Annotated in this window: 50 protein-coding genes (2 of these 50 running past the window's edge); 21 read left to right on the forward strand and 29 right to left on the reverse strand. The window is 70.2% G+C overall.

Annotated elements, in window-relative coordinates:
* From hslU to AC3A84_RS16440, 5 genes are all read right to left on the reverse strand, one after another.
* Nucleotides 1-236, reverse strand: partial view of an ATP-dependent protease ATPase subunit HslU gene (hslU, locus tag AC3A84_RS16420; protein ID WP_487971108.1) — the start only. The gene continues 1,087 nt to the left of window position 1, outside the view; only the first 236 of its 1,323 coding nucleotides appear in the window; it begins with the start codon at nucleotides 234-236; its stop codon lies off the left edge, out of view.
* 117 nt (nucleotides 237-353) lie between these two features.
* Nucleotides 354-899 (reverse strand): ATP-dependent protease subunit HslV, encoded by a 546-nt coding sequence (hslV, locus tag AC3A84_RS16425; RefSeq protein ID WP_092940642.1) that lies wholly within the window; start codon nucleotides 897-899, stop codon nucleotides 354-356.
* Nucleotides 900-995: 96 nt separating this feature from the next.
* Entirely contained in the window at nucleotides 996-2,759 is a 1,764-nt protein-coding gene (locus tag AC3A84_RS16430; protein WP_487971109.1) for an STAS domain-containing protein, read from the reverse strand.
* Nucleotides 2,760-2,822: 63 nt separating this feature from the next.
* On the reverse strand, nucleotides 2,823-3,308 hold the full coding sequence (gene dksA / locus AC3A84_RS16435; protein ID WP_487971110.1) for an RNA polymerase-binding protein DksA: 486 nt from the start codon (nucleotides 3,306-3,308) through the stop codon (nucleotides 2,823-2,825).
* 411 nt (nucleotides 3,309-3,719) lie between these two features.
* Nucleotides 3,720-4,814, reverse strand: a complete 1,095-nt coding sequence (locus AC3A84_RS16440) for a CobW family GTP-binding protein (protein ID WP_487971111.1) — start codon at nucleotides 4,812-4,814, stop codon at nucleotides 3,720-3,722.
* 205 nt (nucleotides 4,815-5,019) lie between these two features.
* Between AC3A84_RS16440 and AC3A84_RS16445 the strand changes: the two genes are divergently transcribed.
* Entirely contained in the window at nucleotides 5,020-6,402 is a 1,383-nt protein-coding gene (locus AC3A84_RS16445; protein WP_487971112.1) for a diguanylate cyclase domain-containing protein, read from the forward strand.
* Here AC3A84_RS16445 and AC3A84_RS16450 read toward each other — a convergent pair.
* Nucleotides 6,371-7,594: a class I SAM-dependent rRNA methyltransferase gene (locus AC3A84_RS16450; protein WP_487971113.1), complete on the reverse strand. Its 1,224-nt coding sequence runs from the start codon at nucleotides 7,592-7,594 to the stop codon at nucleotides 6,371-6,373. The two genes, AC3A84_RS16445 and AC3A84_RS16450, sit on opposite strands and share 32 nt — an antisense overlap.
* Before the next feature lie 161 nt (nucleotides 7,595-7,755).
* Between AC3A84_RS16450 and AC3A84_RS16455 the strand changes: the two genes are divergently transcribed.
* Nucleotides 7,756-8,715 (forward strand): MBL fold metallo-hydrolase, encoded by a 960-nt coding sequence (locus tag AC3A84_RS16455; protein WP_487971114.1) that lies wholly within the window; start codon nucleotides 7,756-7,758, stop codon nucleotides 8,713-8,715.
* Nucleotides 8,716-8,734: 19 nt separating this feature from the next.
* Here the strand turns inward: AC3A84_RS16455 and AC3A84_RS16460 are convergent, their stop codons facing one another.
* Nucleotides 8,735-10,717, reverse strand: a complete 1,983-nt coding sequence (locus AC3A84_RS16460) for a lytic transglycosylase domain-containing protein (RefSeq protein ID WP_487971115.1) — start codon at nucleotides 10,715-10,717, stop codon at nucleotides 8,735-8,737.
* A gap of 14 nt (nucleotides 10,718-10,731) precedes the next feature.
* On the opposite strand from AC3A84_RS16460, the gene AC3A84_RS16465 reads away from it, so the two are divergent.
* Nucleotides 10,732-11,304 (forward strand): 5-formyltetrahydrofolate cyclo-ligase, encoded by a 573-nt coding sequence (locus AC3A84_RS16465; protein ID WP_487971116.1) that lies wholly within the window; start codon nucleotides 10,732-10,734, stop codon nucleotides 11,302-11,304.
* A 123-nt stretch (nucleotides 11,305-11,427) separates the two neighbouring features.
* The gene (locus AC3A84_RS16470; RefSeq protein ID WP_487971117.1) at nucleotides 11,428-12,126 is read left to right on the forward strand and encodes a glutathione S-transferase family protein; all 699 of its coding nucleotides are present in this window, start codon (nucleotides 11,428-11,430) and stop codon (nucleotides 12,124-12,126) included.
* A 41-nt stretch (nucleotides 12,127-12,167) separates the two neighbouring features.
* Here AC3A84_RS16470 and AC3A84_RS16475 read toward each other — a convergent pair whose 3' ends face one another.
* Nucleotides 12,168-12,623 carry a hypothetical protein gene (locus AC3A84_RS16475; RefSeq protein WP_487971118.1) on the reverse strand — a complete coding sequence of 152 codons (456 nt, stop codon included), beginning with the start codon at nucleotides 12,621-12,623 and terminating at the stop codon, nucleotides 12,168-12,170.
* Nucleotides 12,624-12,729: 106 nt separating this feature from the next.
* Between AC3A84_RS16475 and AC3A84_RS16480 the strand changes: the two genes are divergently transcribed.
* The 4 genes from AC3A84_RS16480 to otsA all read left to right on the forward strand — a co-directional run bounded on the left by AC3A84_RS16480 (nucleotide 12,730) and on the right by otsA (nucleotide 18,177).
* A complete protein-coding gene (locus tag AC3A84_RS16480) occupies nucleotides 12,730-13,977 on the forward strand; it encodes a multifunctional CCA addition/repair protein (protein WP_487971119.1) in 1,248 nt (415 codons plus the stop codon).
* A gap of 66 nt (nucleotides 13,978-14,043) precedes the next feature.
* Nucleotides 14,044-14,784: a trehalose-phosphatase gene (gene otsB, locus AC3A84_RS16485; protein WP_487971120.1), complete on the forward strand. Its 741-nt coding sequence runs from the start codon at nucleotides 14,044-14,046 to the stop codon at nucleotides 14,782-14,784.
* Nucleotides 14,785-14,948: 164 nt separating this feature from the next.
* Nucleotides 14,949-16,706 (forward strand): glycoside hydrolase family 15 protein, encoded by a 1,758-nt coding sequence (locus tag AC3A84_RS16490; protein WP_487971267.1) that lies wholly within the window; start codon nucleotides 14,949-14,951, stop codon nucleotides 16,704-16,706.
* 58 nt (nucleotides 16,707-16,764) lie between these two features.
* Nucleotides 16,765-18,177 carry an alpha,alpha-trehalose-phosphate synthase (UDP-forming) gene (gene otsA / locus AC3A84_RS16495; RefSeq protein ID WP_486159740.1) on the forward strand — a complete coding sequence of 471 codons (1,413 nt, stop codon included), beginning with the start codon at nucleotides 16,765-16,767 and terminating at the stop codon, nucleotides 18,175-18,177.
* A gap of 85 nt (nucleotides 18,178-18,262) precedes the next feature.
* Here the strand turns inward: otsA and AC3A84_RS16500 are convergent, their stop codons facing one another.
* Nucleotides 18,263-19,135 (reverse strand): LysR family transcriptional regulator, encoded by an 873-nt coding sequence (locus tag AC3A84_RS16500; protein WP_487971121.1) that lies wholly within the window; start codon nucleotides 19,133-19,135, stop codon nucleotides 18,263-18,265.
* A 145-nt stretch (nucleotides 19,136-19,280) separates the two neighbouring features.
* Between AC3A84_RS16500 and AC3A84_RS16505 the strand changes: the two genes are divergently transcribed.
* A complete protein-coding gene (locus AC3A84_RS16505) occupies nucleotides 19,281-20,585 on the forward strand; it encodes an aspartate aminotransferase family protein (protein ID WP_487971122.1) in 1,305 nt (434 codons plus the stop codon).
* 47 nt (nucleotides 20,586-20,632) lie between these two features.
* Here AC3A84_RS16505 and AC3A84_RS16510 read toward each other — a convergent pair whose 3' ends face one another.
* From AC3A84_RS16510 to AC3A84_RS16525, 4 genes are all read right to left on the reverse strand, one after another.
* Entirely contained in the window at nucleotides 20,633-21,571 is a 939-nt protein-coding gene (locus AC3A84_RS16510) for an ROK family protein (protein ID WP_487971268.1), read from the reverse strand.
* A gap of 88 nt (nucleotides 21,572-21,659) precedes the next feature.
* Nucleotides 21,660-21,854, reverse strand: a complete 195-nt coding sequence (locus tag AC3A84_RS16515) for a DUF2905 domain-containing protein (RefSeq protein WP_092940710.1) — start codon at nucleotides 21,852-21,854, stop codon at nucleotides 21,660-21,662.
* Nucleotides 21,855-22,009: 155 nt separating this feature from the next.
* On the reverse strand, nucleotides 22,010-22,225 hold the full coding sequence (locus AC3A84_RS16520) for a hypothetical protein (protein ID WP_487971123.1): 216 nt from the start codon (nucleotides 22,223-22,225) through the stop codon (nucleotides 22,010-22,012).
* A 243-nt stretch (nucleotides 22,226-22,468) separates the two neighbouring features.
* Entirely contained in the window at nucleotides 22,469-23,575 is a 1,107-nt protein-coding gene (locus AC3A84_RS16525; protein WP_487971124.1) for a class I SAM-dependent methyltransferase, read from the reverse strand.
* A gap of 99 nt (nucleotides 23,576-23,674) precedes the next feature.
* On the opposite strand from AC3A84_RS16525, the gene AC3A84_RS16530 reads away from it, so the two are divergent.
* Genes AC3A84_RS16530 through AC3A84_RS16540 form a run of 3 tightly spaced genes read left to right on the forward strand, consistent with a single transcriptional unit; the run spans nucleotide 23,675 to nucleotide 25,331 of the window.
* On the forward strand, nucleotides 23,675-24,556 hold the full coding sequence (locus AC3A84_RS16530; protein ID WP_487971125.1) for an SDR family oxidoreductase: 882 nt from the start codon (nucleotides 23,675-23,677) through the stop codon (nucleotides 24,554-24,556).
* The gene (locus AC3A84_RS16535; protein WP_487971126.1) at nucleotides 24,553-24,963 is read left to right on the forward strand and encodes a dihydroneopterin aldolase; all 411 of its coding nucleotides are present in this window, start codon (nucleotides 24,553-24,555) and stop codon (nucleotides 24,961-24,963) included. The genes AC3A84_RS16530 and AC3A84_RS16535 overlap by 4 nt, the downstream gene beginning before the upstream one ends.
* Nucleotides 24,960-25,331, forward strand: a complete 372-nt coding sequence (locus tag AC3A84_RS16540) for a dihydroneopterin aldolase (RefSeq protein ID WP_092940673.1) — start codon at nucleotides 24,960-24,962, stop codon at nucleotides 25,329-25,331. Before AC3A84_RS16535 ends, AC3A84_RS16540 begins: the two co-directional genes overlap by 4 nt.
* 197 nt (nucleotides 25,332-25,528) lie before the next feature.
* On the opposite strand, the gene AC3A84_RS16545 is transcribed toward AC3A84_RS16540, so the two are convergent.
* From AC3A84_RS16545 to AC3A84_RS16560, 4 genes are all read right to left on the reverse strand, one after another.
* Nucleotides 25,529-25,726 (reverse strand): YbdD/YjiX family protein, encoded by a 198-nt coding sequence (locus tag AC3A84_RS16545; protein ID WP_487971269.1) that lies wholly within the window; start codon nucleotides 25,724-25,726, stop codon nucleotides 25,529-25,531.
* A 59-nt stretch (nucleotides 25,727-25,785) separates the two neighbouring features.
* Nucleotides 25,786-27,849: a carbon starvation CstA family protein gene (locus AC3A84_RS16550; RefSeq protein WP_487971127.1), complete on the reverse strand. Its 2,064-nt coding sequence runs from the start codon at nucleotides 27,847-27,849 to the stop codon at nucleotides 25,786-25,788.
* Between the two features lie 224 nt (nucleotides 27,850-28,073).
* Entirely contained in the window at nucleotides 28,074-28,721 is a 648-nt protein-coding gene (locus AC3A84_RS16555) for a response regulator (protein ID WP_487971128.1), read from the reverse strand.
* 10 nt (nucleotides 28,722-28,731) lie between these two features.
* Nucleotides 28,732-30,174 carry a cache domain-containing protein gene (locus AC3A84_RS16560; protein ID WP_487971129.1) on the reverse strand — a complete coding sequence of 481 codons (1,443 nt, stop codon included), beginning with the start codon at nucleotides 30,172-30,174 and terminating at the stop codon, nucleotides 28,732-28,734.
* Nucleotides 30,175-30,357: 183 nt separating this feature from the next.
* Here AC3A84_RS16560 and ttcA point away from each other — a divergent pair, with 183 nt between their 5' ends.
* From ttcA to AC3A84_RS16575, 3 genes are all read left to right on the forward strand, one after another.
* Nucleotides 30,358-31,347, forward strand: coding sequence for a tRNA 2-thiocytidine(32) synthetase TtcA (gene ttcA / locus AC3A84_RS16565; RefSeq protein ID WP_487971130.1), 990 nt, complete (start codon nucleotides 30,358-30,360; stop codon nucleotides 31,345-31,347).
* A 79-nt stretch (nucleotides 31,348-31,426) separates the two neighbouring features.
* Nucleotides 31,427-32,158 carry a DUF4136 domain-containing protein gene (locus AC3A84_RS16570; RefSeq protein WP_487971131.1) on the forward strand — a complete coding sequence of 244 codons (732 nt, stop codon included), beginning with the start codon at nucleotides 31,427-31,429 and terminating at the stop codon, nucleotides 32,156-32,158.
* A gap of 9 nt (nucleotides 32,159-32,167) precedes the next feature.
* Complete coding sequence (locus tag AC3A84_RS16575) at nucleotides 32,168-32,818, forward strand: histidine phosphatase family protein (RefSeq protein ID WP_487971132.1); 651 nt, start codon at nucleotides 32,168-32,170, stop codon at nucleotides 32,816-32,818.
* A gap of 69 nt (nucleotides 32,819-32,887) precedes the next feature.
* Here the strand turns inward: AC3A84_RS16575 and ruvB are convergent, their stop codons facing one another.
* The 3 genes from ruvB to ruvA all read right to left on the reverse strand — a co-directional run bounded on the left by ruvB (nucleotide 32,888) and on the right by ruvA (nucleotide 36,254).
* A complete protein-coding gene (gene ruvB, locus AC3A84_RS16580) occupies nucleotides 32,888-33,952 on the reverse strand; it encodes a Holliday junction branch migration DNA helicase RuvB (protein WP_487971133.1) in 1,065 nt (354 codons plus the stop codon).
* A 19-nt stretch (nucleotides 33,953-33,971) separates the two neighbouring features.
* The gene (locus AC3A84_RS16585) at nucleotides 33,972-35,552 is read right to left on the reverse strand and encodes a trypsin-like serine peptidase (RefSeq protein ID WP_487971134.1); all 1,581 of its coding nucleotides are present in this window, start codon (nucleotides 35,550-35,552) and stop codon (nucleotides 33,972-33,974) included.
* A 129-nt stretch (nucleotides 35,553-35,681) separates the two neighbouring features.
* Complete coding sequence (gene ruvA / locus AC3A84_RS16590) at nucleotides 35,682-36,254, reverse strand: Holliday junction branch migration protein RuvA (protein WP_487971135.1); 573 nt, start codon at nucleotides 36,252-36,254, stop codon at nucleotides 35,682-35,684.
* Nucleotides 36,255-36,304: 50 nt separating this feature from the next.
* Between ruvA and AC3A84_RS16595 the strand changes: the two genes are divergently transcribed.
* The 3 genes from AC3A84_RS16595 (at nucleotide 36,305) to AC3A84_RS16605 (ending at nucleotide 38,724) form a co-directional block, all read left to right on the forward strand.
* Nucleotides 36,305-37,249, forward strand: a complete 945-nt coding sequence (locus AC3A84_RS16595; RefSeq protein WP_487971136.1) for a PhoH family protein — start codon at nucleotides 36,305-36,307, stop codon at nucleotides 37,247-37,249.
* Nucleotides 37,250-37,456: 207 nt separating this feature from the next.
* Nucleotides 37,457-37,915 (forward strand): rRNA maturation RNase YbeY, encoded by a 459-nt coding sequence (gene ybeY / locus AC3A84_RS16600; protein ID WP_487971137.1) that lies wholly within the window; start codon nucleotides 37,457-37,459, stop codon nucleotides 37,913-37,915.
* A 62-nt stretch (nucleotides 37,916-37,977) separates the two neighbouring features.
* Complete coding sequence (locus AC3A84_RS16605; protein WP_487971138.1) at nucleotides 37,978-38,724, forward strand: sulfite exporter TauE/SafE family protein; 747 nt, start codon at nucleotides 37,978-37,980, stop codon at nucleotides 38,722-38,724.
* A gap of 55 nt (nucleotides 38,725-38,779) precedes the next feature.
* On the opposite strand, the gene dtd is transcribed toward AC3A84_RS16605, so the two are convergent.
* The 4 genes from dtd to dbpA form a co-directional block, all read right to left on the reverse strand.
* Nucleotides 38,780-39,241, reverse strand: coding sequence for a D-aminoacyl-tRNA deacylase (dtd, locus tag AC3A84_RS16610; protein WP_487971139.1), 462 nt, complete (start codon nucleotides 39,239-39,241; stop codon nucleotides 38,780-38,782).
* On the reverse strand, nucleotides 39,238-40,188 hold the full coding sequence (locus AC3A84_RS16615; RefSeq protein WP_487971140.1) for a cation diffusion facilitator family transporter: 951 nt from the start codon (nucleotides 40,186-40,188) through the stop codon (nucleotides 39,238-39,240). The genes dtd and AC3A84_RS16615 overlap by 4 nt, the downstream gene beginning before the upstream one ends.
* A 157-nt stretch (nucleotides 40,189-40,345) precedes the next feature.
* On the reverse strand, nucleotides 40,346-41,347 hold the full coding sequence (locus tag AC3A84_RS16620; RefSeq protein ID WP_487971141.1) for a tripartite tricarboxylate transporter substrate binding protein: 1,002 nt from the start codon (nucleotides 41,345-41,347) through the stop codon (nucleotides 40,346-40,348).
* A 227-nt stretch (nucleotides 41,348-41,574) separates the two neighbouring features.
* The gene (gene dbpA / locus AC3A84_RS16625; protein WP_487971142.1) at nucleotides 41,575-42,969 is read right to left on the reverse strand and encodes an ATP-dependent RNA helicase DbpA; all 1,395 of its coding nucleotides are present in this window, start codon (nucleotides 42,967-42,969) and stop codon (nucleotides 41,575-41,577) included.
* A gap of 121 nt (nucleotides 42,970-43,090) precedes the next feature.
* Between dbpA and AC3A84_RS16630 the strand changes: the two genes are divergently transcribed.
* Nucleotides 43,091-44,572, forward strand: coding sequence for an AMP nucleosidase (locus AC3A84_RS16630; protein WP_487971143.1), 1,482 nt, complete (start codon nucleotides 43,091-43,093; stop codon nucleotides 44,570-44,572).
* 158 nt (nucleotides 44,573-44,730) lie between these two features.
* On the opposite strand, the gene AC3A84_RS16635 is transcribed toward AC3A84_RS16630, so the two are convergent.
* The 3 genes from AC3A84_RS16635 to ptsP form a co-directional block, all read right to left on the reverse strand.
* The gene (locus tag AC3A84_RS16635) at nucleotides 44,731-46,521 is read right to left on the reverse strand and encodes a PTS fructose transporter subunit IIC (RefSeq protein WP_487971144.1); all 1,791 of its coding nucleotides are present in this window, start codon (nucleotides 46,519-46,521) and stop codon (nucleotides 44,731-44,733) included.
* Between the two features lie 19 nt (nucleotides 46,522-46,540).
* Entirely contained in the window at nucleotides 46,541-47,530 is a 990-nt protein-coding gene (locus tag AC3A84_RS16640) for a 1-phosphofructokinase family hexose kinase (RefSeq protein ID WP_487971145.1), read from the reverse strand.
* Nucleotides 47,531-47,644: 114 nt separating this feature from the next.
* Nucleotides 47,645-50,218: a phosphoenolpyruvate--protein phosphotransferase gene (gene ptsP, locus AC3A84_RS16645; protein ID WP_487971146.1), complete on the reverse strand. Its 2,574-nt coding sequence runs from the start codon at nucleotides 50,216-50,218 to the stop codon at nucleotides 47,645-47,647.
* Between the two features lie 257 nt (nucleotides 50,219-50,475).
* Here ptsP and AC3A84_RS16650 point away from each other — a divergent pair, with 257 nt between their 5' ends.
* Nucleotides 50,476-51,462, forward strand: a complete 987-nt coding sequence (locus tag AC3A84_RS16650; RefSeq protein WP_487971147.1) for a LacI family DNA-binding transcriptional regulator — start codon at nucleotides 50,476-50,478, stop codon at nucleotides 51,460-51,462.
* 24 nt (nucleotides 51,463-51,486) lie between these two features.
* On the opposite strand, the gene sstT is transcribed toward AC3A84_RS16650, so the two are convergent.
* Both sstT and AC3A84_RS16660 read right to left on the reverse strand, forming a co-directional pair.
* Nucleotides 51,487-52,734 carry a serine/threonine transporter SstT gene (gene sstT / locus AC3A84_RS16655; RefSeq protein WP_487971148.1) on the reverse strand — a complete coding sequence of 416 codons (1,248 nt, stop codon included), beginning with the start codon at nucleotides 52,732-52,734 and terminating at the stop codon, nucleotides 51,487-51,489.
* Nucleotides 52,735-52,816: 82 nt separating this feature from the next.
* Nucleotides 52,817-54,199: an L-serine ammonia-lyase gene (locus AC3A84_RS16660; RefSeq protein WP_487971149.1), complete on the reverse strand. Its 1,383-nt coding sequence runs from the start codon at nucleotides 54,197-54,199 to the stop codon at nucleotides 52,817-52,819.
* A 142-nt stretch (nucleotides 54,200-54,341) separates the two neighbouring features.
* On the opposite strand from AC3A84_RS16660, the gene AC3A84_RS16665 reads away from it, so the two are divergent.
* Nucleotides 54,342-54,790, forward strand: the beginning of a protein-coding gene (locus tag AC3A84_RS16665; protein WP_487971150.1) for a LysR substrate-binding domain-containing protein. Its footprint extends 469 nt past the window's final position; 449 of the gene's 918 nt are visible here — the first part of the coding sequence; its start codon is at nucleotides 54,342-54,344; its stop codon lies off the right edge, out of view.

The raw sequence follows: 54,790 nt of genomic DNA on the forward strand, positions 1-54,790 counted from the left end.
ATGAACGGCGCATCGGCCAGCCGAGCCAGCCGGCGGGCGATCTCGGTCTTGCCCACGCCGGTGGGGCCGATCATGAGGATGTTCTTGGGCGTGATCTCCTGACGCAGGCCGCCGTCCACCTGCTGGCGACGCCAGCGGTTGCGCAGCGCGATGGCCACGGCGCGCTTGGCGCCGTGCTGGCCCACGATGTGGCGGTCGAGTTCGGAGACGATTTCCTGGGGGGTCATGGAGGACATGTGCGGTGCCTGCCTTTGCAGTTCAAAGCCAAAACGGCCACCTGCGCACGATTTATCTGCGCAGGCAGCTACCAAATCAATAGCAAATCGAGAGGTGATGCAGCCCGGGGGCAGCGCTCACAGCGTCTCGATGGTGTGGTTCATGTTGGTGTAGATGCAGAGCTCGCCGGCGATCTCCAGCGACTTCTTCACCACCTCCTGGGCCGACAGCTCGGTGTGGTTCAGCAGCGCCTTGGCGGCCGAATGCGCGTAGGCGCCGCCGGAACCGATGGCGACGATGCCCTGCTCGGGCTCCAGCACGTCGCCGTTGCCGGTGATGATGAGCGAAGCGCTCGCATCGGCCACGGCCAGCATGGCCTCCAGGCGGCGCAGCACACGGTCGGTACGCCAGTCCTTGGTCAGCTCGATGGCGGCGCGTGTCAGATGGCCCTGGTGCTTTTCCAGCTTGGCTTCGAAACGCTCAAAAAGGGTGAACGCATCTGCCGTGGCACCGGCGAAGCCCGCCAGCACCTTGCCGTGATAGAGCTTGCGCACCTTGCGCGCAGTGCCCTTGACCACGATGTTGCCCAGGGTGACCTGGCCGTCGCCGCCGATGGCGACCTGGATGCCGTCCGCCGTCTGGCGGCGGACGCTGAGGATGGTGGTGCCGTGAAACTGTTCCATAGCGCCAGAGGATGGGGGCGCAGGCGGGGATTGCAAGCAGGCGGGACCGGCTGCATGACGGGCGGCGCGGCGCGAGCCCTGCCCGACGGCGCCCGCTCAGTGTGCGCGCGGCACGACGCGCGCGTGCTCGTTGATGCCGATCACGTTGAAGAACACCGCCACCAGCCGCGAGAGTTGCACGAACTGCACGACATGCCCCTGCGCCTGCAGGTCCGCCGCCCAATTCAGCACCGAACCCGCAGCAGCGAAATCGATCCGGATCAGCCGATCGCACGCCACCACCAGCGGCGCGCCAGCCTGGACCAGCTCCTGCAACGGTGCCAGCAGCGGCATGGCATCGCCCTCCACCACACCGGCCAGGGAGGGCCGAGGCTCGTCACCCAGCGGCAGGCGACACGAATCCAGTCCCTCGCCGAAGCCTGACAGGGAGGCGCACCCCAGTTCCTCGAGTGCAGCTCCATCGGTGCTGCCGCCACCGCCGAGGCACACGCAACGCGGCGGCATCCAGCAAGGGGGAGACACCTCGTAGGTCACGCAGTAGTCCAGCGCCACCAGCTCAAACTCTTCCAGCCGCCCCATCAGCCGCAGGGCCGCAAGGCGTAGCCGCCAAGCCTGTGGTGGCGTGCTGCCGTCGCCCGAAGGCGTGGCGGCCTGCAGCACGTCGAGCAGGACATCCACGCTGTGGAACACCAGCCGCACGTCATCCCGGTCGGCCCACTGGGTGAAAACCTCGGCCAGAGCGGGCATGGCCGCGCTGTCGATGGTCCTCAATCGCGACCAGGTGAGATCCCAGGGTGCCGCGGCGCGCTGGGTCGCCGCCTGCAGCCCCGCCACGGACCGGGGCCCGAGTTCGAGAGGCGCGGCCCAGCGGAATTCCCGCACCGGCAAAGCGGGCGGCGGCTCTGCGGGTGCTTGCGCAGACACGCCAGCCAGCTCCGGCACCGAGAACCACAGTGGCGCGGAACGGTCGAAGCGGGCGGCGAATTCGATGGCCAGCGCATCGAAAGGCTCCTGACGACCGGTGGAGCGGAAGAGGTCGAACAACGCCATCCACAGTTCGAACTGCCGGGCCGGTGGATCCTGGGCGCGCTGCGCCAGCACTGCACGCAGCGCGGCCTCCGCGCCTGCCGCGTCGCCATGGGCGAAGCGGATGGCGGCCTCTTCCAGATCAGGATCGTGCTGCACAGCGGCAGGCTCGGTGACGCCAACGCGTGCGGCAGGAACCGCTGGAGGGGGTGCTGCGTCCGCGCGGACCCACGGGCGCGCCGCCCAGGCATACGCAGACACGTCACCCCCGCGTTCGTGCTCATCCTGCGCCAGCGCGGAAAGGCGGAACGGAAGGGTCGGCGCAAACGCGCGGGCCTGCTGCGTATCGGTCTCCGAAGGGTGCAGCAGGGAAGATGGAAGGGTGGTGGCCGCCTGGAAGGCTGTGGACGCGGGGGGCGGTGCCGAGGAGGACGACGAGCCCCCCGCCGGCGAGGGGCGCCCCCGCCACCACTGCTGAGACATCTGCGCCTCGATTTCGTCGATCTTGCGGATCGTGCCGGCGCGGTCGTCGGACGAGGAGCCAGCCAGGCCGCTGTCGACTTCGAGGAGCGACGCGCGCAGAGCCGCGTCGTCGTCGGTGCGCTGGCCTTGCAGGGCGTCGCGCTGGCGCAGGCTACGCAGTTGATCGAATTCGCGGCGCCGCACGAAGTCGTTGCGGCGCTTGCGCTCGATCATCTCCTTGAGCATCTGCTTGCTGTACTGGCTGTCGCGGTCGTCCTGCGACGCTTCAGCATCCGCCCACGGGGCAGTCGGGTGGCGCACAAAGCGCACCACTCTCGACAGCAGTCCCCGGGAGGGCTCTTCCTTGCTCATGGGTGGGTGGCGCGGCAGCCGGGTTGACGGTGGGCCTGGCAGCAGAGCGCGTGAGCGTGTGGGTCAGTCCCCAAACATCTTCTGTTTGAGCTCGCGACGCTGCTGCGCTTCAAGCGACAGCGTGGCAGTCGGGCGCGCCAGCAGGCGCCCCACACCGATGGGCTCGCCGGTTTCGTCGCAGTAGCCGTAATCGCCGGCATCGATGCGGGCGATGGACTGCTCGATCTTCTTGAGCAGCTTGCGCTCGCGATCACGAGTGCGCAGCTCCAGAGCATGCTCTTCCTCGATGGTGGCGCGGTCAGCGGGGTCGGGCACGACGACGGTGTCTTCGCGCAGGTGCTCGGTGGTCTCGCCGGCGCTGTTGTGGATGTCCTGCTTGAGCTGAACCAGCTTGTGGCGGAAGAACGCCATCTGCTTTTCGTTCATGTACTCGCTGTCGGGCATGGCCATCACTTCGGCGTCGGTCAGCTCTTCGACCGCCTTGTTCTTCCAGTTATTGGCCAGCTTGGGATCTTTCTTGGCGGCCGCCACGGGGGATTGGGCTTGCATGGTGGTAGGCATGGTGAGTTATGAGCTGGCTAAGGCGCCGTGAGGGGCCGCCGGGGGTTCCAAGGATGGTACGGTCAATCGCTGCAGACAGATAGCGGACGCCCGCCACATTCCAAAAACCGCCACGCAGCCCCAGGGAACCAAGGCTGCGGTGCAGGGATCGGACGGACGCCTTGTCTACCGCTTTCCTGTCGTTTCGCTCTGGGCACTCCCCCGCGTGGACCGTTCCGGCCTGAAGCCAGGCAGCGAGCCGTCGGGGGTTTTGCCGGGGCGCGATTGTATCGACCTGCGCCCGAAGCGAAACCCCTTCGGGCCCTGCGACGGAAAAATACGGCCTTCTCCTACGGAATGCGACAGCGCCCTGCCGGCCGCCTCAAGCCCATGCGCCCTTGCGGGTTCTTCAAAGGGCTGTCAAACCAGGCACTGCTCCAGGCCCTGCATGAAGATGTCCCTGGGCAGGTCGATGCCGATGAACACCATCTTGCTCATGCGCTTCTCGCCCTCGGCCCACTGTGGACCCAGGTCGCTGCCCATGAGCTGGTGCACCCCCTGGAAAATCACCTTGCGCTCGGTGCCCTTCATGTCCAGCACGCCCTTGTAGCGCAGCATGCGCGGGCCGTAGATATTGACGATGGCGCCCAGGAAATCTTCCAGCTTGGCAGGATCGAAAGGTCGCTCGGCGCGATAGACGAAGCTCTTGACGTCGTCGTCGTGGTGATGGTGGTGGCCATGGCCGCCGTGCTGGTGCGAAGGATGATCGCAATGCTCGCCGTGCTTGTGGTCATGGTCGTGGTGCTCATGCCCGTGATCGTGTCCCTGGTGGTCATGGTCATGGTCATGGCCGCCCTCTTCCTTGAGGAAGTCCGGGTCGATGTCGAGCTTGGCGTTCAGGTTGAAGCCGCGCAGGTCCAGCACCTCGGCGATGGGCACCTCGCCGAAATGCACGGCCTTGATCGGGGCACGCGGGTTCATGTGCTTGAGCCGGTGGATCAGCGCATCGGTCTCCGCGGCCGTGACCAGGTCGGTCTTGGACAGGAAGATCTGGTCGGCAAAGCCCACCTGACGGCGCGCCTCCTGGCGATCGTTGAGCTGCTGCGCCGCGTGCTTGGCGTCCACCAGGGTGATGATGGAATCAATCAGGTACGACTCGGCGATCTCCTCGTCCATGAAGAAGGTCTGCGCCACCGGGCCGGGGTCGGCCACGCCGGTGGTCTCGATGACGATGCGGTCGAAGGCCAGTTCGCCCTTGCGGCGCTTGGCGGCCAGGTCCTGCAGCGTCTCGCGCAGGTCTTCGCGGATGGTGCAGCAGATGCAGCCGTTGCTCATCTGGACGATCTGCTCCTTCGAGTCGGTCACGAGGATGTCGTTGTCGATGTTCTCCTCGCCGAATTCGTTCTCGATGACGGCGATCTTCTGGCCGTGGGCTTCGGTCAACACGCGCTTGAGCAGCGTGGTCTTGCCCGAGCCGAGGAAGCCGGTGAGGATGGTGACGGGAATGAGGGACATATCGGCAACGCTTTCGAAGGGAGGAATTCGGAGGATGCGCCCTCACGGAGACAGGCGCGTTGCAAAAGTCTAGCGAAGCTGTCAAGCCCCAGGAGCGACATGGGCGTGTGCTTCCAAAAGCGTTCAGGGGCGCGCACTCTGTTACACAGTTGTGCGACATTGATGTTCATCGCCCGATCGAAATCCCCTTACCCCAAGCCCGGCCATGGATTTTCAATTGACCGCCGACCTGCTGGACTCGCTCGGCATCGCGCTATGCATCTTCGACGGCCAGGAGCGAACGGTGCTCTGGAATGCCGCGTTCCTCCGTCTTTTCCCGGAGCATGACGGCCACGTGCATGCAGGCGAGCCGTACACCGAGAACCTGCGCCGCTTCTACCGGGGCCGGCTGGCGCCCGAAGATCTGCCCCACCTCGACCGCTTCATCGCCGACGGCCTGCAGCGCTTCCGCTCGCACACCCAGCCGTTCGTGTTCCTGCACAGGGGACGCTGGCTGCGCGTGGCCGCAGCGCCCCGCAAGGACGGCGGCCAGATCCGCATCTGGCTGCAGGTGGCAGCGGCCGAAGCCTACGGGCATCACGCTCCCGGCGTGGAATCCGCAGAGTCGACCGACGGCCCGAACCTGCTGCCGCCTTCCGACACCCAGCAGATGCTGGAGGACATGGGCGAGGCCGCCACCGTCATGGACGGCGAAGGCCACGTGCTCTTCGCCAACGACCGCTTCCTCACGCTCTATGACCTGTCGTCCAAGGCGGCTCTGCGGGGCCGCACCTATGCGCAGATCGTGCAGCGGCTCTGGGACGCGGCGCCCGACCCCGAGGAGCGCGCGCGGCACCAGGAAGACCTCGCGGCTGCGCTGCGCGACGCTGCGCTCTTCGCCGGCGCCCCTTTCGAGCTGCCCCTGCCCGGGGGACGCTGGCTGCGCGTGGCCATGAACCGCAGCGCCGGTGGCCAGAGCTATGCACTGCACACCGACATCACCGGCATCAAGCGTAACGAGAGCGAACTGCGCGCCAGCGAGCATCAGCTGCGCGTGCTGGCCGAGCAATTGCGCAGCGAGACCCAGCGCGACATGCTGACCGGACTGCTCAACCGCCGCAGCCTGCAGGCGCTGCTGCACGAGCTGTGCCACCAGGCGGGCCCGCATGCCCTGCTGTTCATCGACCTGGACGGCTTCAAGGCCGTGAACGACCAGGCCGGCCATGCGGCCGGAGACCAGGTGCTGCGGCGCGTGGCCCGGCGTCTGGCCCAGTGCGTGCGGCAGTGCGACACCCTGGTGCGCCTGGGCGGCGATGAATTCGTGCTGGTGCTGCCGCACTGCGCCGAGGCGCCGGCGCAGAAGGTGGGCCAGCACATCATCGACACGCTGAGCGACAAGGATTTCGTGCTGGACGGCGGCCAGCGCTTCCGCGTGGGGGCCAGCATCGGCGTGCGGCTCTTCGGCGGGGCGGCCGAGGCGGCCGATACGCTGCTGGCCGACGCGGATGCAGCCTGCTATGCCGCCAAGCGCGCCGGCCGCGGGCGGGTCGAGATGGCCGCGCCGGCCCGCTCGGGCCTCAACCCTTGCGCATCACCGCCAGCCCCTTGAGGTATTCGCCCTCGGGGAACTCCAGCGTCATCGGATGGTCGGGCGCGCCGGCCAGGCGCTCCAGGATATAGCCGTCCACCCCCGCGTCGGCACCGGCCGAGGCCACGATCTTGTGGAACAGGTCGGCGCTGATGCCGCCCGAGCACGAGAAGGTGAACAGCATGCCGCCCGGCTCCAGCAGCTGCAGGGCCAGGCGGTTGATGTCTTTGTAGGCCCGCGCGGCCCGCTCGGCATGCACCGCCGTGGGCGCGAACTTCGGCGGGTCCAGCACGATGGCGTCGAAGGTGCGGCCGTCCTTGAGGAACTGGCGCAGCGAGGCGTTCACATCCGCATCGAGGAAATCCGCGCGTGCCATGTCGAAGCCGTTGAGCGCCACGTGCGCCCGGGCGCGTTCCAGCGCCGGGCCCGACGAATCGATGGAGGTGACGTGCCCCGCACCCCCCGCCAGCGCCGCCACCGAGAAGCCGCCCGTGTAGCAAAAGCAGTTCAGCACGCGCTGGGAACCCAGGCGCCGCACGGTCTCGAAGAACCGCTGGCGGCTGTCGCGCTGGTCCAGATAGAAGCCGGTCTTGTGGCCTTCGGCGATGTTGAGCGTGAGCTGCCAGCCGTGTTCGCGCAGCGACCGCTCCAACGGCACCGGCGAGCCATCGTCCCGCTGGCCGCCGCGCAGCCAGCCGGTGGCGGGCTGCAGACCTTCCAGCTGGCGCACGCTGGCGTCGGAACGCTCGTAGAGGTGCCGCGCGCCCGTGGCCTGCAGCAGCGCGTCGGCGATCACGCTCTTCCAGCGCTCGGTGCCGGCGCTGGTGAACTGGGCCACCAGCACGCAGGCGTCGCCCTCGCCGTCGCCATAGCGGTCCACGATCAGGCCGGGCAGGCCGTCGGATTCGCCATGCACCAGGCGCACCCCGTCGCTCTCTATGGCAAAACGGCTCCGCGCCTTGATGGATGCTTGGCATGCAGCTATGAAAAACGGAGCATCGATGCGCTGCTTCTCGTCGAAGCTCCAGACCCGGGCACGGATGCGCGAGGCCGGGCTGAACGCAGCCCAGGCCAGGAAGCGCCCCTCGGCGGACTCCACGCGCACCGTCTCGCCGCTGTCGCCGCCGCCCTTGGCGATGGCCGACTCGAAGATCCAGGGATGGCGGCGCAGGAGCGAACGTTCCTTGCCAGGTCGCAGGCGAATGGTTTTCATGGGGGCGTATTGTGATGCCGGGGCGCTGACGCCGGCAGCCTGCGGGCATCAAAAACGATAGCTGGATGCGCCCGCAGCATCTGGGCCGGCCTGCGCTTTCACGCAGTGCTGGGGTTTCCCACCCTGCCGGCAGCCCAGGCGCGCGCTACCCTGGCAGGGCCATGCCGCCCGCCATCGCCTCCACCCCTTCCGGCTCTTCCCTGCTGCCCGACGGCATCGCCGTGCTCGAACGCGGCTGGCTGTCGGCCAACAACATTCTGCTGACCGACCCTGAAGGGCGCTGCGGCGCCGCGCTGGTGGACAGCGGCTACTGCACCCACGCGGAACAGACCGTCGCGCTGGTGCAGGCGCGGCTGCCACCGGGCGCCCCACTCGCCCTGCTGGTCAACACCCACCTGCACAGCGACCACTGCGGCGGCAACGCCGCGATGCAGGCGCACTTTGCCGGCCTGCGTACGCTGATCCCGCCCGGCCAGGCCGCCCTGGTGCGCGACTGGGACCCCGACGCCCTGAGCTACACGCCCACCGGCCAGGACTGCCCGCGCTTTCGCTTCGACGGCGTGCTGCAGCCCGGGCGCCCGCTGCGCCTGGGCGGGCGCCACTGGCAGGTGCATGCGACCCCAGGGCACGACACGCACTCGGTGGTGCTGTTCGAGCCCGAGTCGCGGGTGCTGATCTCGGCCGATGCACTCTGGGAGAACGGCTTCGGCGTGGTCTTTCCGGAGCTGGAGGGCGAGCAGGCCTTCGCCGCCGTGGCCGCCACGCTGGACCGCATCGAGGCGCTGGCCCCGGTCATCGTCATTCCCGGCCACGGACCGGTCTTCACCGACGTGGCGGGCGCCTTGGCCACCGCCCGGCGCCGGCTGGACAGCTTCGTGCAGAGCCCCGCACGCCACGCCCTCTACGCCGCCAAGGTGCTGCTGAAATACAAACTGCTGGAATGGCAGCAGGCGCCGGAGGCACAGGTGCGGGCCTGGGCGACTGCCACGCCCTACTTCGGGATGCTGCACGCGCGCCATTTCGGCGGCACGCCGTTCACTGAATGGACGAGCGAATTGCTATCGGCGCTGGAAGCCAGCGGCGCTGCCCGGCGGGCGGACGGCTGGCTGCACAACGCCTGACGCAGGCCACGCGCCCAACTCAAGGCAGATCCTTGGACGGGTCCGGCCGGCTCATGTCGCGCGGGCCCACCGTGCCCAGCCGACCCTTGATGGACTGCGGCTGACCCGTGAGCAGGGCGGCGTAGAACGTGGTGTTGGAGAGCACCTTTTTCACGTAGTCGCGCGTTTCGGGGAACGGCACGTTCTCGGCCCATATCGCCGCGTCGAGCACCGGGCCGTTGCGCCAGTTGCGGGGGCGCCCCGGGCCGGCGTTGTAGGCGGCGGCGGCCAGGGCCATGGAGCCGTCGAAATCGTCCAGCGCCAGCTTGAGGTAGGCCGTGCCGATGGCGATGTTGGTGTCGCGGTCGTTGATTTGGTCGGGCGTGAAGCCGGCCATGCCGATCTTGCGCGCCGTCCAGCGGGCCGTGGCGGGCATGACCTGCATCAGGCCCGAGGCGCCGACGCCCGAGCGCGCATCCATGATGAAGCGGCTTTCCTGGCGGATCAGGCCATAGACGTAGGCCGGGTCCAGGCCGATGCCCTGGGCGCGCGCCACCACCGCGTCGCGGAACGGCGTGGGAAAGCGCTGGCTGGCATCGAACGAGGTCTTGGTGCGCTCGCTGGTGTTGATGCAGCGGTCCCAGACCTGCTGGGAGCAGGCGAAATCGGCGGCGGCCAGCAGCTCGCGCTCGGCCAGGCCCCCTGGCGTGTGCAGGTTGGTGCCGTAGTTCCATTCGCGCACGCCTTCGCCGCGCAGGCCGAGCTGGATGGCGTAGAGCCCGCGCGCCAGGCTGGGGTTGGCGCGGGCGGCGGCCTTTTCCTCGGCCGTGAGCGGCGCAGGCACGGGCGGCACCGTCACGCGCTGGCCCAGCTCTTCCAGCGCCAGCTGCTCGTAGAAACCGCTGGGGCCGGCGATCCGTTCGAGCAGCTTCTTGATCTCGGCGCGGTCGTCGTCGCCCGGGCGCTGGGCCATGAGGGAGCGCGCCTTCCAGTAGATCCAGGTGCTGTCGTTGCGGGCCTCGGGGCTCATGGCGTCGATGGCGCGGCCGGCCACCTTCCACTGCCCGGCGCGCAGGGCGGCACGCACCTTCCAGGCCAGCATGTCGTCGGTCAGGTCGGCATCGCGGGTGACGTTGCCGTAATAGCCCAGCGCATCGTCCGACAGCGAGGCCGCGGCCTGCCGGCCGAGCACGCCCCAGGTCCAGTTGCGTTCCTCAGGCGAGAGCTGCACGCCCCATTTGCTGTCGAGCAGGCGCGCGGCCTGCGCCACGTCGTTGCGGGACAGCCGGATGAGGGCCAGCACGACCAGCTCGTGGCTGACCTGGGTGCTGGCGCTGGCGCGGCCCGTGAGATATTTGATGGGGTTGTCCAGCACGTCGCGCAGCTGCGGCAGGGCCTCGGGCGCGACGATGCCGACGGCGTCTCGCACCACGCGCGAGCGGTTGGCATCAGCGCCCAGGCGGGCCTTGCGCCAGATGTCGAGGGACTTGAGCTTGCGGCTGGCGAACAGCTCGGACGCGGCGTTGGTGCAGCCGTCGTCGCCGTCGCGCTGGGCATACCAGAGGCGCAGCACCTCGCCGGCCGCGCTGGCCGGGGCCGCGCCCTTGATGTGGTCAATGGTGATGGCATAGCAGCGCACCTCGCGGTCGTCGCCCATGCGGTAGGCGGCGTGCAGGTCTGCGAACTGGCCCCAGTCGCGCCGCTGGCCCAGCAGCAGCAGCCAGTCGTTGCGCAGACGGTCCTCCTGATAGGTGCCGGCATAGCGCCGCAGGAAGTCGGCCACCTCGGCGGGCGAGGCGTCCTGCAGGCGGGCCTTGAGCTCCCAGTAGGCGGCCCAGGGTTCCAGCGGGTTCCCGCGGGCATAGGGCAGCAGGCTGGTGAGCGCCTGGCGATCGCCCTTGCGGTAGGCCTTCTGCATTTCCAGCACGGCCTCGTCGCCCCGGTTTTGCGCCGCGGCAAGCGGCGCGGTGGCGGCCAGCACGGTGGCGGCCAGAAGCGGTGTCAGAATCTTGTGGATCAGCATGAGGGAATTATGTGATGGACAAAGCAGCCCTGCGCCGCGCCCTGATTGAAGAACGCCTGAACCTGCCCGATCGCCTACAGCGCGCCGACCTGCTGCAGCGCGTGATGCGCATCTGGCTGGTGGACCGGCCCGACACCATCATCGGCGCCTACTGGCCCATCAAGGGCGAGTTCGACCCCCTGCCCGCGCTGCATCGCTGGAAGGAAGACGGCGAGCTGCTCGACGAGCCGCAGCGCCGCCGCATCGGCCTGCCGGTGGTCAACAAGCAAACGAAGACCCTCACCTTTCATGCCTGGCACCCGGGCTGCCCCATGGAAGAGGACGCCTACGGCATCCCCAAGCCGAAGGACACCGAGATCATCGTGCCCACCCTGCTCTTCGTGCCCTGCGTGGGCTACGGCATCGGCGGCTACCGGCTGGGCTATGGCGGCGGCTTCTACGACCGCACGCTGGCCACGCTGCAGCCGGCGCCCGTCACGGTGGGTCTGGGCTTCACGCACGGCTTCATCGAAGACTTCGAGCCCGAGGCGCACGACCGGCCGCTGGATGCCATCCTGAACGACAACGGCGTGGTCTGGCCGATCTAGCGCGGCTGCCCCCCGCCGATGCGCGGGCCGCATCAATCGAGCGGCCAAACGGCAACCATGCCGCGCGGCAGGCGCCGTAGAGTGGCCATCCCGCCACCCATCACGATCCCCCGAGGCCCCGCCATGCAGCAGATGCAGCTCTATATCGGCAACAAGAACTACTCCTCCTGGTCCATGCGCCCCTGGGTGCTGATGCGCCAGGCCGGCATCGCCTTCGACGAGGTGCTGGTGCGCTTCGACAGCTTCGACGCCGGCTCCGCATTCAAGCAGCGCCTGGCCGCCGTCTCGCCCACGGGCAAGGTGCCGGCCCTGGTGCACGGCGATCTGGTGGTGTGGGACACGCTGGCCATCGCCGAATACCTGGCCGAGCAATTCCCTGACCTCGCCCTCTGGCCCGCCGGCGTGCGCGCCCGCGCCATGGCCCGCAGCGCCTGCGCCGAGATGCACAGCGGCTTTGGCGCCCTGCGCAGCGCCTGCCCGATGAACATCGAGGCGCGCCTGCCGGAAGTGGGCGCGCTCATCTGGCGAGACCAACCCGGCGTGCGCGCCGACGTGGCGCGCCTGGTCGCCCTCTGGACACAGCTGCTGGAGGCCCACGGCGGCCCGCTGCTCTTGGGCAGCTTCAGCATCGCAGACGCCTTCTTCGCGCCCGTGTGCGCCCGCCTCGTCACCTACGGCCTGCCGGTGCCGCCGCACATCGCCGCCTATGTGGAGCGGGTGATGGCGCTGCCCGGCGTGCAGGCCTGGGTGCAGGGCGCGCTGGCCGAGAACGATTTCCGCGAATTCGAGGAGCCGTACCGGCTGCGGCCCGCGCAGGCCTGACCGCAGCGCCACACGCCCGGCCTTAGAACGTGTTCACGTTCTTACCGGAACTGCTTGCGCAGGAAGGGCTTGTGGCGCGCGATGTGCGCCAGCTGCGCGGCAGCGACGGTGCCGCCCAGGTCCTCGTCCTCCACATTCAGCACATCGCGCGCATGGGCCAGGGCGCGCTGCACCACGTCCTCCTCGCTCACGCCCAGCTGGGCGGCCAGATCCATGGCCACGCGGCGCATGGCACGCTGCGACAGCATCCACATCGCGCCGAACGCATCCCAGGCCGCCGCGGCCTCCTGGGCGCGCTCGTGTTCGGCCAGGATGGCGCTGAGCGGCTTGTCCAGCACCTCCTGCAGCGCATCCGCGCGGTCCTGCAGTGCCTCGATGCGCTGCAGCATCTCTGCGGCATCGGGCGTCGCGGCTGCAGGGGCGGGGGCAGGCGCTGGAATCGGCAGGCTGCCGTCGGGGTTCATCTGGGCGATGGTGATGGTGGGAGGCGTGGTCATGGCGGTGGAGATGATGGTGAAACAGCCGGCGAAGGCCAGGCGCCGACTATAGGCACGCCAGGCCGGCGCCCGGCAGGCACGCGAGCGCCGTGGCTACACTGCCCGCATGCAGATCTATTTGGTGGGCGGCGCGGTGCGGGACCGGCTGCTGGGCCGCCCCGTTCATGACCGCGACTGGGTCGTCGTCGGCGCCACGCCGGCGGCGATGGAAGCCGAGGGCTTCCTCCCCGTGGGGCGCGACTTCCCCGTCTTCCTCCACCCCGAGACGCGCGAGGAATACGCCCTGGCGCGCACCGAGCGCAAGAGCGGCCCCGGCTACCGCGGTTTCGCCGTGCATGCCGCGCCCGACGTGACGCTGGAAGAAGATCTTTCGCGCCGCGACATCACTATCAATTCCATAGCTGAAGGCCCTTACGGTGCAATCGCTCCCGGGCTCTGCGACCCCTATGGCGGCGTGCGCGACATACAGGCGCGGGTGCTGCGCCACGTCACCGACGCCTTCCGCGAAGATCCCGTGCGCATCCTGCGCGTGGCGCGCTTCGCGGCGCGCTTCACCGACTTCCACGTCGCGCCCGAAACCATGCAGCTTATGCGCGAGATGGTGGCGGCGGGCGAAGCCGACCACCTGGTGCCAGAGCGCGTCTGGCAGGAACTGGCCCGCGGCCTGATGGAAGCGCGCCCCTCGCGCATGTTCGAGGTGCTGCGCGACTGCGGCGCGCTCGCCGTGCTGCTGCCCGAAGTGGCCCGTCTCTGGGGCGTGCCGCAGCGCGCCGAATACCACCCCGAGGTGGACACGGGCATCCACCTGATGATGGTGCTGGACATGGCCGCGCGCCTGCAGGCGCCGCTCGCCGTGCGCTTCGCCTGCCTCACGCACGACCTGGGCAAGGGCACCACGCCCGCCGACGTGCTGCCGCGCCACATCGGCCACGAGGCGCGCAGCGCCCGGCTGCTGCAGGCCGTGGCCGAGCGCCTGCGCGTGCCGGTGGACTGCCGCGAGACCGCCGACGTGGTGGCCCGCGAGCACGGCAACATCCACCGCAGCGGCGAGCTGAACGCCGCCGCCCTCCTGCGCCTGCTGGAGCGCTGCGACGCGCTGCGCAAGCCCGAGCGCTTCGCCGACGTGCTGCTGGCCTGCGAGTGCGACGCGCGCGGCCGGCTGGGCTTCGAGGAAGCGCCCTACCCCCAGCGCCCACGCCTGGCCGCCGCCCTGGCCGCCGCCCGCGCCGTGGCCACCGGCCCCATCGCCGCCGAAGCCGCCCGCGCCGGCCTGGGCGGCCCACAGGTGGGCGAGGCCATCCGCCGCGCCCGCATCCAGGCGCTGGAACAGCATCTGGAGACGGCCCCGCATTGACCGGGCCGGGGACGAATAGCCCATGGCCTACAGCCCGCTGGACCGCCATTTGCTAAGGTACCGGCAATGCAAAAGCTACCGTTGCTGACAGCGCGCCACGCGCTTTTCCTCGACTTCGACGGCACGCTGGCCGACATCGCGCCGCATCCCGATGCGACGCAGGTCCACCCTGGCATCGTCCCCGCGCTGGAGCACCTGCACCAGCAGCTGAACGGCGCGCTGGCCATCGTCACCGGCCGCCGTCAGGTCGACATCGACCACTTCCTTGCTCCCTTGAAACTGCCCCTGGCGGCCGAACACGGCGCCCAGTACCGCCTGGGCAGCGGCATGGAGGGCAGCGTTAACGTGCCCGATCTCGCGCCGCCCCTGCGCGTACTCGAGCCCATGCTGGAGCGCTACCCTGCGCTGGTGCTGGAGCGCAAGAGCGCAGGCGTGGCCCTGCACTACCGCCAGGCGCCCGAGCTGGAGGCGCAGTGCCGCGCCGCCGTGGAGCACGCCATGGCCCAGACGCCGGGCCTGGAGCTGCTGCAGGGCAAGTGCGTGCTGGAGATCAAGGCCGCCGGCCCCGACAAGGGCCGCGCCATCGCCGACTTCATGCGCCATGCGCCCTTCGAAGGGCGCATCCCCGTCTTCGCGGGCGACGACGTGACCGACGAGCACGGCTTCTCCGCCGTGCTGGCGCTGGGTGGCATCGGCATCAAGGTGGGGCCGGGCGAGACCCAGGCACAAGTCCGCTGCGACGACACCACCATGCTGCGCGAATGGATCTTCCAGATGGCCTCGCCCGAGGGCCTGCCCGCATCATGAGCACCACCACGCCCCCCACCCCGCCCCAACCGGATGCGCCCGCGGCGGCGCCGGCCCAGCAACCGCCCGCCCCGCCCCCGGCCGCGGCCCGCCGTGTGGCGCGCGAGCTGCTGCCCCGGCCCGAGAGCTTCGCGCCGCCGGCCGATGCATCGCTCAAGCTGGGCATGATCGGCAACTGCTCCATCAGCGCGCTGGTCGATGCGCAGGGCCACATCGTCTGGTCGTGCATGCCGCGCTTCGACGGCGACCCGGTGTTCAACGCCCTGATCCAGCCCGGCGACGAGGGCAGCCGCTTCGCCATCGAACTGGAGAACCTGGCCGAAAGCCGCCAGTGGTACGAGCCCAATACCGCCGTGCTGCGCACGCGGCTCACCGACCATTCCGGCAACAGCATCGAGATCACCGACTTCGCCCCGCGCTTCCATGCCCGGGCGCGGTTCTTCCGACCCATGCTGCTGGTGCGCCGCGTGCGGCCGGTCAAGGGCTCGCCGCGCATCCGCGTCACCGCCAACCTGCGCTTCGGCTGGGGCAGCGAGCGGCCCGAGATCACCCAGGGCAGCCACCACGTGCGCTTCGTCGGCCCCGACCTGACGCTGCGCCTGACCACCGACGCGCCGCTCTCGCACGTGCTCTCCGGCCAGCCCTTCGTGCTCTCGCGCGGCTACGAATTCCTGCTCGGCGCCGACGAGGCCCTCCCCACCGGCATCGCCGACACGGCCCGCTCCTACGAGCAGGACACCATCGCCTACTGGCGCCAGTGGACGCAGCGCCTGGCGCTACCGCTCGAGTGGCAGGACGCGGTGATCCGCGCGGCCATCACGCTCAAGCTCTCGCTCTACGAAGACACCGGCGCCATCGTGGCGGCCATGACCACCAGCATCCCCGAATCGGCCCACAGCGGCCGCAACTGGGACTACCGCTACTGCTGGCTGCGCGACGCGTTCTTCGTCGTTCGCGCGCTCAACAGCCTCTCGGAAACCGCCACCATGGAGGACTACCTGCGCTGGCTCAGCAGCGTGGTGGCCGAAGCGAGCGAAGGCCACATCCAGCCTCTCTACGGCATCGGCCTGGAATGCGAGCTGCCCGAAGACTTCGTGCCCCAGCTGGCCGGCTACCGCGGCATGGGCCCGGTGCGCGTGGGCAACCAAGCGGCCGAGCATTTCCAGCACGACGTGTACGGCAACATCATCCTGGGTGCGGCGCAGGCCTTCCACGACCGGCGGCTGCTCAACCCCGGCGGCGAAGCCGAATTCACCCGCATGGAACAGATCGGCGAGCTGGCCGTGCGCGTCTATGGCACGCCCGACGCCGGCATGTGGGAGCTGCGCACCCGCGCCCGCATCCACACCTCGTCCGCACTCATGAGCTGGGCCGCCTGCGACCGGCTGGCCAAGATCGCCGCCAAGCTGCAGCTCGCCGACCGCGCAGCGTACTGGCAGGAGCACGCGCACCGCATGCGCGAGGAGATCCTCGCGCGCTCCTGGAGCGACAGGCGCCAGGCCTTCGCAGAGAGCTTCGGCGGGCACGAGCTGGACGCCAGCGTGCTGCTGATGGCCGAGGTCGGCCTGATCGACCCGCGCGATCCTCGCTTCGTGAGCACGGTGGACGCCATGGAAGCCTCGCTCTGCGATGGCCCCTACATGCGCCGCTACGAGGCTGCGGACGACTTCGGCAAGCCCGACACCGCCTTCAACATCTGCACCTTCTGGCGCATCGACGCGCTGGCGCGTATCGGCCGCCGCAGCCAGGCACGCGAGATCTTCGAGGCCATGCTGGCCGCCCGCAACCCGCTGGGCCTGCTGTCGGAAGACACGCATGCCGAGACCGGCGAGATGTGGGGCAACTTCCCGCAGACCTATTCGATGGTGGGCATCATCAATGCCGCCATGCGCCTGTCGGCGCCGTGGGACTCGGTGATCTGAGCCGGCACGCGCCGGCCGGCCCGCCCACTCCCAGCGATCACTTTCCAAGGACCTTTCCATGAGCCGTCTCGTCGTCATCTCCAACCGTATCGCCGACCCTCGCAAGCCCGCCGCCGGCGGCCTGGCGGTGGCCCTGGGCGAGACCCTGAACCAGACCGGGGGCCTGTGGTTCGGCTGGAGCGGCACGGTCACCGAAGACGGCCTGCCCGGCGAAGGCACGCTGCACACGCGCCAGGCCGGCAACGTCACGCTGGCCACCGTCGATCTGTGCCGCGAGGACCACGACAGCTACTACTACGGCTATAGCAACAGCGTGCTCTGGCCGGTGTTCCACTACCGGCTGGACCTGGCCGACTTCAACGCCGGCTACATCGCCGGCTACCGGCGCGTGAACCAGATGTACGCCCGCAAGCTGCTGCCGCTGCTCAAGGACGACGACGTCATCTGGGTGCACGACTACCACCTGATCCCGCTGGCCGCCGAGCTGCGCGCGCTGGGCTGCCGCCAGAAGATCGGCTTCTTTTTGCACATCCCCGTGCCGCCGCCGCTCATCATGGCCGCCATTCCGCAGCACGAATGGCTGATGCGCTCCTTCTTCGCCTACGACCTGGTGGGCCTGCAGAGCGAGGCCGACGTGGCGCATTTCACGCGCTACCTCGACCAGGAAGCATCGGCCCAGGCCGTCGGCCCGCAGCGGCTGCGCGCCTTCGGCGCCACCGTGCAGGTGGGGGCCTTTCCCATCGGCATCGACGTGGACGAGTTCGCGCGCCTGGCGGCCGCGCCCGAGGCCATGGATACCTTCCACTCCATGCGCGAGGAATATTCGCGCCGCCGCCTGCTCCTGGGCATCGACCGGCTGGACTATTCCAAGGGCATCCCGCAGCGCGTGCGCGCCTTCCGCGAACTGCTCTCGCGCTACCCCGAGAACCAGCACAGCGCCACGCTCGTCATGATCGCCTCGCCCTCGCGCGACAGCGTGAATGCCTATGCCGACCTGCGCACCGAGCTCGAAGGCCTGTGCGGCGCCATCAACGGCGACTTCGGCGACCTGGACTGGATGCCGCTGCGCTACATCCACCGCACCGTGGCGCGCAAGCGCGTGCCGGGCCTGTGCCGCGCCGCCGCCGTGGGCCTGGTCACGCCGCTGCGCGACGGCATGAACCTCGTCGCCAAGGAATACGTGGCCGCGCAGGACCCGGAGGACCCCGGCGTGCTGGTGCTCTCGCGCTTCGCGGGCGCGGCCGAGCAGATGAAGGAAGCGCTGCTGGTCAATCCGTACGACACGCAGGGCATGGCCGACACCATCCAGACCGCGCTGCAGATGCCGCTGCCCGAACGCCAGCGCCGCCACCAGCGGCTGATGGAAAACATCCGCGAGCACGACGTGCACTGGTGGCGCAAGAGCTACCTCTCGGCCCTGGAGCAGGCCGGCGAGGACGACGACCGCAGCCACCTGGCGCGCGGCGGCTGAGGCCAGAGCTTCCGACCACTGCTCGCCTTTGCGCCGGGCCCGGATGTCCCCGGCCTGGCGCGCGCCGCCCCCCTGGTTTTCCCCATCACAACGACGGCAGCACGCCGCGTACATGGTCCGCGAAGGCCTGCGCCAGCGGCGTCGCGGCTTGCCCCTGGGAGAACGCCAGGCTGATGCCGAGCCAGGGCAGCTCCGGCAGGCCGGCATCGGCGGCCAGCACCTGCAGGTCGGGCGGCACCGCGCAGCGCGTGAGCACCGCCACGGCCGAGCCGGACCGCACCACGGCCGTGAGCCCGGTGAGGCTGCCGCTGGCATAGGCCACGCGGTAGGCCCGGCCCTGGGCCTGCAGGCCCTCGCACGCGGCGCGGTGATCCAGCACGTCGGGGTCGGACAGGGCCAGGGGCAGCGGGTCCCAGTCCGCCACCGCCGTGCCGGGGCTCGCCACCCAGACCAGCGGCTCGCGCCGCAGCGGCGCCAGCGTGCCGGGCGGCGGCGCGTCGCCCCAGGGCAGCGAGACCAGGGCCACGTCGAGCGCGCGCGTGGCCAGCCGCTCGCGCAGGCGGGGCGTGGGCGCGCACACCACGTCCACCCGGGCCAGCGGGTGCAGCAGCGCGAAGCCGCGCAGCAGCTGGGGCAGGAAGGCGGCCGCGTAGTCGTCCGGGCAGCCCACGGCCAGCGCACCGGCCAGGCCGGTGCCGGTCAGGTCCGCCAGCGCCTCGTCGTGGTGGTGCAGGATGCGCCGCGCATGCACCAACAGCCGCTCGCCCTGGCTGGTCAGGCGCACGCCCCGCCCCGTGCGGTGCAGCAGCGGCTGGCCGCAGGACTCTTCCAGGCGCTGCATCTGCATGCTCAGCGCGGACTGGGTGCGGCCCACGCGCGCGGCCGCGGCGCCCAGCGTGCCGGTCTGGGCCACGGCGGCGAAGCTGCGTAGCAGGTCGATGTCGAGAGCGGAGGGCAAGGTATCAGAAATGTTGATTTCAGCCTTGAAAACTATTCGTTTTACTGACACCTGGCAAGCCCCTAGAGTGGCCTGCAAACCCCTGTCTCTTCTCGTGTCGCCCCTCCCCCCCCCGCTTGCCTCATTCGCCTGTCAGGAGCCCTGCATGTCCCGCAACGACGATCCCGATTTCTGGAACCGCGCCCGCCAGCACCTGGTGCGCTACGGCGGCAGCTTCGCCCCCCTGGTGATCGAGCGCGCGGCCGGCAGCTTCGTCTATGACGCGGACGGACGGCCCATCCTGGACTTCACCTCGGGCCAGATGAGCGCCGTGCTCGGCCACTGCCATCCCGAGATCAGCGCCGTGATCGGCGACTACGCCCACCGGCTGGAGCACCTCTTCAGCGGCATGCTGTCGCGCCCCGTGGTGGACCTGGCCACGGCGCTGGCCGGCGTGGCGCCGGGCGCGCTGGAGCGCAGCCTGCTCCTCACCACCGGCGCGGAATCGAACGAGGCCGCCATCCGCATGGCCAAGCTGGTCACGGGCCGGTTCGAGATCGTGGGCTTCGCCCAGTCCTGGCACGGCATGACGGGCGGTGCGGCCTCGGCCACCTACAGCGCCGGGCGGCGCGGCGTGGGCCCGGCGGCGGCAGGCTCGCTGGCCATCAACGCGCCCTTCGGCTTCCGGCCGCGCTTCTTCGATGCCAGCGGCGCCTACGACTGGCAGGCCGAGCTGGACTACGGCTTCGACCTGGTGGACCGCCAGTCCTGCGGCAGCCTGGCCGCCTTCATCGCCGAGCCCATCCTCAGTTCGGGCGGCATCATCGACCTGCCGCCGGGCTATCTGGCCGCGCTCAAGACGAAGTGCGAGGAGCGCGGCATGCTGCTGATCCTCGACGAGGCGCAGACCGGCGTGGGCCGCACCGGCACGATGTTCGCGTGCGAGCGCGACGGCGTGGTGCCCGACATCCTGACCCTCTCCAAGACCCTGGGCGCCGGCCTGCCGCTGGCGGCCATCGTCACCACGGCCGAGATCGAGGAACGCGCCCACGAGCGCGGCTATCTGTTCTACACCACCCATGTGAGCGACCCGCTGCCCGCGGCCATCGGCCTGAAGGTGCTGGAGATCGTGCAGCGCGACCGCCTGGCCGACCGTGCCCGGGTGGCGGGCGCCCGGCTGGAGGCCGGCCTGCGCGCGCTGCAGGAGCGCTACGAGTGCATCGGCGACGTGCGCGGCCGGGGCCTGCTGCTGGGCCTGGAAATCGTCAAGGACCGCACCACCAAGGAACCTGCCGACGGCCTGGGCGCGGCCATCACCGGCGAATGCATGCGGCTGGGCCTGTCGATGAACGTGGTGCAGCTGCCCGGCATGGGCGGCGTGTTCCGCATCGCCCCGCCGCTGACGGTGAGCGACGCGGAGATCGACCAGGGGCTGGAGCTGCTGGGCCGGGCCATCGAGCGCTGCGTCTGAAGCGTGCGGCGGTGGCGCCGGGGGCCGGATGCCGGCCTCACCTCATTTCAATGCACCAGCGCCAGCGCCGCGTAGTCGCCCACCTTGTCGCCCAGCCCGGCCGGCACCAGCTGCACACCCTCGGTCAGCGCCGGCAGGCGGCTCGACACCTCATGCTGCAGGCGCGGCAGCAGCAGGGCCTGGTTGTTCCAGAACACGCTGCCGCCCAGGCTGATGCGCTGCAGATCCATCAGCGCCACCAGGTTGTAGAGCATGCGGCCGAGCACCCGACAGAGTTCGTTCACCACGTCCAGCGCGGCGGCATCGCCCGCGGAGGCCGCCCGCATCAGCGCCGCCGCATCGGCCCAGCCGCCTTCGGCGAAGCGGCGCTGCACCGCATTGCCCGCCACCAGCGCCTCCACATCGCCCCGGTTGCCGCAGCCGCACAGCATGCCGATCGGGTCGTCTGACGCATAGGTGTGGCCCGCGTGGCCGGCATTGCCGTTCTTGCCGCGCAGCACCCGGCCATCCACGCACAGGCCCGCGCCCACGCCGGTACTCCAGGTCACGTAGGCGCAGTGGTCCAGGCCCTGGAGCGCGCCCCAGATGCGCTCGGCCTCCAGCGCGGCGACGGCATCGTTCTCCACCCGCACCTGGGCGAAGCGCTCGCGCAGCGGCGCCTCCAGCGGCACCGAAACCCAGTCGTTGCCCAGCCCGCGCGCAGGGCCTGCCAGGCCGCCGCAGATGTTGGGGTTGCTGACCTCGGCCCGCCCATCGACGAAAAGGAAGGGCCCGCACGACGAAACGCCGGCCTGGGTGACGCTGCCCGGCTCCAGGCCCAGGCTGGCGCAGACCTCGTCCACCATCCGCAGGATCTGCCGCGCCAGCGCCCCCCGGTCGCCCGTGGTGGCCGTGGGCTCGGCCCGCCTGCCTACTGGCGGCGCACCCGTGCCATCGCTCAGGCTGACGGCCACCTTGGTGCCGCCCACATCAATACACGCCTTCATCGTCGTCGTCATCTGCCCCCGAAGCCTTTCAGAAAAGAAACGCACGCTGCCGCCTGCTGCACCGAGCGCACACGCCCGGCCTGCCCCATCACACCCACTTGGCGATCAGGCTGGCGACGAAGCTCAGCAGCAAAGTGGACGCCAGCGGCACATCCCAATCGCGCCCGCCCAGGCGGAACCGGAAATCCCCCGGCAGCCGCCCGAACCCCATGCGCCGCAGCAGCGGCGAAAGCCAGCTGATGCACATGAGGGCGAGGAAGACGACGATAAACCAGCGCAGCATGCGGGGAGTGTAGGTGGCGTGCGGGTCTGGCAGGAGGCGCCCGGGTGATCCTCGATCACCGGACGGTGGCCCTTCATATCGCGCTGCCACGCGGCTACGAAGCTCGCGCCTCCAGACAAGGAAAGCTGGAAAGCGCGCTGGGAACGACTTTGCGCTCAGCGCTGCACGCCCAAGCCACGCACCGTTAACCGCTCCAGCGTGTGAAAGCCCAGGCTTTCCACCCAAAGGCCGATCAGGATGACCAGCACCAGGCCGGCGAGGCACCCCTTGCGCAGCACCGACAGCGAGCTGGCGGTCTTGGCGACCCATTCGCCGCTGGCCAGGCCCTCCCACCGCACGGCCCGCACCACCACGATGACCAGGCGCCACACCCAGCCCTGCTGCCAGATGCGGGCGGTACGCGGGGGGGGGGGGGGGGCTGCGGCGGCAGCTCAAGCCCCGGCAGTGGAATACGGGGCCCGCTTCAAACGGAGATCCGGAAAGGCCGGTGGCCCGGGCCATCGGCGGAGCTTTGCGACAGCTCCTGCCTTCTGCTGGGAGCCACGGCTTCGTCAGTTGTTACCACCCCAACACCTATGGATTCCCCGAAGGCGTGCAGCGCTCCGGCCCCTGCCCTACAGCCGGTGCGTGCGGTCGCCCTGCGCGAAGCCCATCGGCTGCCAGGGCTCGCGCCCCGCGCCCACGGCCAGCACCTTGAAGAGCTCGCCCATCTCGTGCTCCATCATCAATTTGGCCGCTTGCGCGCGCTCCGCCTGGGGTAGCTGCTCCAATTGCGATAGCAAACCGCAGTTGATGAGGAAGTGCGCCTGGGTGGTGTAGCCCAGCACGTGCAGGCCCGCGTCCTGCGCGGCCAGGGCCATGGCGGTGAAGTTGACGTGGGCGGTGATGTCCTTGGCGCCCACATCGGCCAGCGGATCGGAATCAACCTGGTGCGCCTGGTGGCAGACCAGCGTGCCCATGTGGCGCTGGGGGTGGTAGTACTCGGCCTCGGGAAATCCGTAGTCGATGAGAAAAGCCGCGCCGCGCGCCAGGCGTTGGGCCAGCATGCGCATGAAGCCTTCGCCCTGGGCGTGGATCTCAGTGAGGTAGTCCTGCGGGCCCTCGGGCTCGACGGGCGGGCGCAGCGCGGTGGGTCGGTCGGCCCAGGCGAAAGTGGCTTCTGCGTCCTGGCCGGCTTCGCCCAGGGATACGCCGCGCTCGTGCCACACGCCGGTGCCGGCACCGCCATGGCGCGCCAGCAGCTGCACGGGCATGGCGTCCAGCACTTCGTTGCCGACGACGATGCCCTCGAAGCGCTCGGGCAGGCGGTCGGCCCAGGCGACGCGCCCTTCCCAGGCGGCGAGCGCCGCCTGCTGGCGCCGGCGCAGGCTGCCCGACAGGTCCACGATGGTGTAGCGCCGCACGCGGTCGCCCAGCGCCTCCAAGAGCTGCGCGGCCAGCGCGCCGGAACCGGCGCCGAATTCCCAGACCTCGTCGGTGCCGGTGGCGTCCATCGCCTCGCGCACCTGGGCGGCCAGCGCCCGGCCGAAGACGGGCGAGAGTTCGGGCGCGGTGACGAAGTCGCTGCCCGACTCCGGCAGGGTGCCGAACTTGGGCGATTCATTGGCGTAGTAGCCCAGGCCGGGCGTGTAGAGCGCCATCTCCATGAAGCGGTCGAAACCGATCCAGCCGCCGGCCTGGGCGATGGCCTCGCGCACGCGGCCGGCCAGGGCGTTCGTCATTACACTCGCCTGTTCTTTCTGAGGGTTCACCGTCATCTCGTTCGTTCCTTCCGGCGCTGCGCCGGGCCTTCTGCCTTGTTCTGACCAGCCTTCCATCTTATGAGCGATACCGCCCGCCTGCCCGATTCCGCCCCAGGTTCCGCGCCCGGCCGCTCTGCCGCCGGAGCCGCGAGCTGGGTGCTGGTGACGGGCGGCGCCAGGCGCCTGGGCCGCGAGCTGTGCCTGGCCTTCGCCCACCAGGGCTGGCAGGTGGCCTGCCACTACCACCAGTCGGCAGACGAGGCCGAAGCGGTGGTGGCGCAGATCGCATCGGCCGGCGGGCATGCGGTGGCCGTCGCCGGCCCGCTGCACTCCGAAGCCGATGCGCGCGAACTTTTCGCCCGCGTGCTGGCGCAGACCGGCGGGCGGCTGGACTGCGTGGTCAACAACGCCTCGCTGTTCGAACCCGACACCGCCGCCGACTTCGCCGAGGAAACACTCTGGGCGCAGATGCGCACCAACCTCGTCGTGCCCGTCACGCTCGCACGGCTGCTGCACGGCCTGCACGCCGGGGGCCCTGCGGGCACGCCGGCCGCATCCGTCGTGCATGTGCTCGACCAGAAAGTCTTCAATTTGAATCCCGACTACTACTCCTACACCTTGTCCAAGCTGGCGCTGGAGCGCTCGGTCGCGCAGCAGGCGCAGGCCCTGGCGCCCCAGGTGCGCGTGAACGCGGTGGCACCCGGCCTGCTCTTCCAGAGCGGCCCGCAGACGGCAGAGAACTTCGCGGCCGCCAGCCATGCCAACCTGCTGCTCAAACCCATCGACCCGGCCCAGGTGGCGCAGGCGGCGGCCTTCCTCGCCGGCAACCCCTGCATCACCGGCATGAGCCTGTGCGTGGACAACGGCCAGCACCTGGTGCCCACCGAGCGCGACATCATGTTCGTGGCCGAGCAGGTACTGCAGGGCGCGGCATCGGCCACCCAAGGAGGCCGCCCATGAGCCGCATGGACTGGCTGCAGGCCCACTGCCGGCGCCTGATGCTGCGCGGCCTCACGGTGCAGGCCTGGATCGGCATCCACGACTTCGAGAAGGCCGCGCCCCAACGCCTCCTGCTGGACGTGGACATCTACGTGCGCCTGGCCGACACCACGCCCCAGGCCGACGCCATCGCTGAAGTGCTGGACTACGACTTCGTGCGCGATGCCGTCCACGAACGCATCGCCCGCGGCCCCATCGGCCTGCAGGAAACGCTGGGCGACGAGCTGCTCGCCACGCTGATGTCCCAACCCGGCGTGATGGCGGTGCGCGTGCGCACGGCCAAGCCCGACGTCTACCCCGACTGCGAATTCGTGGGCGTGGAGACCTTCCGATTCAGCGAATCGATTCTCAGGAACGAAGCCCCATGACCCCCGACGGCGGCCAGCAGATCCTCACGCTCACCGGTTTGCGCTTCGACGCGAACCTGGGCATCCTCGAACACGAAAAGACCGCGCCCCAACCCATCCAGGTGGACGCGGAACTCAACCAGGGCCGCCAGCCCCTGCTGCCGCACGACGACGACATCAACCACGTGCTCGACTACCGCAAGGTGCGCCAGATCATCATCGACGAGTGCACGGCGGAGCACGTCAACCTGCTGGAGAGCCTGATCGGCAAGCTCACGCGGCGCCTGATGCAGCTGCCCGGCGTGATCGGCGTGCGCGTGAAGATCGCCAAGCTGGAGATCTTCGACGACTGCGAAGTGGCGATACGGATGGAATCGGGCGAGTGGTGAACGCCACCCGCGCCACGCGCCAGCACACCTAGCGCGAGCGGGCCGGCACGGCTCCTCCCCTGCTCACGTCCGCCCCACCACCTTGCCGCAAGCGCCCCGGGGGCCAGGGACGCGAAGTCTCCGGTGCGTGGCAGCCCACACCGTGGTCGGCCGCCACCACGGGCGCTGGGCGGGCAGCCCTCGCCGGCCGTCGTCGATCAGCAGCAGCGGCTGATCCGGCCCTTGCCGCCGTAGCGCGCATCCTGCCGGTCGCGAAAGAACTCGGCATAGCTCATCACCGGTTCGCCGGGGTGCGTGCGCTCATGGTGGCTCAGGTAGGCGTCGTAGTCGGGCAGGCCCACCATCAGGCGCAGCGACTGCGCGAGGTAGCGCCCGCCGGTGGCGACGGCCTGCACGGCATCGCGCGCGGCCTGCAGGGGTCGGCCGGCCGGCGAGACGCCGGCGGGGTCACCGCTCATCTCGCCGCCTCGGGCAGGGCCTCGAACGGGGTTTCATGCGCCGTGGGGCGATTCGCGGCGCGGGCCTGCAGGCAGGCGCGCACGCTGTAGAACAGCACGCTCAGCACCACGAAGATGAACAGCGCGCACAGCCCCGCGTTGATGCGGTCGTTGAGCACGATGCGCGACATGGCCTCGGCCGTCTTGGCCGGGGCGATCACCTTGCCCTGGGCGATGCCGTCGGCGTACTTGGCGGCATGCGAAAGGAAGCCGATCTTCGGGTCGGCCGAGAAGATCTTCTGCCAGCCCGCCGTGAGCGTGCAGGCCAGCAGCCAGGCGGCCGGCGCGATGGTCACCCAGGCGAAGCGCTCGCGCTTCATGCGGAACAGCACCACGGTGCCCAGCATCAGCGCCACGGCGGCCAGCATCTGGTTGGAGATGCCGAAGAGCGGCCACAGCGTGTTGATGCCGCCCAGCGGATCGACCACGCCCTGGTAGAGGAAGTAGCCCCAGGCGCCCACGCACAGCGCGGTGGCGATCAGGTTGGCGGGCAGCGAATCGGTGCGTTTGAGCGCGGGCACGAAGCTGCCCAGCAGGTCCTGCAGCATGAAACGGCCGGCGCGCGTGCCGGCGTCCACCGCGGTGAGGATGAAGAGCGCCTCGAACAGGATGGCGAAGTGGTACCAGAAGGCCATCATGGCCGGGCCGCCCACCACCTGATGGAGGATGTGCGCCATGCCCACGGCCAGCGTGGGTGCGCCGCCGGCGCGGCCCAGGATGGTGTGCTCGCCTACGTCCTTGGCGGTCTGCACCAGCATCTCGGGCGTGACGACGAAGCCCCAGGTCGACAGCGTGGCGGCCACCGCGTCAGGCGTGCTGCCCACCAGCGCGGCGGGGCTGTTCATGGCGAAGTAGATGCCGGGGTTGATGCACGAGGCGGCCACCAGCGCCATCACGGCGACGAAGGATTCGGCCAGCATGCCGCCGTAGCCGATGTAGCGGGCGTGGGTCTCGTTCTCCAGCATCTTGGGCGTGGTGCCCGAGGAGATCAGCGCGTGGAAGCCCGACACCGCGCCGCAGGCGATGGTGATGAAGAGGAACGGGAACAGGCTGCCCGACCAGACCGGGCCGTTGCCCTGCGCGAACTGGGTGATGGGCGGCATCTCCAGCGTGGGCGCCACCACCACGATGCCGATGGCCAGCGCCACGATGGTGCCGATCTTCAGGAAGGTGGAGAGGTAGTCGCGCGGCGCCAGCAGCAGCCACACAGGCAGCGAGGCGGCGACGAAGCCGTAGCCGATCAGCATCCAGGTCAGCGTCTTGCCGTCGAAGGTGAAGGCCGGGCCCCAGACGGGGTCGGCCGCCACGGCCTGCCCACCGAAGATCGCGGCCATCAGCAGCACGAAGCCGATCACCGATACCTCCGCGATGCGGCCGGGGCGGATGTAGCGCAGATAGACGCCCATGAAGAGCGCCACGGGAATGGTCGCCGCCACGGTGAAGGCGCCCCAGGGCGATTCGGCCAGCGCCTTGACCACGATCAGCGCCAGCACGGCCAGGATGATGATCATGATCATGAAGGTGCCGAAGAGCGCGATCAGCCCCGGCACGGTGCCCATCTCCTGCTTGACCAGGTCGCCCAGCGAGCGGCCGTCGCGCCGCGTGGAGATGAAGAGCACGATGAAGTCCTGCACCGCCCCGGCGAACACCACGCCGGCCAGCAGCCACAGAAGGCCCGGCACATAGCCCATCTGCGCGGCCAGCACCGGCCCCACCAGCGGGCCCGCGCCGGCGATGGCGGCGAAGTGGTGGCCGAACAGCACGTGCTTGTTGGTGGGCACGTAGTCCAGCCCGTCGTTGTGCCGCCAGGCCGGCGTGGAGCGGGTGGCGTCCAGCCCCAGCACGCGCTGGGCGATGAACAGGCTGTAGTAGCGGTAGGCGATCAGATAGACGCAGACCGCCGCGACGACGATCCAGAGCGCGCTGATCGACTCGCCGCGCGTGAGCGCGACGGTGCCGAGCGCCCAGGCGCCGAGCAGCGCGATGGCGAGCCACACGAGGTGGCGGCGAATGTGGGACATGGGGACTTGTCTCCTGAAACGTTGTGATGGGGAGCGGGCCGCCCTGCCCCTCGGGCTGGTTCTCTCGGCAGGCGGCCGAACCACCAAGTATCCCGAGGCGTGCCCCACCGCGCATCCGCCTTGCCGCGTAGGGAAGCCGAGTGGGATTGCCTAAGGTTCAACCCGAAAAGGGTTAACCCTGATTACGCTCCGACACCCCGGTGCCGGCCGGCTCAGACGCTCTCTCAGCTTCCCGCCGTAGTACCCAGGTCTGCCGCATGCTCCACCGCGTAGCGGATCAGCTCGGCCAGGCTGCCCAGCTCCAGCCGGCGCCGGATGTTCTGGCGGTGCGCCTCCACCGTGCGCACGCTCAGGCCCAGGTCGGCCGCGATCTGCTTGCTGGAAGCGCCACGGCCCAGGGCCGATAGGATCTCGCATTCGCGCGGCGTGAGCAGCGGCTTGGGCGCCTGGTTGCGAAAGAGCCGCTGCGACACGGCCGGGCTCAGGAAGGTGCCGCCGGCGGCCACGGCCTCCAGCGCAGCGACCAGCTCGGCGGCGGGCGCGTCTTTCAGCACGTAGCCGCGCGCGCCGGCCTGCAGGGCGCGCTGCACGTACTCGGGGTTGTCGTACATGCTGAGCATCAGCACGCGCAGGCCGGGCTGGCGCGCCAGCAGCTGGGCGGCGAAGTCCAGGCCGTTCATGTCCTTCATGCCCACGTCCATCAGCACCAGGTCGGGCGCCAGCGCGGCGATGGGGCCGGCGGCCTCGGCCGCGCCGCCCGCCTCGCCCACGATGTCGATCCAGGGCAGCGGCGCCAGCCGCGCGCGCAGGCCGTCGCGCACCAGGGCGTGGTCATCGACGAGGAAGAGGCGGATGCGGGCGGGCGTGTTCATGGGTTCGGGGTCATGCGGGGCGGATGGTATCCGGCACCTCGGCCACCACGCGCGTGCCGCCGGGGCCGGAGCGCAGTTCGAGCCGCCCGCCCAGCGCCTCCATGCGCTCGTGCATGTTGCGCAGGCCGATGCCGGCGTGGGGGTCGTTCCGCAGCGCATCGGCGTCGAAGCCGCGGCCGTCGTCGCGCACTTCCAGCTGCACGCCGCCGCCCACGAAGTCCAGGGTGACATGCACCTGCCGCGCCTGGGCGTGCTTGAGCACGTTGGTCAGCGCCTCCTGCGCCACGCGGAAGAGCGCCGTCGCCACATCGTGCGGCAGCGGGCCGGGCGGCTGCGCCACATGCGCCTGCACGGCGAGCGGCCCGTGTTCGCCGAAGCTGCGCGCCAGGTGCCCGATGGCGGCGGGCAGGCCCAGGGTGTCGAGCAGCGCCGGGCGCAGCTCGTGCGAGAGGCGGCGCACTTCGGTGAGCGCGTCGTTGAGCCGCTCCAGCGCCGTCGCCAGCGTGGCCGGCACCGGGCGCTGCGGGCCCAGTTCCTCCACGGCCGATTCGATCAGCAGCTTGGCCGACACCAGCGTCTGGCTGGTGCCGTCGTGCAGCTCGCGCGCCAGGTGGGCGCGTTCCTCTTCCTGCGACTGCACCACGCGGCGCGCCAGCACGCGCAGCCGCGCCTCGCTGGCGCGGTGCTCGCTCAGGTTCAGCAACAGCCCCGTGGCGCTGATGGCCGCAAAGCCCAGCGCCGCCACGGCGGCGATCCACCACATGGTGACGGCCACGTTCGATTCGACCTGCCGCTCCAGCCCGGCGAGGGTGGTGTCGATGTCGTCCAGGTAGAGGCCCGTGCCCACCATCCAGTTCCAGCGCGGCAGCGTGGTCACGTAGCCCAATTTGGGCAGCACCTGCCCGGCGCTGGACGGCTTGGGCCAGGCGTATTCGACGTAGCCGCCGCCGTCGGCCCGGGCGCCCGCGATCAGCTGCTGGATGGTGGGCCGCCCCTGCGGATCGCGCAGCTCCCAGAGATTGCGGCCCACCAGCTCGGGCTGGCGCGAATGCATCAGCGCCCGGCCCTGCAGGTCGTAGACGAAGAAATAGCCGTCGCTGCCGAAGTCCAGCGCGGACAGGCGGCGCAACGCCTCGGCCCGCGTGGCCGCGTCGTCGCGGCCGCTGTCGTAGAGCGGCTGCACGGTGCCCAGGGCCAGCTGCACGTAGTTGCGCAGCTCGTTGCGGCGCTGCTCCAGGTAGCTGCGCTCGACCAGCGTGCGCTCGCGCTGCGCCAGGTCCAGCGACTGGTGGCGCACCACGGCCGCCACCACCGCCAGCGTGGCCAGGAGCGGCACCACCGCCAGCACCAGCACCTTGGTGCGCAGGCGCGCGGCATCGCTGCCCGGTCGCTCGGCGGCAGGCCAGAGGCGTTGCAGCCGGGAATGGAGCCATTGGGACAGCGAGAGAGCCATGAGGAGTCGAGAGGGCAGCAAAGGGGGTGGCGGACGGAATGGCGAAGGCGGGCGGGGCCGGCGGCCTTTTCGGGGCCGCCTTAAAATCACGGCCTCTTCTCGGGCGCCCCTCCGGACCGCCCCGCGCCCAGCGCCACACCCCGTCCGGCCCCGATTGTCCCCCCGCCTGCCCTGCCGCCGCCCATGACCGCCTTGCCCCACGCCGCCGCCCCTGCCGTCGCCGCGTCCACCGACTGGATGGCCGACGCCGCCGCCACCACAGATTCCGCCTCCGCCGCGCCCCAGGCCGCCTCCTTGCGCATCGAGCGCGAGAACCACAAGCTCGAAAAGCGCCTGTGCCGCGAAACGGGCCGCGCCATCGTGGACTTCAACATGATCGAGGAAGGCGACAAGGTCATGGTGTGCATGTCCGGCGGCAAGGACAGCTACACCCTGCTGGACATCCTCATCAAGCTGCAAAAGCGCGCACCCATCCACTTCGACCTGGTGGCAGTGAACCTCGACCAGAAGCAGCCCGGCTTTCCCGAGCATGTGCTGCCCGAATACCTGGCGACCACGGGCGTGCCCTTCCACATCGAGAACCAGGACACCTACAGCATCGTCAAGCGCGTGGTGCCCGAGGGCAAGACCACCTGCGGCCTGTGCAGCCGCCTGCGCCGGGGCATCCTCTACCGCGTGGCCGATGAGCTGGGCTGCACCAAGATCGCCCTGGGCCACCACCGCGACGACATCCTGCAGACCATGCTGCTCAACATGTTCTTTGGCGGCAAGCTCAAGAGCATGCCCCCGAAGCTGGTGAGCGACGACGGCCGGCACGTGGTCATCCGCCCGCTGGCCTATGTGCCCGAGAAGGACACCGCACGCTGGGCCCAGCACCGGCAGTTCCCCATCATCCCGTGCAACCTCTGCGGCAGCCAGGAGAACCTGCAGCGCCAGGTGGTGGGCGACATGCTGCGCGACTGGGACAAGCGCTTTCCCGGCCGCGTCGAGAACATGTTCAATGCGCTGCAGAACGTCGTGCCGTCGCACCTGCTCGATGGAACGCTGCACGATTTCAAGAATCTGAAGGCCACGGGCGTGGCAAGCGAAGACGGCGACAAGGCCTTCGACCCCGAAAGCTTCCCCTCCGCGGCGACGGGCCTGCCCGGCCTGCAGGTGGTGCAGCTGACCTGAGAGCGGCCCTGGCCACCCGGCCGGCCAGCACGCACCGCCCGCCCTCATCACCTTTTCATCCTGTTCCGAGGACAACACCATGACGATCGTGCGCTGGCTCTGCTCCCTGATGCTCTGTGCCGCAGCCGCCGTGCTCGCCGGCTGCGCCACCACCCATGTGGTGGACAGCGACGTGCGCAGCTACTCCACCCTGACCGCGCTGCCCCAGCCCCCCACCTACCGCCTGGAACGCCTGCCCTCGCAGGCCGCCCATGCCGCATCGTTCAACGCCATCGAGGCGCTGGCCCAGCAGTCGCTCGCCCGCGTGGGCCTGCAGCGCGATGACGCCAACGCCCGGCTGGTGCTGCAGATCTCCGCCCAGGGCAGCTACGTGCGCCCCGGCTGGCCCTATTACTCCGACCCGTTCTACCGCCCCTTCGGCTGGGGCTGGGGGGTAGGCTACGGCCGCGGCCTGGGCTGGGGCTTCGGCGGCAGCTGGATGGACCGCCCGCCCACGCTGCACCGCCGCGAGGTGAGCCTGGTGTTGCGCGACGCCGCCACGCAGAAGATCGTCTATGAGACCTCTGCCGTCTATGAAGACGTGTGGACGGACGACCCCGCCATCTTCGGCATCCTCTTCGATGCGGCGCTCACGGGATTCCCGCAGCCGCCTGCCGGGCCGCGCCAGGTGCGCACCACCATCGCCCCCGGCGGCGCGCCCGCCACCATCACCGTGGCGCCCTCCGCCGCCCCGGCGGCCGGCGTGGTGGTGCAGCAGACGCCGCGGGCACAGCCTCAGAGGCTCCAACCCCAGCCGCAACCCAAGCCCTGACCCCGCCACATGCAACAGCAAGCCACCCGCATCATCGCCATCCGCCATGGCGAAACCGCCTGGAACGTGGACACCCGCATCCAGGGCCATCTCGATATCCCCCTCAACGACACCGGCCTCTGGCAGGCAGCGCGGGTGGGCGAAGCCCTGGCGGACGAGCCCATCGCCGCCATCTACGCCAGCGACCTGCAGCGCGCCCACACCACCGCCCAGGCCGTGGCCCGCACTACAGGCGCGCCGCTCGCCACCGATCAAGGGCTGCGCGAACGCAGCTTCGGCCACTTCCAGGGCCGCACCTTCGCCGAGATCGAAGCCGAACTGCCCGAGCAGGCGCGCCGCTGGCGCCAGCGCGACCCCGACTACGCCCCCGAAGGCGGCGAATCGCTGACCATGGTGCGCGCCCGCATCGCCGGCACCGTCGAGCGCCTGGCCTCGCGCCACGCCGGCGAACAGGTGGTGATGGTGGCCCACGGCGGCGTGCTCGACGCGCTCTACCGTCTGGCCACCGGCCAGGACATCCAGTCCCCCCGCACCTGGCACCTGGGCAACGCCGCCATCAACCGGCTGCTCTGGACGCCGGACGGCCTGACGCTGATCGGCTGGGGTGACGTGGGGCACCTGGAAGCGGGGGCGGGAGCGCGGGACGAACTGCATTCCTGAAGGCGTGCGCCCTCGGTACCTGCAGCCCTGCCCACCCGCTCAGGCGACCGCCGCGCCACCTGCGGAACCTCAAAGATTGAAAAGATCCGACCCACCACTCTGGGGTGGCGTCACCCCCAGATGCCTGAAGGCCGCCAGCGTCGCCACGCGCCCGCGCGGGGTGCGCTGCAGGTAGCCCTGCTGGATGAGGTAGGGTTCGATCACGTCCTCGATGGTCCCGGACTCTTCGCCGATGCTGGCGGCGATGTTGTCCAGCCCCACGGGGCCGCCGTCGAAGCGATGGATGACGGCCTCGAGCAGCTTGCGGTCCATCACGTCGAAGCCCTGCGGGTCCACGTCGAGCATGGTCAGGGCGCGCTGGGCGATGTCCAGCGTGATGCGCCCATCGCCCTTCACGTCGGCATAGTCGCGCACGCGGCGCAGCAGGCGGTTGGCGATACGGGGCGTGCCGCGCGAGCGGCGGGCGATCTCGAAGCCACCTTCGGAATCGATGGGGGTGTTCAGCAGCCCGGCGCTGCGCATGACGATGCGGGCCAGTTCCTCAGGCGTGTAGAACTCCAGCCGGGCGACGATGCCGAAGCGGTCGCGCAGCGGGTTGGTGAGCATGCCGGCGCGGGTGGTGGCGCCCACCAGGGTGAAGGGCTGCAGGTCGAGCTTGATGCTGCGCGCGGCCGGCCCCTCGCCGATCATGATGTCGATCTGGTAGTCCTCCAGCGCGGGATAGAGGATTTCCTCGACCACGGGCGAGAGGCGGTGGATCTCGTCGATGAAGAGAACGTCGTTCTTTTCCAGGTTGGTCAGCAGCGCGGCCAGGTCCTTGGGCTTTTCGAGCACCGGGCCGCTGGTCTGGCGCAGATTCACCCCCAACTCGGCCGCGATGATGTGGCTGAGCGTGGTCTTGCCCAGCCCGGGCGGCCCGAAGAGCAGGACATGGTCCAGCGCCTCGGACCGCTTGCGGGCGGCGCCGATGAAAATCTCCAGCTGCTCCCGCGCCTTGGCCTGCCCCACGTATTCCTGCAGCAGCTTCGGGCGCAGGGCGCGCTCCAGCGCTTCTTCCTGCGGGGATACAGGGGCTGCGGACACCACCCGCTTGGGCGGGGGAACGGGGGCGAAGTCGTCGGTCTGGATGCTCATGGAGTGGATTTCATGCGGCTCACGGATTGAGCCACTGGCGCAGCGTCGAGCGATAGGGCTGGTCGAAGCGGCCGTACTGGTCGAGGCCACCGGGGTTGGAGCAGCTGGTCGATCCGCCCAGCAGCTGGCCGGAAACGTAGCGGCGGCTGCCGATGCCAACGAAGAGCGCGCTGCCGCTGCTACCGCCCTCGGTGGTGCCCTGCTGCCAGTTGGTGGAGATGAAGGTGCCGTTGTCCGCGTTGCTGGACTGGCAGGTGTCGGAGGAGCAGGTGCTGTAGAACTGCACCGTGCCCACGCTGACCTTCTGCAGGTCGCCCTTGGGATGGTGGATACCCGCCACCGGCATCTTCACAGGCACGCCGCCGAAGTAGGAGCCCGCATACACCACACCGGCTGGCGGCATGGCGTTGAGCCGCATGAAGGATGTGTCGGTGTTGGCCGTGGCGTAGAGCATCGTGGCGCCGCCCGTCAGCCGCAAGGCGCCGGGGTTCACGGCGCCGGAATTGCAGGCGGTGGAGCGGTAGAACCAGTCGGTGGTCAGGGTGGAGGCCACCGACTGGGTGGAGATGCAGTGGTTGGCGCTCAGGAAATACGGCGTACGCGAGGAGCGCATGTCGTTCAGCAGGGTACCGGTGCAGACGAAGGCGTTGCCATCGTCGTGCACGAAGATCATACGTGCCACCGAGCGGCTTTCGCTGCTGTATTCGGGCTTGCACATCACATCGACGTTGCAGGAACCGGATTCGCCCACCTTGGTGGTGAAGCCCCCCTCGGCTGCATCGGGGGCGACGGTGAAGTGCGACAGGCGCGGCACGGCGATCTGCACGGCGGACACGGGTGCGGCGGCCGGGATCTCCACCTCCAGCGTGGTCGATGCGCCGCCGAAGTCGGGGCTCCAGTAGGTGCGGGCGGTGGTGACGTCAGCGCCGCCCTGGGCGTTGCGTGCGGCGATGGCAGCCAGATCCTGTGCGGACACCTGCACGGCGGCAGCGGGATCGGCGCCATAGAAGCGCAGCACCGCTCCGGACGGCAGGCTGCGCACCAGCACGCCCAGGCGCACGCCGTAAGCGCCGGCAGCGTCGAAGGCGATGGCCGCCACCTGGGTGCCGCGGTCCGTGGGGCTCCATTGCAGCAGGGACTGTGTGGAGGCCACGGTGGCCGTATCGGTCACGCTGCGCACCGAGCCGATCTGGCGAGCGATGCCCTGCGCCGGATTGGCGGCAGCGGACTTGGCGATCGAAGCCGCGGGCAGCGCGCCCAGTTGCACATGGCGCACGGTGCCTGTGGGGGCGATGCCCTGGGCTGCGGCGGCGTCCTTGGTGGCGGTGGGAGCCGGCGTGGCCGAAGCCGACAACGCGCTGGTGTCCAGGGGTTCGATGCGGTTCACAGCGGCATCGGGCGGGACCGTGACGACCGTGCCGCCACTGCCTCCACCGCTTGCACCACCACCACCGCTGCCTCCAGAAGCGGCACCTGAACCGCTGCCGCCGGCACCGCTGCCCGCCGTGGAGTTGCCCCCTCCGCCACCGCCGCCGCAGGCGGCGAGTACGAGCGACACGGCAGCCGCCGCAGCCAAGGGTTTGAATGCATTCTTTTTCATGTGCAGCCCTTCACGTTCCGTTCAAAAGAGACATAAGACACCCGCTGTATATAGATTCCATGTGACGCCATCAGCGGGCGCTGCGGCCAACCCACGGCCAAGCAGTCACGGGTCATGCCAATCCGGCCCTCACCTCGCCAGCGCCTTCAGCGCCAGCTTGATGCCATCGCTCACTCCCACGTCGGCCGGCAGGGCCTTCAGGGCGGTGGCGGCCTCCTTGTCGTTGTAACCCAGCGCCAGCAGGGCCTGCAGGATATCGGCCTGCGCATCGCTCTGGGCATGGGCCACGCTGCCGATGTCAGCGCCCAGCTTGCCCTTGAGTTCCAGCAGCAGCCGCTCGGCCGTCTTCTTGCCGATGCCGGGCACCTTCACCAGGCGGCCGGCCTCCTGCAGCGTCACGGCCTGGGCCAGGTCGGTGACGCCCAGGCCCGAGAGGATGGCCAGCGCCGTGCGCGGCCCGACACCGGAAATTTTGATGAGTTCGCGGAAAGCCTGGCGCTCAGGGTGAGTGGCGAAGCCGTAGAGCAGCTGCGCATCCTCGCGCACGATAAACTGGGTCAGCAGGGCCACGCGCTCGCCCACGGCCGGCAGGTTGTAGAAGGTGCTCATGGGCACCTGCACTTCGTAGCCCACGCCATGGCAGTCCAGCAGCACTTCCGGGGGATTCTTCTCCAGCAGGGTGCCGGTCAGTTTGCCTATCATTGATGTCCTTTGCCGCGCGTTCTGGCGGCCTCTTGAACGGAATTATCCGCGTGATCCTGCGCCACACATTCACCCCCCACAACAACCTGCGGCTCACCCATCTGTGCGGCCCGGCCGATGCCCATCTGCGCCTGATCGAGACGGCGCTGGACGTGCGCATCGCCCACCGGCACGAGCAGTTCAAGGTGGACGGCCCCAAGGCGAAGGCCACGCAGGCGATGGAGCTGCTGCAGGCGCTCTACGAAATGGCCGAGCGCCCCATCGCGGAGGAGCACATCCAGCTCATGCTGGCCGGCGACAGCGAGCTGCTGGAAGCGCCCGAGGGCGCGCCCACGCTGCTGAACACCCGCCGCGCCGACCTGCGCGCGCGCACCGCGACGCAGGGCGCGTATCTTGAGAACATCGCCAGCCACGACATCACCTTCGGCATCGGCCCGGCCGGCACCGGCAAGACCTACCTGGCCGTGGCCTGCGCCGTCGATGCGCTGGAGCGCAGCAACGTGCAGCGCATCGTGCTGACGCGCCCGGCCGTGGAGGCCGGCGAGCGCCTGGGCTTCCTGCCCGGCGACCTGACGCAGAAGGTGGACCCGTACCTGCGCCCGCTCTACGACGCGCTCTACGACCTGATGGGATACGACAAGGTGCAGAAGGCCTTCGAGCGCAATGCGCTGGAGATCGCGCCGCTGGCTTTCATGCGCGGGCGCACGCTGAACAACGCCTTCGTCATCCTGGACGAGGCGCAGAACACCACGCCCGAGCAGATGAAGATGTTCCTCACCCGCATCGGCTTCGGCGCCAAGGCGGTGGTGACCGGCGACGTGAGCCAGATCGACCTGCCCAAGGGCACGCTGAGCGGCCTGATCGACGCCGAGCGCGTGCTCAAGCGCGTCAAGGGCATCGCCGTCACGCGCTTCACCACGGCCGACGTGGTACGCCACCCGCTGATCGCCCGCATCGTGGACGCCTACGATGCACGGAGGGGGACACCCCCCTGAGCCGCGGCGCGGCATCCCCCCATTCCCCCCTCCCTCGGCTGCGCCGGGCAGGGTGACGACCCCGGTCGACGAGGGCAGCCAGATCCACGGCATCTGCTGCTCCGGGCCGCGCCAGACTCAGCACCGGCTGGCCCACCGTCCGCGGCGCCCACTCAACTACTAAATTGATAGCTACCAGCCCATGCTGGACAACCACTGGAGGCCGAAATGGCACTGAACCAACTCCAACTGTCGCTGCAGTTCGCCCGCTTCGACGGCGTGGCCGAGCACCGTGCCGCGCTGCCGCGCCATGCGGCGGCGCGCTTCATCCGCCATGCGCTTTCCAGCGACGCCGAAATCACCGTGCGCATCGTCGGCGCCGAAGAGGGCCAGGCCCTGAACCGCGAATACCGCAAGAAGGACTACGCCACCAACGTGCTCACCTTCGACTACGCGCAGGAGCCCGTGGTGGTGGCCGACCTGGTGCTGTGCGCGCCCGTGGTCGCGCGAGAGGCGCGCGAACAGAACAAGCCGCTGCGCGAGTACTACGCGCACCTGCTGGTCCACGGCACGCTGCACGCACAGGGCTGGGACCACGAGACCAGCCCCGAAGATGCCGACGAGATGGAAGCCTACGAGACGGCCATCATGGAGGAGATGGGGTTTGCCGACCCCTACGCCAGCTGACAGACCCGCCCCAGAAGGCACCCTGCCCGGCCCGGGCATGAGGACGTGGAGGAGAAGGAGACATGCTTGAAATAGCCTTGCTGCCGGCCGCTGCCTTCGTGGCTGGCGCCCTCAATGCCGTCGCCGGAGGCGGCAGCTTCCTGACCTTGCCCGCGCTGGTCTTCGCCGGCGTGCCGCCGGTGCCAGCCAATGCCACGGGTACGGTCGCCCTGCTGCCCGGCTACATCGCCAGCGCCTGGGCGCAGCGCGAGGACACGGCCGCACCGCCGGGCCTCACGCTCAGGCGGCTGATAGCGCTCTCGCTGGCAGGCGGTGCGGCCGGCGCCGCCCTGCTGCTGGCCACGCCCGACGCCACCTTCCGCAGCCTCGTGCCCTGGCTGCTGCTGGCCGCCACCGCGCTCTTCGCCTGCGGCCCGTGGCTGCGCCAGCGCTGGGCGCGCGGCAATGCGCCCTCCCCCATCAAGGCTACGCTGGGCGTGCTGGCCGTGTCCGCCTATGGCGGCTACTTCAACGGCGGGCTGGGCATTCTGCTGCTGGCGCTCTTCCGGCTGCTGGGCCAGAGCCATCTGAACGCGATGAACGGGCTCAAGAACTGCGTCTCCGCCCTGCTCACCAGCATGGCGGTGCTGATCTATGCGGCGGGCGGCGCGGTGCACTGGCGGCACGCGCTCCTGATGGCGCTGGCCGCCACCGTGGGCGGCTACGTGGGCGGGCGCGTGGCGCGCCTGATGCCGGCCGCCTTGCTGCGCTGGTGCATCGTGACGACCGGGCTGGTGATGGCAGGCCTGTTCTTCGCAGCCCAGCACTGAGAATTCACGCTCCAGCCCTTATCCGGCCTGGACTGCTCGCTATCAAATTTGATATTCAGGCCGGTGCCACCGCGGCTGGCGGAATGCGCAGCGGAATGGTGACCGGCCCGTCGTTGACAAGATGCACCTTCATGTCGGCAGCGAAGCGGCCGGTTTCCACCACGGGGTGCTGGGCGCGCGCCTGGGCGACGAAATAGTCGTAGAGCCTGCGCCCTTCGTCGGGCGCCGCCGCCCCGGTGAAGCTGGGGCGATTGCCGCCCCGGGTGTCGGCGGCCAGGGTGAACTGGCTCACCAGCAGCAGGCCACCGCCCACGTCCTGCACGCTCTGGTTCATCTTGCCGGCGTCGTCGGTGAAGATGCGCAGCTTCAGCAGCTTGGCCAGCAGGCGGTCGGCCTCGGCTCCGGTGTCGCCGCGCTCGGCGCACAGCAGCACCAGCAGCCCCGGCCCGATGCGTCCGAGGGTGACGCCATCCACATCCACGCGGGCCTCGCTCACGCGCTGCAGCAGGCCGATCATGCGGGCGCTCCGGGCTCGTCCAGGAAGGCTTCCACGCCCAGGGGCAGCAGCTCGATGGTCACGCGCAGGCCGGGCACGGCATGCATCAGCGCGGCCTCGACCGCGGCGCGGCGCTGGGCGGCGCGGCCCAGGCTCCAGTCGGCCGGCACATGCATGTGCAGCCCGGCGAAGCGGCGCTGGCCGGCCTGGCGGGTGACGAGGTGGTCGAAGCGCACCAGCGGCTCGGTCTGCGCGAAGGACTGCAGCGCGGCGTCGATGGCGGCCTGCGCCTCGGGCTCGACGGCGGAATCCATCAGGCCCTGCGAGGCGCGCCAGATCAGGTGCACGCCTTCCTTCAGGATGTTCAGCGCCACGGCCATGGCCACGACAGGGTCCAGCCAGAGCCAGCCCGTGAGGCCCGCCGCGCCGATGCCGATCACGACGCCCGCCGAGGTCCACACGTCAGTGACCAGATGACGAGCATCGCCCTCCAGCGCCACCGAGCGATAGACGCGCGCCGAGCGGAACATGAGCCAGGCCAGCAGCCCGTTGAGCGCCGAGCTGACGACCGACAGCGCCAGCCCCCAGCTGACCTGCTCGAGCGGCTGGGGCTCGGCCAGCCGGTGGGCCGCCGCCCAGAGAATGGCCACGGAGGCGCCCATGATGAGGATGCCCTCAAAGCCCGATGAGAAGTACTCTGCCTTGTGGTGGCCGTAAGGGTGGTCGTCGTCGGCCGGGCGCGCAGCCACCGTCACCATGGCCAGCGCGAAGATGGCGCCCGCCAGGTTGACGAAGGACTCGAGCGCATCGGAGAGCAGGCCCACCGAGCCCGTGAGGTACCAGGCCATCGTCTTGAGCACGATGGTGACCAGCGCCACCCCGACGGAAGCCCACAGCAGGGTGTGGGGGGCCAACGTGGCGGCGCCGGGGGCAGGCGGGTTGGCGGAGGGTGGTTTGACAGAGGACATGGCGATTCAGGAGGCAGCCGGGGGCGCCATTCTGCCTGCGCCAGAAGGCCGCCGCATGGCGCAGCCACCGTGCCCTGCCGTCCGGCACACCAGGGATCCCCACGGGCCGGCCCGCCAGGGGATCGCGCAGAGCCACACGGCCGGGGCCGCAGGCCGCTCAGCCCACGGAGATCTTGCGATCGCGCACGACCTCGGCCCAGAGCGAGCGCTGGTCCTGGATGAACTTCTCCGCAGCCGCAGGCGTAGCCCCCGGAAACACGTCGCCGCCGAGTTTGCGGATGCGCGAGAGCACCTCCGGATCGGCCAGCGCCTGGCGGATGCCGGTGACCAACCGGGCCTGCACGTCCGCCGGCAGGCCCGCCGGAGCCAGCACAGGGTTCCACTCCAGCACTTCGTACTTGCGCACGCCCACCTCGGCCATGGTGGGCACCTGTGGCAGGGAGCGGGCGCGCAGCGAGGAGGTGACGGCCAGCGCACGCAGCTTGCCGGCGCGGATATAGCCCAGGGCAGACGCCACGTTGGCAAAGAAGAGCGGCACCTTGCCGGCCATCACATCGTTCATGGCCGGGCCGCCGCCGCGGTAGGGAATGTGCAGAAGTTGCACGCTGGCGCGCTCCTCGAACAGCGCCCCCGCCAGGTGCTGCGCCGAGCCGTTGCCCGACGAGGCATAGGCCACGCTGGCCGGCTTGTCCCGGGCCATCGCGATCAAGTCCTGCACGCTGCGGACCCGAAAGCCCGCTGAACACACCAGCACGTTCGGGAAAGTGGCCAGCACTGCGAGGGGTGTGAAGGCCTTGGCGGAGTCGTAGGCCATCCGGGGATAGAGCGACGGATTCACCGCAAAGGACGACGCATCCAGCAGCAGCGTGGCGCCGTCCGGCGTGGCCCGCGCCACGCGCTCGCCGGCGATCTGGCCGCTGGCGCCGGGAATGTTCTCCACCACCACGCTCCGGCCCAACGCTGCGCCCAGGCGCGGCGCGAGGATGCGCGCCATCAGATCTGCACCGCCGCCGGCGGGATACGACACCACCAGGGTGACGGGCCGAGCGCCCGCCATGCCCTGCGGCTGCGCGAGGGTGGCGCTCCAGGGTGCGGCGAGCGCGGCGCCAGCCGCGCACAGCACGAGGCGGCGGGAGGGATCGGAGGATGGCAAGTTCATGGGCAGGCTCCAGGAGATGCGAGGCACGCGCAGCAGATCAGACCCAGGTGACGCTGTGATGGAGGCGGAAGGCGCGGGCATCGCCCCGCATGCCGTGACGCGCCATTAGACGCTGCGCCCTCCCCGATCCAGGTGCAGCGGGTGACCGCAGCGCCATGCGCGGGCGCAGCGCGGCGGCCAAGGCCGCATGGCACCCCAGCACAAGCCATGGTGGCAAAAGGAGCCGATCAGCTCTCACCCACCAACCGCGCGCGCACCGGCTTGCCTTTGACACGGCCGGCCGACAGTCGGCGCGCCGCCTCGGCCGCCACTTCGCGCTGCACGGCCACGTAGGTGGAAAACTCGTTCACGTTGATCTTGCCGATCTGCTCGCGGGTGAAGCCCATCTCGCCGGTCAGCGCGCCCAGCACGTCGCCGGCGCGGATCTTTTCCTTGCGCCCACCCACGATCTGCACCGTGGCCATGGGCGGCAGCAGCGGGCCGCCGGGCGCGGGCGTGAGCTCGGCCAGCGGATGCCATTCGGACTCACGCCCTTGCAGCTGCTCGATCTTGCCGACGCTGCCCATTTCGGGAAGGCTCGCCAGGCTGAGCGCGAGCCCCTCGGCATCGGCCCGGCCGGTGCGGCCGATGCGGTGGACATGGATCTCCGGATCAGGCGTCACATCGACGTTGATGACCGCCTGCAGCTGGGCGATGTCCAGCCCGCGCGCGGCCACGTCGGTGGCCACCAGCACGGTGGCGCTGCGGTTGGCGAACTGCACCAGCACCTGGTCGCGGTCGCGCTGCTCCAGGTCGCCATAGAGCGCCAGGGCGCTGAAGCCCTGCGCGCGCAGCACGTCCACCAGGTCGCGGCACTGCTGCTTGGTGTTGCAGAAAGCGATGGCCGATTCGGGCCGAAAGTGGTTGAGCAGCTGCGACACGGCATGCAGGCGCTCGCCTTCCTTGACCTCGTACCAGCGCTGGGCGATCTTGCCGGCGCCGTGCTGGGCCTGCACGGTGATCTGCTCGGGCGACTTCATGAATTGGCGGGCGATGCGTTCGATGCCCTCCGGGTAGGTCGCGGAAAAGAGCAGCGTCTGCCGCTCGGCCGGGCAGCGGCGCGCCACCTGGGCGATGTCGTCGAAAAAGCCCATGTCGAGCATGCGGTCGGCCTCGTCGAGCACCAGGGTCTTCAGGCCCTGCAGCTCCAGCGTGCCGCGCTCCAGGTGGTCCATCACCCGCCCGGGCGTGCCGACGACGACGTGCGCGCCATGTTCCAGGCTGGTGATCTGCCCGCGCAGCGGCACGCCGCCGCAGAGGGTGACGACCTTGATGTTCTCCTGCGCGCGCGCCAGACGGCGGATCTCGGTGGTCACCTGGTCGGCCAACTCGCGCGTGGGGCACAGCACCAGCGCCTGCACGCCGAAGTGGCGCGGATTGAGACGGTCCAGCAGCGCCAGGCCGAAGGCGGCGGTCTTGCCGCTGCCGGTGCTGGACTGGGCGATCAGGTCGCGCCCGAGCAGCGCGGGCGGCAGGCTGACGGCCTGGATCGCCGTCATGCGCGTGTAGCCCAGCTGCTGCAGGTTGGCCAGGGTGGCGGGGGACAGCGCCAGCGCGCTGAAGTCGGCAGAAGAGGTGGTCATCGCCCGATTATCCCGGCCCCCCGCCGCGCCGGGGCGAAGCGGCGCGACACGGCATCGATATCGCCGCGGCGCAGAGGCCGGCGGCGCGGGCAGGTGCCCCGCAGTGCATGACAATAGAGCCATGGCCCAGATCCCCGACTTCACCGAAACCACGCTCCACACCGATCCGGCCGACGCGCTGGCCGAGGTCCAGCGCATCTACCAGCAACAGATCGGCCATCTGCGCGACGCGATGCAGCGCTTCGTCGCGGGCGAGACGCCGCCCAGCCACGTGCGCGCCTTCTACCCGTTCGTGCGGGTGCAGACCACCACGGTGGCGCGTGCCGCCACCCAGCTGGCCTACGGCTTCGTCGAGGGCCCGGGCCGCTACGAGACCACGCTGACCCGGCCCGACCTGTTCGCACGCTACTACGCCGAGCAGTTCCGCCTGCTGCGCGCCAGCCACAACGTAGAGCTGGAAGTCGGCATCAGCAGCCAGCCCATCCCCATCCACTTCTCGTTCGCCGAGCACGACCACATCGAAGGCTCGCTCACGCCCGAGCGCCGCATGCTGATGCGCGACGTGTTCGACCTGCCCGATCTGGCTGCCATGGACGACGGCATCGCCAACGGCACCTGGACGCAGCGCGCCGGCGAGGCGCACCCGCTCTCGCTCTTCACCGCGCCGCGCGTGGACTATTCGCTGCACCGCCTGCGCCACTACACCGGCACGGCGCCCGAGTGGTTCCAGAACTTCGTGCTGTTCACGAACTACCAGTTCTACATCGATGAATTCGTGCGCCTGGGCCATGCCGAAATGGCCCGTGAAGACAGCGAATACATCGCCTTCATCGAGCCCGGCAACGTGGTCACGCGCCGCAAGGGCCTGCCCGCCGATGCCGGCGACGAGCTGGGCGTGGCCCCGCCGCGCCTGCCGCAGATGCCCGGCTACCACCTGGTGCGCGCCGACAAGAGCGGCATCACCATGGTCAACATCGGCGTGGGGCCCTCCAACGCCAAGACCATCACCGACCACATCGCCGTGCTGCGCCCGCATGCCTGGATGATGCTGGGCCACTGCGCGGGCCTGCGCAACAGCCAGCAGCTGGGCGACTACGTGCTGGCCCACGCCTATGTGCGCGAAGACCACGTGCTCGACGAGGAGCTGCCCCTCTGGGTACCCATCCCCGCGCTGGCCGAGATCCAGCTAGCGCTGCAGCAGGCCGTGGCCGACGTGAGCCAGGTGCCCGAGGCCGACCTGAAGCGCATCATGCGCACCGGCACGGTCGCCAGCACCGACAACCGCAACTGGGAGCTGCTGCCCGACAACACGCCCCAGCGCCGCTTCAGCCAGAGCCGCGCCGTGGCGCTGGACATGGAAAGCGCGACCATCGCCGCCAACGGCTTCCGCTTCCGCGTGCCCTACGGCACCCTGCTGTGCGTGTCCGACAAGCCGCTGCACGGCGAGATCAAGCTGCCCGGCATGGCCAACCACTTCTACCGGGAACGGGTGGACCAGCATCTGCGCATCGGCATGCGCGCCATCGACATCCTGCGCGAAGGTGGCGTCAGCCGCCTGCACAGCCGCAAGCTGCGCAGCTTTGCGGAAGTGGCTTTCCAGTAATTCCCGTCACGTCAGCGCGCGAAAGAAGGAAGGAAGGAAGGAAAGGCGGTTCGGCCTGAGTGCCCGCGGCCAAGCAGGCCGCGCGCCCGCGGCGCGGACGCCGGCAATGCCGCCGCCAGGGACCTGCACGCGATGCGTGCCCCTGGCCAGGCACGGCGTCATGCCGCTGCAGCTGCTCCGGCTGCCGGCACCCGCTTCTTGAAGAGACCCAGCGCCAGCGCCGTCACCACGGACCCTGCCACGATGGCCGCCGCATACAGCACCACATGGTTCACCGCGTTCGGAATGGCGAGCACGAAGATGCCGCCGTGGGGCGCCTGCAGGCCGATATTCCAGGCCATGGACAGGCCGCCCGCCGCGGCCGAGCCCAGCATGCAGGCCGGGATCACGCGCAGCGGATCGCGCGCCACGAAGGGAATCGCGCCTTCGGTGATGAAGGCCAGGCCCAGCACGGCGGAGGCTTTGGAGGCTTCGCGTTCCTCGGCCGTGAAGCGGCTCTTGAACAGCCAGCAGGCCAGCGCGATGCCCAGCGGAGGCGTCATACCGGCGGCCATGGCTGCGGCCATGGGGTTGGCCACGCCGCTGGCGATCAGGGTGGTGGAGAAGACGTAGGCCGCCTTGTTCACCGGCCCGCCCATGTCGAAGGCCATCATGGCGCCCAGGATGATGCCCAGCAGCACGGCGCTGCCGGTCTGCAGGCCCTTGAGCCATTCGGTCAGCGCGCTCATCACGGCGGCCATGGGCGCTCCGATCACCATCATCATCAGCACGCCGACGATGGCCGCCCCCAGCAGCGGCAGGATCAGCACGGGCTTCAGCCCGTCGAGGCCGCGCGGCAGGCGGATGGCGCGGTTGAGCCAATGCACCGAGTAGCCCGCGATGAAGCCGGCCGCGATGGCGCCCAGAAAGCCCGCGCCCACGGTGCCGGCCAGCAGCCCGCCGATCATGCCGGGCGCGATGCCGGGCCGGTCGGCGATGGAGTAGGCGATGTAGCCCGCCAGCGCCGGCAGCATCAGCGCAAAGCCCGCCTTGGCGCCCACCTGGAACAGCACCCAGCCGATGGTGCCCTTATGCGCGTCGTCATACACGTAGATACCGCCCAGCGCGAAAGCCAGCGCGATCAGCAGGCCCCCCGCCACCACGAAGGGCAGCATGAAGGACACGCCGGTCATCAGGTGCTTGTAGGCGCCTGAGGACTCCCGCTTGGCCGGCGCCGGGGACGCAGGAGCCCCGCCAGCGGCGGATGCCGAAGAAGCGCCCGCCGCATCACCCCACACCTGGGCTTGCGCCTGGGCCTGGGCGAACACAGCCGCCGCGTTGTGGATGGCGGCCTTGGTGCCGGTGGCGTAAAGGCGCTTGCCCGCGAAACGGTCGCGGTTGACCTGCGTGTCGGCGGCGATCACCACCAGGTCGGCGGCGGCGATCTCGGCGGCGGTCAGCGTGTTCTGCGCACCGACCGAACCCTGCGTCTCGACCTTGATGGTGTGGCCCAGGGCGCGCGCCCCCTGCTCCAGCGCCTCTGCGGCCATGAAGGTATGGGCCACGCCCGTCGGGCAGGAGGTGATGGCGACGATGTGCAGCGGGCCAGTGGGCGCGGCAGCGATCGGAGCCGCAGCCGGCGCAGCGGCCCCTCCGGCCATGCGGGCCAGCGCATCGCGCACCACACGGGCGGCGTCGTCCAGCACGGCCTGCGGCGTGGCCTCGTGGATGGGCGCGGTGATGGTGCCGAGCAGGTCCTGCCGGTCCACCGGCATGTCGGCCGCGATGATGACGGCGGCGGCAGAAGCCAGTTCGGCGTCGCTGAACGCGCCCTGCGTGCCCAGGCTGCTGTGGACGCTGAGGGCCAGCCGGTGGCCGGCGTTTTCGGCCGCGGCGCGCAGCGCCTCGGCCACCATGAAACTGTGGGCCGGGCCGGCCTGGCTCGCGGCGATGGCGATGAGTTGGGCCATGGTTGTCTCTCCTGTGTCTTTAGATGGGCCGCGCCGTGATGGCGGCGGCCAGGGCATCGACCTCGGGCCGCGGTGGCAGGCCGGGCGCGATGCGCTGGATGCGCGCGGCCGCGCAGGCCATGCCGAAGGTGGCGGCGCCGGGCATGGCCTGGCCTTGCGAGAGCGCGGCCAGCGTGCCGGCCACCAGCGCGTCGCCCGCGCCCACGGTGGTGGCGACGGGCACGCGCGGCGCGGCGGCATGCCAGCAGCCCTGGGCCGTGGCGATGACGGCACCCTCGCCGCCCAGCGACACGGCCAACTGGCGCACGCCGTGCTCCTGGCAGAGGCCGCGCGCAGCCGCAGCCACGTCAGCCAGTGCAGGCAGGGCGCGGCCGGCCAGCTCTTCGAGCTCGGCGCGGTTGGGCTTGATGAAGGCCACCGGCACGGCAACGCCCCGGGCCGGGTCGGCCAGGTCTTTCAGCAGCTGCAGCAGCACGGCGCCGCCGGTGTCGATGGCGATGTGCGCGCCCTGGGCATGCAGCGCCCGGGCGATGCGTTCCCACACGCCGGCATCGGCGCCGGGCGGCAGGCTGCCGGCCAGCTCGCACCAGTCGCCGGGGCGCACGCGCTCGGCGAGCGCGGCCCGCAGGCCGGCTTCGGCGCGGGCCAGCGCATCGGGCGCGAGCGCCAGGCCGGGCAGGTTGATGTCGGTGGAGTCGCCGCGCGAGGCGTCGGCGATCTTGATGTTGGTGCGGGTGGCGCCGGGCAGGCGCAGCATGGCGTCGGCGATGCCGCGCGCGGTGAAGGCCTCGGCGAAGACGGCGTCGTTGTCCGCGCCCAGCCAGCCGGAGGCCGTGACGGGCACGCCCAGCGCGGCCAGCACCGCGGCCACGCCCACGCCCTTGCCGCCGGCCTCGCGCTGGTCGCCCTGCGCGCGGTGGACCTCGCCCGGCACCAGCGCGGCCACGCGCACGGTGTGGTCGATGGCGGGGTTGAGGGTGATGGTGAAGATGCGGGCGGCGTCAGCCATGGCGGCCTCCTGCAGCTTGCAAGCCGAATCGGCCTGCAGCGCTTGATGCACCTCGGCTGCCAGCTATGTTTTCAGTAGCAATCATTGCAAATCCTTGGAAGACGTCCGGAGCCGTCATTGCGCGGCGGCGGCAGGCCGCAGCTCGGCGCCCAGGGCGCGCACCTCGTCGGCCGTATCCACCTGCAGGGCGCGCTGCGCCAGGGCCTGTAGCTCGGCCAGGCTGTGGCGGCGCAGCAGGGCCTTGACGGTGCCGATGTCGCCGGTGCTCATGCTCAGCTCATCCACGCCCAGGCCCACCAGCAGCGCGGCGCCCAGCGGCTCGCCGGCCAGGCCCCCGCACACGCCCACCCAGCGGCCGTGCTGGCGCGCGCCGGCCACGGTGCGTTCGATGAGGCGCAGCACGGCGGGGTGCAGGCTGTCGGCCATGCCGGCCAGCTCGGGGTGCTGCCGGTCCACGGCCAGCGCGTACTGCGTGAGATCGTTGGTGCCGATGGAGAAGAAGTCCACATGCGCGGCCAGCCGGTCGGCGATGAGCGCGGCCGAAGGCACCTCGATCATGATGCCCACCGGCACGGCCGGGGCGTTCAGCTCGGCGCGCACCGCTTCCATGCGCTGGCGCAGCGTGATCACCTCTTCCACCGTGCTGATCATGGGGAACATGATCTGCAGCGGGCCGTGCTGCGCGGCGCGGTAGAGCGCGCGCAGCTGGGGCACCATCAGGTCGTCGCGCCGCAGTGCCAGGCGCGCCCCGCGCACGCCCAGGAAGGGGTTCTCTTCCACGGGCAGATCGAGGTGGGGCACCTGCTTGTCGCCGCCGATGTCCAGCGTGCGCACCACCAGCGGCTTGCCCTGCAGCGCCTCGGCCATGGCGCGGTAGGTCTGGTACTGGTCTTCCTCATCGGGCACGGTGTCGCGCTCGAGGAAGAGGAATTCGGTGCGCATCAGGCCCACGCCCTCGGCGCCGGCCTCCAGCGCCTTGGCGGCCTGGTCGGCGCGGTTGGCGTTGGCGGCGATCTCCACCGTGTGGCCGTCGGTCGTGGTGGCGGGCTGCTGACGGGTGCGGGCCTCTTCTTCCTGGCGGCGCGCCAGGCGCTCCATGCGCTCGCGGGCTTCGATCAGCGCGGTCTCGCTCGGGCCCACGTAGAGGCGCCCGCGGTAGCCGTCGAGGATGGCCACGGCGCCGGCCAGCACCGGCGCGGCCGCATCGCCGCTGCCGCCGGCCAGCACGCCCGGGCCGGCAGCCACCACGGCGGGCAGGCCCAGGGCCCGCGCCAGGATGGCGGTGTGCGCCGTGGGGCCGCCGCGCGCGGTGCAGAAGCCCCGCACGCGGCTGGTGTCGATCTGCGCGGTGACGGAGGGCGAGAGATCGTCGGCCAGCAGGATGGCGTCATGCGGCCAGGCAGCCACGTCGGTGGATTCATGGCCCCGGCCCAGCAGGTGGCGCAGCACGCGCTCGCCCACGTCCTGCAGGTCGGCCGCGCGCGCCGCGAGGGTGGCGTCTGCCAGGGCGCGCTGCGCAGCCACGCGGCCGGCCATGGCATGGCGCCAGGCCCAGGCGGCGCCGTGGCGCTGCACCACCTGGCGGCTCACGGCCTGCAGCAGGTCGGCGTCCTGCAGGAGGCCCTGGTGAGCGGTGAAGATGGCGGCCTGCTCTGCACGGCCACCAGCCTGGGCGTCGGATGCCAGCTGGCGCAGCTGGGCCAGAGCGGCAGCCAGGGCGCGGTCCAGCGCGGCGGCTTCTTCGGCGATGGAGGTGAAGCGGTCTTCCACCTCCAGCTCGGTGCCCTCGGCCTGCACCAGCGTGCCCACCACCAGGCCAGGGCTGGCGGCGATGCCGGTGAAGGTGTGGCGCGCGGTGGGCTGCCAGTCGCCCAGCTCGCTGCCCAGGCCCTGGGCCTGCGCCTGGCGGGCGGCCGACAGTTCGGCCTGCCGGCTTTCCTCCTCGCCCAGGCGCTGAATGGTGGCGTGCAGGGTGGAGAGCGCCGCCGCCGCATCGCTGCCCTGGGCCGAGAGGCGCAGTTGCGCGCCGCGCCCGGCGCCCAGGCCCAGCAGGGCGGCCACGCTCTTGGCGTCGGCCACCGTGTCGCCGCAGCGCACGTGTACGCGCGCCTGGAAGCGGCCGGCCACGCGGGCCCATTCGCCGGCGGGGCGGGCATGCAGGCCGTTGGGGTAGTTGAGCGACAGCTCACGGCCGAGCGGGAAGTCTTCCAGCGCGGGGGTGCTGGCCGCGCCGCCCGCTGCGGTGGAGGCGCCCGAGGCATCGTCTGAAGTGAGGGCACGCACGATCTCGCCGGCATCGGTGGTGGTGGCCAGGTGCTGCATGAGGGCGCTGTCGCGCATCAGACGGGTGAGGCGGCGCAGCACCTGGATGTGGTCGTCGGTGGCGGCGGCGATGGCGACCACCAGGTGAGCCCGCTTGGCGTCGTCGCCCCAGCGCACGCCAGCCGGCACCTGCAGCACAGCCAGGCCGGTGCGCTGCACAAGGTGCTTGTCTTCCACCATGCCGTGAGGGATGGCGAGGCCTTCGCCCAGGAAGGTGTTCGCCACCTTCTCGCGCTGCAGCAGGCTGTCGATGTAGGCGTGCTGGATGTGGCCGGCCTGGGCCAGCAAGGCGCCTGCGGCGCGCACGGCGTCTTCACGGTTGTGCGGGGCTGCGCCCAGGCGCACTTCGACCGGAATGGTGGACATGCAATGTCTCCTGCGAAATTTGGTATCGATTCCAGACCCGATTATCTGCCGCGGGCTCTGGGCCTCGCAAGCGCCAACCGCTCATCTCGCGTGCAAATACTAGGGAAAACACCGAGAAATACCGGCGTATGTAGAGCCTGATTGGCCCTATCCGGCAGCGTGCCCGGCCGTCTTTGCAAAAAATTCTGGAATCGTTACCATGCCCTGGATCAACGCATCGACGATCGCGTCGCAACGAATTCCAGGAGCCTTTCCGCTTGGCCAGCATCAAGGATGTCGCGCAGCGCGCCGGCGTTTCAACCACCACCGTCTCGCGCGTGCTCAGCACACCGGAGGCGGTGCGCGCACCGCTGCGCGAGCAGGTGGAGCGCGCCATCGCCGAACTGGCCTACCGCCCCAACCTCGCGGCGCGCCGGCTGCGGCAGCGCCGCGCCTCGCTGGTCGGGCTGATCGTCTCGGACATCCGCAGCGCTTTCTTCACCGACGTGGGCCGCGCCGTGGAAGACGTGGCCTACCGCCACGGCCTGCGGCTCATCCTCTGCAACAGCGACGAAGACCCGGCCAAGGAACAGTCCTACCTGGAGCTGATGGCCGACGAGCAGGCCAGCGGGGTGATCCTCTCGCCGACCATGGCGGGCCTGAAGCATCTGCGCCCGCAGGCCTGGCCCTTTCCGCTGGTGCTGGTGGACCGGGCGCTCGACACGACCCGGACCGACCGCGTGGTGCTGGACAACCAGGCCGCCGCCCGCCGCGCCACCGAACACCTGCTGGACAACGGCTACCGCCGCATCGCTCTGCTGGCCGGCACCCACAGCACCACCGGCCAGCAGCGGCACGCGGGCTATGCCGACGCCCTGCACGCGCGCGGCCTGGCGCCGTGCCCCCTGTGGATGGACCCGACCCGCGAGACCGGCGAACGCGCCACCACCGCCCTGCTGGCCGGCACCGACCGCCCCGACGCCCTGCTGGCCACCAATGGCCTGCTGCTGCTGGGCGCGTTGCAGGCGGTGCAAGCCGCCGGCCTGCGCCCGCCGCGGGACATCGGCATCGCCGGCTTCGACAACAACGATTGGACCGCCCTTCCCGCGCTGGACGTGACCACCATCGCCCAGCCCACCTACGACATCGGCCGCACGGCGGCGGAGCTGCTGCTGCAACGCATGCGGGAGCCACAGCGGCCCGCACGCCAGGTGGTGCTGGAAGGCGCGCTGGTGGTGCGCGGCTCCAGCGCCGGGCCGGCGTAGGCCGCGCCGGCGTCGATCCGAAGATCAGGCGTGCGGCGAATCCGACGCCGGCTTGGGCAGCCGCACGTCCTGCGGGCAGCCGGCGGCGGTCAGCAGCACGTCGGTGGAGGAATTGAGCGCCGTTTCGGCCGAGTCCTGTACCACGCTGATCACGAAACCGATGGCCACGACCTGCATGGCTACGTCGGCCGAGATGCCGAACAGACTGGTGGCCATGGGAATGAGCAGCAACGAGCCGCCAGCCACGCCCGAGACGCCGGCCGCCGCCAGCGACGACACGATGCACAGCAGCACGGCGGTGAGCAGATCGACCTGGATGCCCAGCGTGTGGGTCGCCGCCAGCGTCATCACGGTGATGGTGACCGCAGCGCCCGCCATGTTGATGGTCGCGCCCAGCGGGATCGAGATGGCGTAGGTGTCCTCATGCAGACCCAGCTTGCGGCACAGCTGCAGGTTGATGGGAATGTTGGCCGCCGAGCTGCGCGTGAAGAAGGCCGTGATGCCGCTCTCGCGCAGGCAAGTGAACACCAGCGGATACGGATTGCGGCGCAGCTTCCAGAACACGATCAGCGGATTCAATACCAGCGCGACGAACAGCATGCAGCCCACGATGACCAGCAGCAGCCGGCCGTAGCCCGCGAGAGCGCCCAGCCCCGACTCCGCCAGCGTGGCCGCCACCAGGCCGAAGATGCCCAGCGGCGCGCAAGAGATCACCAGCTTGATGATGCCGGAGATCGCATCGGAGAGATCGAACAACATGCGGCGAGTGCTCTCGCTGGCGTGGCGCAGCATCACGCCCAGGCCGATCGCCCAGGCCAGGATGCCGATGAAGTTGGCCTCCATCAGCGCTTTCACCGGGTTCTGCACGGCGCTCAGCAGCAGGTTGCGCAGCACCCCCAGAATGCTGCCGGGCGGCTCACCGCCCACTGGCGGCGCGTTGAGCACCAGCGTGGTCGGAAACATGAAGCTCGCTGCCACCGCGACCACCGCCGCGCCCAGTGTGCTGATCAGATAAAGCAGGATGATCGGCCGGATATGCGTGGGCTGGCCTGCCTGGTGCCCGGCGATCGCAGCGGCCACCAGCACGAGCACCAGCACCGGCGCTACCGCCTTCAGGCCCGCGATGAAGAGCTCGCCGAGCAGCCCCGCCGGCGCGGCCCAATTCGGCGCCAGAAGGCCCAGCAGCACCCCCAGCACCATGCCGATGAGGATGCGCGTTACCAGCCCGCTGCGTTGGCAGCGGCGTGCCGCTGCAGAGAAATCAAATGCCATCGTCCTTGTCTCCTAGGGAAACTCCTATGGTACGGGCGCGGAGCGCTCTCCCTGGCCGAACGCAGGCCGGGCGTTGCCTGGCTCAGCACTCGATGAAGCTCACGGCCAGCCCGCCACGCGAGGTTTCCTTGTATTTGTCCAGCATGTCGCGGCCCGTGTCGCGCAGGGTGCGGATCGCCTGGTCCAGCGAGATGGCGTGGGCGCCGTCCCCGCGCAGCGCGAGCTGGGCCGCGTTGATGGCCTTGACCGAGGCCATGGCATTGCGCTCGATGCAGGGCACCTGCACGAGCCCGCCCACCGGGTCGCAGGTCAGGCCCAGGTTGTGCTCGAGTCCGATCTCGGCCGCGTTCTCGACCTGCTCGGGCGTGGCGCCCATCACCTCGGCCAGGCCCGCGGCGGCCATGGCGCAGGCGGAGCCGACCTCGCCCTGGCAGCCGACCTCGGCGCCCGAGATCGACGCGTTCTTCTTGAACAGGGTGCCGATGGCACCCGCCGTGAGCAGGAAGTCGGCCGCCTGGCCGGCGCTGGCGCCGGGCTCGAACCGGGTGAAGTAGTGCAGCACGGCGGGGATGATTCCGGCCGCGCCGTTGGTGGGCGCCGTCACCACGCGGCCACCGGCGGCGTTCTCTTCATTCACCGCCAGCGCGAACAGGTTGACCCAGTCGAGCGCGCCCAGGGTGCGGGCGATCAGGTTGCCCTCGCCGGCCTCGCGCTCGCGCAGGCTCCGGTGCATGGCGGCGGCGCGCCGGCGCACGGCCAGGCCGCCGGGCAGCACGCCCTGCTGCACCATGCCGCGCTGCACGCAGTCCTGCATGGCCTGCCAGATCTGGGCCAGCGCGGCGCGCGTGTCCTCTTCGCTGCGCCAGGCGCTTTCGTTGCGCAGCATCACCTCGCTGATGCGCAGGCCCTCGCGGCGGCAGACGGCCAGCAGCTGGGCGGCCGTGTCAAAGGGCAGCGGCAGCTCGACCTCTTCGCCCTGCGGCACGCCGGCCACGGCCGTCCGCTCATCGACCACGAAACCGCCGCCCACGGAGTAATAGGTGTTCTCGTGGAGCAACCCGTCCGCCCCGTGCGCGGCCAGCTTCAGCGCGTTGGGGTGGTAGGGCAGGCTCACGGGCAACAGGCGCAGGTCCGCCTCCCAGTCGAAGGGCAGCGCCACCTGGCCCGCCAGCTGCAGCAGGCCGCTGGCGCGCACCGCATCCACGGCGGCCGCAGCGCGGTCGGGGTCGATGCGGTCGGGCCGCTCGCCCATCAGTCCCAGCACCACGGCCCGGTCGGTGCCGTGGCCGACGCCGGTGGCGGACAGGGAGCCGTAGAGCCGCGCCTCCACACGCCGCACCGCCGCCAGCGGGATGCGCTCCGCCAGTTCATGCACGAAATCGTGCGCCGCGCGCATTGGCCCCACAGTGTGCGAACTCGAAGGCCCGATGCCGATCTTGAACAGGTCCAGCACGCTGATGGCCATCTCGTATTTCTCCTCGGGAGGTCGTTTTGTTTAGGATTTCTGATGCGATGCACCACACAGGCAGTGCAGCCGCGGATTCTTTCCCTACGCCGCCTTACCGGCAAACCAAATATTCTGGCCTCCGATTCAGCAAAACTAAACCATGATCGACAACGCCCCCGCCTTCGTGCATGCCCGGCTCAAGGTCTTCCTGGCCGCCGCGCACCATCTTTCATTCACCCAGGCGGGCGAGGAGCTGCACATCACCACCGGCGCGGTGAGCCAGCAGATCAAGTCGCTGGAAGACTGGCTGGGTGTGAAGCTCTTTCGGCGCCTGCCCCGGCGGCTGGAGCTGACGGACGAGGGCCAGCGGCTACAGGTCGCGGCGCAGCCGGCCTATGCGTCCATCGACCTGGCCATCGGCCGCCTGCGCGGCGGCGCTCTGAGCGGCGTGGTACGCATGCGTTCGGTGCCCTCGTTCCTGGCGACCTGGCTGGTGCCCCGACTGCCGCTCTTGATGCAGCGCCACCCGGCCATCGAGCTGCAGCTGGAAGCCGAAGACAGCACCCGCTCGCTGCGCGACGGGGAGTTCGATCTGGCCATCGACCTGAA

It is taken from the genome of Paracidovorax sp. (assembly GCF_057642795.1).

What these genes read in the sequence shown, in the direction of transcription:
- hslV (WP_092940642.1), bottom strand. Translation starts at nt 899, where the DNA reads ATGGAACAGTTTCACGGCACCACCATCCTCAGCGTCCGCCGCCAGACG.
- AC3A84_RS16430 (WP_487971109.1), bottom strand. Translation starts at nt 2,759, where the DNA reads ATGAGCAAGGAAGAGCCCTCCCGGGGACTGCTGTCGAGAGTGGTGCGC.
- dksA (WP_487971110.1), bottom strand. Translation starts at nt 3,308, where the DNA reads ATGCAAGCCCAATCCCCCGTGGCGGCCGCCAAGAAAGATCCCAAGCTG.
- AC3A84_RS16440 (WP_487971111.1), bottom strand. Translation starts at nt 4,814, where the DNA reads ATGTCCCTCATTCCCGTCACCATCCTCACCGGCTTCCTCGGCTCGGGC.
- AC3A84_RS16445 (WP_487971112.1), top strand. Translation starts at nt 5,020, where the DNA reads ATGGATTTTCAATTGACCGCCGACCTGCTGGACTCGCTCGGCATCGCG.
- AC3A84_RS16450 (WP_487971113.1), bottom strand. Translation starts at nt 7,594, where the DNA reads ATGAAAACCATTCGCCTGCGACCTGGCAAGGAACGTTCGCTCCTGCGC.
- AC3A84_RS16455 (WP_487971114.1), top strand. Translation starts at nt 7,756, where the DNA reads ATGCCGCCCGCCATCGCCTCCACCCCTTCCGGCTCTTCCCTGCTGCCC.
- AC3A84_RS16460 (WP_487971115.1), bottom strand. Translation starts at nt 10,717, where the DNA reads ATGCTGATCCACAAGATTCTGACACCGCTTCTGGCCGCCACCGTGCTG.
- AC3A84_RS16465 (WP_487971116.1), top strand. Translation starts at nt 10,732, where the DNA reads ATGGACAAAGCAGCCCTGCGCCGCGCCCTGATTGAAGAACGCCTGAAC.
- AC3A84_RS16470 (WP_487971117.1), top strand. Translation starts at nt 11,428, where the DNA reads ATGCAGCAGATGCAGCTCTATATCGGCAACAAGAACTACTCCTCCTGG.
- AC3A84_RS16475 (WP_487971118.1), bottom strand. Translation starts at nt 12,623, where the DNA reads ATGACCACGCCTCCCACCATCACCATCGCCCAGATGAACCCCGACGGC.
- AC3A84_RS16480 (WP_487971119.1), top strand. Translation starts at nt 12,730, where the DNA reads ATGCAGATCTATTTGGTGGGCGGCGCGGTGCGGGACCGGCTGCTGGGC.
- otsB (WP_487971120.1), top strand. Translation starts at nt 14,044, where the DNA reads ATGCAAAAGCTACCGTTGCTGACAGCGCGCCACGCGCTTTTCCTCGAC.
- AC3A84_RS16490 (WP_487971267.1), top strand. Translation starts at nt 14,949, where the DNA reads ATGATCGGCAACTGCTCCATCAGCGCGCTGGTCGATGCGCAGGGCCAC.
- otsA (WP_486159740.1), top strand. Translation starts at nt 16,765, where the DNA reads ATGAGCCGTCTCGTCGTCATCTCCAACCGTATCGCCGACCCTCGCAAG.
- AC3A84_RS16505 (WP_487971122.1), top strand. Translation starts at nt 19,281, where the DNA reads ATGTCCCGCAACGACGATCCCGATTTCTGGAACCGCGCCCGCCAGCAC.
- AC3A84_RS16510 (WP_487971268.1), bottom strand. Translation starts at nt 21,571, where the DNA reads ATGAAGGCGTGTATTGATGTGGGCGGCACCAAGGTGGCCGTCAGCCTG.
- AC3A84_RS16515 (WP_092940710.1), bottom strand. Translation starts at nt 21,854, where the DNA reads ATGCTGCGCTGGTTTATCGTCGTCTTCCTCGCCCTCATGTGCATCAGC.
- AC3A84_RS16525 (WP_487971124.1), bottom strand. Translation starts at nt 23,575, where the DNA reads ATGACGAACGCCCTGGCCGGCCGCGTGCGCGAGGCCATCGCCCAGGCC.
- AC3A84_RS16530 (WP_487971125.1), top strand. Translation starts at nt 23,675, where the DNA reads ATGAGCGATACCGCCCGCCTGCCCGATTCCGCCCCAGGTTCCGCGCCC.
- AC3A84_RS16535 (WP_487971126.1), top strand. Translation starts at nt 24,553, where the DNA reads ATGAGCCGCATGGACTGGCTGCAGGCCCACTGCCGGCGCCTGATGCTG.
- AC3A84_RS16540 (WP_092940673.1), top strand. Translation starts at nt 24,960, where the DNA reads ATGACCCCCGACGGCGGCCAGCAGATCCTCACGCTCACCGGTTTGCGC.
- AC3A84_RS16550 (WP_487971127.1), bottom strand. Translation starts at nt 27,849, where the DNA reads ATGTCCCACATTCGCCGCCACCTCGTGTGGCTCGCCATCGCGCTGCTC.
- AC3A84_RS16555 (WP_487971128.1), bottom strand. Translation starts at nt 28,721, where the DNA reads ATGAACACGCCCGCCCGCATCCGCCTCTTCCTCGTCGATGACCACGCC.
- AC3A84_RS16560 (WP_487971129.1), bottom strand. Translation starts at nt 30,174, where the DNA reads ATGGCTCTCTCGCTGTCCCAATGGCTCCATTCCCGGCTGCAACGCCTC.
- ttcA (WP_487971130.1), top strand. Translation starts at nt 30,358, where the DNA reads ATGACCGCCTTGCCCCACGCCGCCGCCCCTGCCGTCGCCGCGTCCACC.
- AC3A84_RS16570 (WP_487971131.1), top strand. Translation starts at nt 31,427, where the DNA reads ATGACGATCGTGCGCTGGCTCTGCTCCCTGATGCTCTGTGCCGCAGCC.
- AC3A84_RS16575 (WP_487971132.1), top strand. Translation starts at nt 32,168, where the DNA reads ATGCAACAGCAAGCCACCCGCATCATCGCCATCCGCCATGGCGAAACC.
- ruvB (WP_487971133.1), bottom strand. Translation starts at nt 33,952, where the DNA reads ATGAGCATCCAGACCGACGACTTCGCCCCCGTTCCCCCGCCCAAGCGG.
- AC3A84_RS16585 (WP_487971134.1), bottom strand. Translation starts at nt 35,552, where the DNA reads ATGAAAAAGAATGCATTCAAACCCTTGGCTGCGGCGGCTGCCGTGTCG.
- ruvA (WP_487971135.1), bottom strand. Translation starts at nt 36,254, where the DNA reads ATGATAGGCAAACTGACCGGCACCCTGCTGGAGAAGAATCCCCCGGAA.
- ybeY (WP_487971137.1), top strand. Translation starts at nt 37,457, where the DNA reads ATGGCACTGAACCAACTCCAACTGTCGCTGCAGTTCGCCCGCTTCGAC.
- AC3A84_RS16605 (WP_487971138.1), top strand. Translation starts at nt 37,978, where the DNA reads ATGCTTGAAATAGCCTTGCTGCCGGCCGCTGCCTTCGTGGCTGGCGCC.
- dtd (WP_487971139.1), bottom strand. Translation starts at nt 39,241, where the DNA reads ATGATCGGCCTGCTGCAGCGCGTGAGCGAGGCCCGCGTGGATGTGGAT.
- AC3A84_RS16615 (WP_487971140.1), bottom strand. Translation starts at nt 40,188, where the DNA reads ATGTCCTCTGTCAAACCACCCTCCGCCAACCCGCCTGCCCCCGGCGCC.
- AC3A84_RS16620 (WP_487971141.1), bottom strand. Translation starts at nt 41,347, where the DNA reads ATGAACTTGCCATCCTCCGATCCCTCCCGCCGCCTCGTGCTGTGCGCG.
- dbpA (WP_487971142.1), bottom strand. Translation starts at nt 42,969, where the DNA reads ATGACCACCTCTTCTGCCGACTTCAGCGCGCTGGCGCTGTCCCCCGCC.
- AC3A84_RS16630 (WP_487971143.1), top strand. Translation starts at nt 43,091, where the DNA reads ATGGCCCAGATCCCCGACTTCACCGAAACCACGCTCCACACCGATCCG.
- AC3A84_RS16635 (WP_487971144.1), bottom strand. Translation starts at nt 46,521, where the DNA reads ATGGCCCAACTCATCGCCATCGCCGCGAGCCAGGCCGGCCCGGCCCAC.
- AC3A84_RS16640 (WP_487971145.1), bottom strand. Translation starts at nt 47,530, where the DNA reads ATGGCTGACGCCGCCCGCATCTTCACCATCACCCTCAACCCCGCCATC.
- ptsP (WP_487971146.1), bottom strand. Translation starts at nt 50,218, where the DNA reads ATGTCCACCATTCCGGTCGAAGTGCGCCTGGGCGCAGCCCCGCACAAC.
- sstT (WP_487971148.1), bottom strand. Translation starts at nt 52,734, where the DNA reads ATGGCATTTGATTTCTCTGCAGCGGCACGCCGCTGCCAACGCAGCGGG.
- AC3A84_RS16660 (WP_487971149.1), bottom strand. Translation starts at nt 54,199, where the DNA reads ATGGCCATCAGCGTGCTGGACCTGTTCAAGATCGGCATCGGGCCTTCG.